Source organism: Streptomyces sp. NPDC059166, from assembly GCF_042755185.1.
GTDB lineage: Bacteria > Actinomycetota > Actinomycetes > Streptomycetales > Streptomycetaceae > Streptomyces.
The window spans coordinates 59,077-115,263 of the sequence record NZ_JBHZCI010000022.1 but is presented as its reverse complement, the minus strand read 5'-3'; the positions used below and the strand labels follow the sequence as shown (position 1 = coordinate 115,263).

The window sequence follows — 56,187 nt, the reverse complement described above, 5'->3', positions numbered from 1 at the left end:
CGTGCGCCATTCGGATCCGGCCGGCGAGGTCGCCGAGACCCATGCCAAGGCGGCCGGCGTGCTGACCGCGCTGGGCGTCCTGCCCGGCCGGCCGGGGTCGGAGGCCCACAGGCCCCGGCTCGCCTCCGATCCCCGGGTCCAGGCGGCCCTCGACGACCGGCGCGGCGGGCTCGCGCCCTTCTGGCTGCGGATGCGGGAACGCACGCGGGAGCTGTCGGGCCACGCGCTGGTGGTGGACGCCGAGGACACCTTCACGGCGATGCTGGCGCATCTGCTGCGCTCATCGGGCCTCTCGGTGTCCGTGCGCCGGTACGACTCCCCCGGTCTGCGGGAGGCCGTACTGGCGCACGAGGGCCCCGTCGTACTCGGGCCGGGGCCCGGCGACCCGGGGGACCTCTCGGATCCGAAGATGCGGCTGCTGCGGGAGCTCACGGCCGAACTGGTGCGGGAGCACCGGCACGGGCTCCTCGGGGTCTGCCTGGGCCACGAACTGATCGCGGCGGAACTCGGCCTGGAGATCGCCCGGAAGGCTGTCCCGTACCAGGGCGCGCAGACGCGGATCGAGCTGTTCGGCAGGCCGGAGACCGTCGGCTTCTACAACAGTTTCACGGCCCTGTGCGACGACGCGGCGGCCACCGAGCTGGGTGCCCACGGCATCGAGGCGAGCCGGGACCGGGATTCCGGTGAGCTGCACGCGCTGCGGGGCAGCGGCTTCGCCTCGGTGCAGTTCCATCCGGAGTCGGTGCTGACGCTGCGGGGCGCGGCGATCGTCACCGGGCTGCTGGCGGCACTGCCGGTGGCCGGCTGAGGGACCGCGTCGCGGACGGGGCGGATCTCCGGGCCGCCGCCGGCCGGTGTCAGGAGGCGGGTGGCGCCGGGACGAGGAAGTTCTCGCTGCGGCGGCCGGCCAGGTGGTCGGTGACGTTCCGCACGGTGGCGTCGATGATCTGCCCCACCGCGTCCCGTGTGTAGTACGCCTGGTGCGAGGTGACGATCACGTTGGGGAAGGTCACGAGCCGGGCGAGGGTGTCGTCGTCGATGCCCTCGACGGACTTGTCGACGTAGAAGAGGCCCGCCTCCGCCTCGTAGACGTCGAGTCCGACGCCGGTGAACCGGCCGGCCCTCAGCTCGGTGACGAGGGCGCGGGTGTCGATGAGGCCGCCGCGGCTGGAGTTGACCAGGATGGCGTCGTCCTTCATCACGGACAGCGCCTCGGCCCCGATGAGGTGCTGGGTGGCGGGGAGCAGGGGGACGTGGAGGCTGATCAGGTCGGCCTCGGCGAAGAGCTGCTCCTTGTCGACGTACGTCATGCCGAGTGCGGTGCAGGCGGGGTTCTCGGCGACGTCCCAGCCGAGCAGGTTCATACCGAAGCCGTGGGCGATCCGGGTGAAGGCCTCGCCGATCTTCCCGGTGCCGACCACCCCGGCCGTGCGGCCGTGCATGTCACGCCCGAGGAGGCCGGCGAGCCGGAAGTCGAAGTCCCTGGTCCGGCTCACCGCGCGGACGATGCGGCGGTTGACGGCCATGGCGAGCGTCCAGGCGAACTCGGCCACCGAGTAGGGGGAGTAGTACGAGACGCGGGCGACCTGGAGGGCGAGCCGCTCGGCCACGGCGAGATCGATGTTGTTGAAGCCGGTGGAACGCTGCGCGATCATCTGTGTGCCGCCGGCGGCGAGCGTCTGAAGGACCTTGCTGCCGAGGTCGGCGTTGACACTGGTGGAGACGATCTCGTGGCCGGCCGCGATCGGGGCGGTGTCCTCGGTGAGGAACACGTCGAGGCAGCGGACGTCGTGCACGCCTTCGAACGCCTTCTCGATCAACGGCTTCTCGTCGGACTGCACACCGAAGGCCAGGATTTCCACGAGGTCTCCCGGGTCAGGGGGGGGCGGGGCCGGTCCTCGCGAATATACGGCCCGCGCAGGCCGGCCGCCGCTCGGCCACGGGGTGTGCCCGCCCTCGTACGGCGACCGGTCCGCGAGGCGGCTCACCGCGCCTCGCGGACCGGCGTCACGGCGCGGGGCCGGCCGTCACCCCTCGTCGAGGCCGGTCTCGATGGCGTACCGCACGAGCTCCACCCTGTTGTGCAGCTGAAGCTTGCCCAGGGTGTTCTGCACGTGGTTCTGCACGGTGCGGTGCGAGATGACCAGCCGCTCGGCGATCTGCTTGTACGAGAGTCCCTTGGCGACGAGCCGCAGGACCTCCGTCTCCCGGTCGGTCAGCTGCGGGGCCTTCGGCCGGTCCGGGGTCACCGGGGCCGGGTCGGAGGCGAGCCTGCGGTACTCACCGAGAACCAGCCCGGCCAGTCCGGGGGTGAAGACCGGGTCTCCGGCCGCCGTGGCGCGGACGGCGTCCGTCAGCTCCCGGGTGCTGGCCGACTTGAGCAGATAGCCGGTGGCACCAGACTTCACCGCCTCCAGCACGTCGGCGTGCTCACCGCTGGCGGAGAGCACCAGGACGCGCAGCCCGGGAAGGGATCCGACCAGTTCCTTGCACACCTGGACGCCGGGCATCCCGGGGAGGTTCAGGTCGAGCACGAGGACGTCGGGCACCGCCGCCGTGGCCCGGCGGACGGCACCCGGGCCGTCGCCGGCGGTCGCCACGACGTCGAACCCCGACTCCGCCAGGTCACGGGCGACCGCGTCGCGCCACATCGGATGGTCGTCCACCACCATGACCCTGATGGCCTGGTCCTCGGACTTCTGCGTGTGCGGTGTGCTCATCGGGCCGATCCTGCCTTCCCCCGTGGAACCTTCGGAACCTTCAACTCGACCTCGGTGCCCTGACCTGACACCGAGATCAGCTCTGCCGTGCCGCCCAGATCGCGCAGCCGGCCGCGGATCGAGAGGGCGACACCGAGCCGGCCCTCACCCTCCGCCTGGTCGAGACGGCCCTCCGGGATACCCGGGCCGTCGTCCCGGACGGTCACGATCACCTCGTCCGGCTCGTCCTCGACCAGGATCCACGCGCGGGCCTCCGGCCCCGCGTGGACGCGGACGTTGTCGAGTGCGGCGCTCACCGCCGCGGCCAGTTCGCGCGCCGCGTGCGCCGCGAGCATCACCGGGGCGCCGGGCTCGGCGAACGTGGTCCTGGCCCCGGCGTGGGCGGCGAGCAGGGTGCGCAGGTCGGATTCGGCGTCCGGGGTCACGTCGGTGTCCGTCACCCGGACGACCGCGCCCTCCGCGCTGTCCTCGGAGAGCCGGCTCGTGGGCACCAGGCCGCTGGAGACCAGGGTCCGCAGGGCGACCTCCTGTTCCCCGGCCATCCGCCCCAGCTCGGCGGCCTCGCCGCCGAGGGCTGTCCCGCGTCGCTGGACCATGGCCAGGACCTGGAGGACGCTGTCGTGGATGTCGCGCGCGAGGCGCTCCCGCTCCCGGGTCGCCGCCTCGATCTCCAGGGCGCGGGCCAGGGTGCGCTCGCTCGCCCGGGCCACCTCGACGACGTACCCGATGGCGATCGAGGCCACCCAGACCAGGAGGACGTTGTGGAAGGTGTCCTCGCTGGGTTCGCCCCGCTCGACGATGTTCGCCGCCGCCACGAGGGTGGACGCGAACGCCGCCCAGCGCCAGCCGCCCTTGAGCGCGAAGGCGAGGACGGAACCCGCGGTCCAGATCGACGGAAGCGTCGGTCCGTCCGAGTGCTGTGCGTCGAGGTCGGCCAGCGGGGTCAGCAGGATGCCGGTCAGGGCGACCGTGAGGTCGAGGCCGAGGAAGCGCTTGGTGCAGCTCGCCGCGTTGGCGACCCTGGGGAGCGTGATCAGTGTCCACAGGGCGAGGAACGCGAGGAACGCCACGGCCACCCAGGGCCGCTCGTACTTCTCGCGCCCGAAGCCGGCGAGCAGCGCCGCGTAGACGAAGGTCAGCACGCGGTACGCGGTCAGCGCCCGCCAGAGCGGCTGCTCGACCGACATCCGCACGACCCGTTCACGCCCGGCCATGTCCCCCGTGTCCTCCCCGTGTCCCCCGCCATGGTGCCCGCTGCGGGCACCCTGCCGCACGTCTACGCGCCGGAGCGCCCGGTCCCCTTGTTCTTCGCCTCCTCGGCGGCCTGCCGCCTGCTCTTCGCCTCCTCGGCGATCTGGCGCTTGGCCGCGGTGGCGTAGATGTCCACGTACTCCTGGCCGGAGAGCTTCATGATCTCGTACATGACCTCATCGGTCACCGAGCGCAGGATGAAGCGGTCACCGTCCATGCCCTGGTACCGGCTGAAGTCGAGCGGCTCGCCGATCCTGATGCCCGGCCGCATCAGCTTGGGCATCACCTGGCCGGGGGGCTGGATCTTCTCCGTGTCGATCATGGCGACGGGGATGACGGGGGCGCCGGTGGCCAGGGCCACCCTGGCGAGACCTCCCGGCTTGCCCCGGTAGAGCCGTCCGTCGGGCGAACGGGTGCCTTCGGGGTAGATGCCGAAGAGCCCGCCGCTCTCGATCACCTGGATCCCGGCCCTGATCGCCGCCTCACCGGCCCCGCGGCCGCCGGAGCGGTCGACGGGGAGCTGGCCCACGCCCTTGAAGAAGGCGGCGGTGAGCTTCCCCTTCACCCCGGGTGCGGTGAAGTACTCCGACTTGGCGATGAAGGTCACCTTGCGGTCGAGGACCGCCGGGAGGAAGAAGGAGTCGGAGAACGAGAGGTGGTTGCTCGCGAGGATCGCAGGCCCGTGTGCGGGGATGTTCTCCAGGCCCTCCACCCACGGCCGGAAGGCGAGTTTCAGGGAGCCGCCGATGGAGAACTTCATTGCGCCGTAGATCAACTCTGGTGCCTCCTGTGTGCCGTCCGACAGACCATAGCCTGTGGCGCCGCGGCCTCCCCCGTCGCCCGGAAGCGGATGCGCCGCCGCACGGCGGCGGAGTCACGGCCGCTCGGGCGGTGACGGCCCTGGTCGGTGTCGGCCCGGTCGCGTACGGTGAGGTAATCCTTTCGTACACCCCCGTACCCTGCCCCGCTTCATGAACAGGAGACCCCGGTGCCGGTCCTCCCTGGAGCCGAGCCGTTCCGCCACGAGGGCGGAGAGGTCGGCGTCCTCCTCTGTCACGGATTCACGGGTTCCCCTCAGTCCCTGCGGCCCTGGGCCGACTCCCTGGCGGAGCGCGGACTGACCGTCTCCCTCCCGCTGCTGCCCGGACACGGCACGCGCTGGCAGGACATGGCGGTCACCGGCTGGCAGGACTGGTACGCGGAGGTGGACCGGGAGCTGCGGGCGCTGCTGTCCCGTTGCGAGCGGGTCTTCGTCCTCGGCCTCTCGATGGGCGGCGCCCTGGCGCTGCGTCTCGCCGCCAAGCACGGTGACGAGGTCGCCGGTCTGGTGCTGGTGAACCCGGCCAACAAGGTGCACGGCCTGTCGGCGTACGCCCTTCCCGTCGCCCGGCACCTGGTGCGTACGACGAAGGGGCTGGTCGGCGACATCGCGCTCGAGGGTGCCGAGGAGGTGGGGTACGACCGGGTGCCGCTGCACGCGGCGCACTCCCTGCGGAACTTCTTCCGTCTGGTCGACGCCGATCTGCCGCAGGTCACCCAGCCGGTGATGCTGCTGCACAGCCCGCGGGACCACGTCGTGCCCCCGGCCGACTCCGCGCGGATCCTCAGCCGCGTCTCGTCCAGGGACGTGGAGGAGATCCTCCTGGAACAGAGCTACCACGTGGCGACGTTGGACCATGACGCGGAGCGGATCTTCGAGGAGAGTTACCGGTTCATCGACCGCATCGCATCCGACGCCGGCAAGAAGGGGAGCACGACCGGTGGCTGAGCACGACGCGGAGCGCGCGGGCAGCGACGAGGAGCGCGAACCGCGCCCCACGGACAACACGTCCGTACCCGAGGGCGCGGAGCGGGCCGAGCCGCTCGACGAGGCGGCGGCCTGGGAGGCGATCGTCGCGGGATACGGCGAGGAACCGCCGGACCCGCCGGGCGCCAAGCCCTTCAAGCCGGTGGAGGACCTGGCCCTGCTGGAGGAGGACCAGCTCAACGTCCTGGACCCGGCGCCGGACTCCGTCCCGGGCGACGACGCCGACAAGGGCATGAGCGGGAAGGCCGGCGGGGGGGAGAAGAAGCCGCTCGGCGGTTCCGTCGTCTTCGCCCCCGGAGTGGCCGGCCCGCGCGACTACGACCTCGTGGAGCCGTCGGACGGCGACGATCCGGACGACGGCGAGGAGGGTCATTTCGTCCCGCCGGAGCCGCCTCCCCTGCCGGAGGCCGATGTGACGGCGAAGTTCGGCTGGCTCGCGGTCGTCGGCGGGCCGGTGCTGATGCTGCTCGCGGTGCTGATGCAGTGGGAGATGACGTGGTGGCTGACCACGCTCTGCATCGGCGGTTTCCTGGGCGGCTTCGTCACCTTGGTGGCGCGTATGCCGGACGACGACGAGGAGGACGACAACCCGGGGCGCGGCGCGGTCGTCTGACCGCGCCCCCCGTGCGGGGTGTCCGCGCGTCAGCGGGCCGCGGGCACCCGGAGAGCGGCCAGTACGGGCAGGTGGTCCGTGGCCGCCCTCAGATCGGCCTCGGTGACCCCGGGCAGGTCCACCGGCACTCCGCAGCCGAGGACCTCCACGCCACCGGTCGCGAACACCGCGTCGATACGCCTGTCCGGCGCGCCGGGCGGGAAGGTGTGCTCGCCGCCCCACGGCCGCACGGTCCGGCAGTCCTGGAGACGTCCGGCCAGTCTCCCGAACGCCCGCCCCTCCGGTACGTCGTTGAGGTCACCGGCCACCACGGCGTGGGGGACGTCCATGGCGTCCAGCTGTTCCAGCAGCAGACCCGCCTGGGTGTGGCGCTCATCGCTGCGGAGGCTCAGGTGGCAGCTCACCACACCGAGCCTGGCCCCGGCGAAGCGTACGACCGCGGTGGCCAGGCCGCGCCGGTGCTGTCCCGGGGTGAGCGGCAGCAGCACGTCGTGAGTGCTTTCCACCGTGGCGCGCAGGGAGCAGAGCAGCATCGGCCCGGCGGCCGTGGCGCCCCCGCTGAGCATCACCAGGTCGGTCATGGCCGCGAGCCGCGCCGCGGCCTTGCGCCAGCGGAAGAAGCGCGGGGCCTCCTGGACGCACACCAGGTCGGGTGAGCAGGCGCGGATGACACGGGCGAGAGCCTCGGTGTCGTCCCGCAGCGAGCGGACGTTGTAGCTGAGCACCCGGATGACGGCTGAACCGTCCGGCTCGGTACGGGAGTCGGGCAGGGGCATCGGCGTGGTGACCATGCACGGCACGATACGACGGACGCCCGCCGCACCCACGGGGGCGCGACGGGCGTCGGAGGTGCTGTGGCCGGGATCAGCCCTGGCGTGCCAGGTCGGCCGCGCCGACCAGACCTGCCTTGCCGCCGAGCTGGGCGGCGAGCACCTGTGCGTGCGGACGCCACTCGCCTCCGATCAGCCAGCGCCGGAACGACTTGCGGATCGGGTCGAGGACCAGTTCGCCCTCGTCGGAGACCCCGCCGCCGACGATGAACGCCGAGGGGTCGAAGAGGGAGGCGAGGTCGGCGAGGCCGGCCCCTGCCCATCGGGCCAGCTCGCGGAAGGAGTCGACGGCCACGGGGCAGCCCTGGCGGGCGGCCTCGCTGATGTGCTTGCCCTCGATGCCCTCGACCGTGCCGTCGCCGAGGCCCAGCAGGATCGTTGCGTTCTCCGGGGTGGCGTTGGCACGCTGCCTCGCGTACCGCACGAGCGCCCGCCCGGAGGCGTACTGCTCCCAGCAGCCCTGGCTGCCGCAGCCGCAGAGCAGGCCGTCGGGGACGACCCGGATGTGGCCGAATTCCGCCGCCACACCGAAGCGTCCGCGGCGCAGCTTGTTGCCGATGATGATGCCGCCGCCCAGGCCCGTGCCGAGCGTGATGCAGATGACGTCGTCGTGGCCCTGGCCGGCGCCGAAGCGGTATTCGCCCCAGGCCGCCGCGTTGGCGTCGTTCTCGACGACGACGGGCAGGCCGACCCGCTGCTCGACCTTGTCCTTGAGCGGCTCGTGCCGCCAGTTGATGTTGGGCGCGAAGAGCACGGTGGCGCGCTTGTCGTCGACGTATCCGGCGGCGCCGATGCCTACGGCCTCGACGTCGTGTCCCTCGCTCGCCCCGGACACCGCGGCGCTGATCGCGTCCACGATGCCTTCGGCGGTAGGCGGAGTCGATACCTTGAACGTCGAGAGGATCCGGCCCTCTTCGTCGACCACTCCAGCCGCGATCTTCGTGCCGCCGATATCGACGCCGATGGTGAGTCCCATGAATCCCTCAGTTTCGGTCGAGCCCCGCTATGGCCAACCGTACCCGAGCCGGGGACGGGTATTTCCTGCCCTGGGTCAGTCCAGGTCGATGTGTTCGCTGCCGGCGGTGCCCTCGTCACGCGGGACCGAGGGGTCCTGAGCCGCCTTCTTTCCCGTCCCCGGGGCCCCTCCGGCGCCCTCGGTGCCCTTGGTCCAGCGGCCCTCCTGGCCCTCGACGGCCGAGCGGTAGGCGGCCAGGAGCTCGTTGCCGGCGGCGGCGAGATGGTCGAAGAGTTCCGGGTTGCGCTCGATGACGGGTTCGACCGCGGTCCTCGCCTGGCGGATCACCTGCTGGACGGTGCCCTGGGCGGCCATGCCGAGCAGGGGCGTCTGCAGCGAGGAGACCTTGTCGGCCACCGCGTCGATGAGCTTGCGCAGCTCCTCGGCGGCGGAACCCTGCTGCTGCCCGTACTGCGCCCGGCGGCGCGCCTTCTCCGCTTCGAGGTCCTCGGCGCAGGCCTCCGCCCACGCGTCGTCGTCGACGGGACGATCGGTGGATTCACTCATGGCGGACTCCTGCGACACGGTTGCGTGCGCGGCCGGACGGGCCACGTACCACCGACGTTACCCGAACGGCGGCGGGCCGTTCACTGCGTGCGGGGCCAGAGCGCGGGGTCCGGCGTGAACCGGACACGCAGCACGCCGTCGGTGAGCGCCGCCCCCGAGACGGTGCAGCGGCGCAGCGCGGACTCCAGGCGCACCACGCGCCGGAACGGGCCCGCGGTCAGGAGCAGTTCGTCTCCGCGCCGGACGAGCCGCAGGTCCTCCTTGGCCGCGCCCGGCAGGGGCAGGCACCAGGAGATGACTCCGTCACCGGAGTCCTCCGTCCACCAGGGATCCCCGGCGTGTCCCGGCTCACGGCCGTCGGGCTCGCAGCCCGGGGCGATCAGGGCGAGGTCGTCCGGCGTGCGCGGCTCGCGGCCCAGGTGCGCCGTCTCGCGCACGGGTGTCTCCGGCGCCCAGTCCTGCCGCCAGCGGTCCAGGCACTTCTCCTGGGCCGCGGCGAGGTCGGCGAACCACGGGTCGGCCGAGTGGCGGGGCAGGACCCGGGTGGCGACGACGGAGTCGACGCGCAGCCCGTGCAGGGCGAGTCCGGTGCGGACCGAGCTCAGCGCCTCACCCGCCGCCCCTCCCGGTTCCGCCACGAGCCGCACGGTGGTCGCGGCGTCCTCGATCAGCGCCTGGACGGCCGCGAGTTCCGCGTCCTTGCGGGCCGCGGCCTCGTAGAGCCACTGCGCGGGCATGGGGACGCCGGCGAGCTGGGCGAGGACCGGGCGCAGGGCGCGGGCGGCCTGGCGCTCCTGGGGAAGCAGCCGGCGCAGGTAGCGCCGCAGCTGCGCGGGCAGCGCGAGCAGGGCGAGGGCGTCCTGGAGCGGAGGCAGGTCGACGACGACGACCTCGTAGCCGTGTTCCGACAGGTCGCCCCCGGCCACCCGGCGCAGGGTGTGCGTCAGGGCGAGCTGGGCGCTGCCCGGCAGTTCGGTGAGCTCCTCGCCGTCGAGACGGTTGGCGCCGAGCAGGTCGAGGACTCCCGACGCCCGCGTCTGGAGTTCGAGGAACTCCTCCCTGAAGTGGGCGGCGGAGTCGACCCGGACGACGGAGAGCCGTTCGTCGGCCGCCCCGCCGTCCGCGGGGAGGGCAGGGACGGCGTCGGACGAGACCAGCAGGGTGCGGCGGCCGCCGCGGGCGGAGGCGAGCGCGGTGGCCGCGGCGACGGTGGTACGGCCCGCCCCTCCGGGGCCGGTGACGAGGACCGTACGCACCTGGTCAGCCCTTCGGGACGGACTCGACGCGCTTCTTCAGCCCGGCGAGGGCGCGGTCGATGATGACCTTCTCGGCCTTGCGCTTGATCATGCCCAGGAGGGGGATCTTGACGTCCACGGCGAGCCGGTAGGTGACCTGGGTGCGTTCGCCGTCGCCCAGGGGCGCCAGGGCGTAGCTGCCGTCGAGGGCGCGCAGCATCTGGGACTTCACCAGGGTCCAGTCGACCTCGTACTCGCTGTTCCAGGTGTACGCGAGGACGTGGTCGTCCTTGATCGCCCCGGCGTCGAGGACGAGGCGGACCTGCTCGGCGCGGCCCTGGTCGTCGGTGGCCAGGATCTCGGCCTCCTTGACCTCGCCGGTCCACTCCGGATAGCGCGCGAAGTCGGCGATCACTCCCATGACGTCGGCCGGTGCAGCGTCGATCGTGATGCTCGAGCTGGTGTGTTCAGCCATCGCCGTGGCCCTCCAGTGCGGTGTACCGGTCGCGTTCGGCAGAGGCCTGCCGTGTGCAGGCTATCGCGTGCCGGCGGCCCGCCCGTCCGCGCCCCGGCCCGCGGGCGGCGGCCGTGTCGCTCACCACTCCAGGGCCCAGGGGCGGCCGGTCGAGGCGAAGTGGCCGACGTTGACGCATTCGGTGGCTCCGATCCGCATCCGGCGGACCAGCGGCTGGTGCACATGGCCGAAGAGCGCGTAGCGGGGCCGGGTGCGGTGGATGGCGTCGAGGAGGGCGCGGCTGCCGCGCTCGAAGCGCCGGGCGACGGTGTCGTACGTCAGTTCCGGGACGTCCGGCGGGATGTGCGTGCACAGCACGTCCACGGGGCCGATCGCCTCGACCTTGGCGGCGTACTCCTCGTCGCTGATCTCGTAGGGGGTGTTCATGGGGGTCCTGAGCCCTCCCCCGACGAACCCGAACACCCGGCCGCCGATCTCGGCGCGGTCCCCGTCCAGCACCGTGGTACCGGAGTTGGCGTATTCGGGCCAGAGGTCCGGTACGTCGACGTTGCCGTAGGTGGCGTAGGTCGGGGTGGGCATCACCGCGAACATCTCGGCGTACTGCTTGCGTACGGCGGACAGGATCGCCGCGTTGCGGTCCCGGCCGGCCCACAGCTCGCGCCCGAAGGCCCTGGCCTCCTCGAAGCGGCGGGCGGTACGCAGCTCGACGATGCGGTCGGCGTTGGCGGCACCGAACAGGTCGGGGAAGATCCCCCGCGAGTGATCGGCGTAGTCGAGGAAGAGGACGAGGTCCCCCAGGCAGATCAGGGCGTCCGCCCCGTCCCCGGCGCGCGCCAGCGCCTCGGTGTTGCCGTGCACGTCGCTGACGACGTGCACGCGTGTCCTCGGCGTGTGGATCGTGTGCTGATCGTGCGGTGTACCGGCATGCATGGAGCTCACCCTAGGTCGCGGCTCGCCGCTCTGGGTAGATGCCGTCGGACCTGCGATTACTTCCGGATCGGGACACGGGTGGACTAATGTGCGCCGAAGGACCACCGATATGTGTGACGCACGAGACATCTGGCCTGGGCCCCCTTTCCGGAACCGCGTACCGGTGGGTAACGTCCGGGCCGTCCAGTCGTGCTCACCCCACTGAGCATCTGCCAGTCTTGGACCGATCCGGTGCGTCGCACAGAGCCGTGGAACCGGAGCCCGATGAGGAGCAGCAGTCTTGCGTGAGTTCAGCCTTCCGGCCCTGTACGAGGTCCCCGCGGACGGAAACCTGACGGATCTCATCCGCCGCAACGCCGCTCAGCATCCCGATGTCGCGGTGATGAGCCGGAAGGTCGCCGGAGCCTGGACCGACGTCACCGCGACGCAGTTCCTCGCCGAGGTCAGGGACACCGCCCGGGGGCTGATCGCGGCGGGCATCCAGCCCGGTGACCGGGTGGCCCTGATGTCCCGCACCCGCTTCGAGTGGGTGCTGCTGGACTTCGCCATCTGGAGCGCCGGCGCCGTCACCGTGCCGGTGTACGAGACCAGCTCCGCCGAGCAGGTCCAGTGGATACTCGGCGACTCCGGCGCGGTCGCCGTGATCGTGGAGAGCGACACCCACGCGGGCTCGGTCGCGTCCGTGCGCGACCGGCTCCCCGGTCTGCGGCACGTCTGGGAGATCGACAGGGGCGCGGTCGGCGAGCTGGTCCGCGCGGGTGCCGCCGTCTCCGACGAGGCCCTGGACCTGCGCATGACGAGCGCCCGGGCCGACGACCCGGCGACGATCGTCTACACCTCGGGCACCACCGGCCGTCCCAAGGGCTGTGTGCTGACGCACCGCAGCTTCTTCGCCGAGTGCGGCAACATCGTGGAGCGCCTCAAGCCCCTCTTCCGCACGGGCGAGTGTTCCGTCCTGCTCTTCCTGCCCACCGCGCACGTCTTCGGCCGGCTGGTCGAGGTGGCCTCGGTGATGGCCCCGATCAAGCTCGGCTGCGCGCCGGACATCAAGAACCTCACCGACGAGCTGGCGTCGTTCCGGCCGACGCTGATCCTCGGTGTGCCGCGTGTCTTCGAGAAGGTCTACAACTCGGCGCGCGCCAAGGCGCAGGCCGACGGCAAGGGGAAGATCTTCGACCGGGCGGCGGACACCGCGATCGCCTACAGCCGCGCGCTGGGCACCGCACAGGGCCCGTCGGTGAGCCTGAGGCTCAAGCACAAGGTGTTCGACAGGCTGGTGTTCAGCAAGCTGCGCGCCGTGCTCGGCGGCCGGGGCGAGTACGCGATCTCGGGCGGCGCGCCGCTGGGCGAGCGGCTGGGCCACTTCTTCCGGGGGATCGGCTTCACGGTGCTGGAGGGCTACGGCCTCACCGAGACCTGCGCGGCCACGGCCTTCAACCCGTGGGACCGCCAGAAGATCGGCACGGTGGGCCAGCCGCTGCCGGGTTCGGTCGTGCGGATCGCCGACGACGGCGAGGTGCTGCTGCACGGCGAGCACCTGTTCACCGGGTACTGGGGCAACGAGGCGGCCACGGCCGAGGCGCTGGCCGACGGCTGGTTCCACACGGGTGACATCGGCACGCTCGACGAGGACGGCTATCTCGCGATCACGGGCCGCAAGAAGGAGATCATCGTGACGGCCGGCGGCAAGAACGTCGCCCCGGCGGTGATCGAGGACCGGATCCGCGCGCACGCCCTGGTGGCCGAGTGCATGGTGGTCGGCGACGGACGCCCGTTCGTCGGGGCGCTGCTCACCCTCGACGAGGAGTTCCTCTCCCGCTGGGCGGAGGAGAACGGCAAGCCGGCCGGTTCGACGGCCCTCTCGCTCCGTGAGGACCCCGAGCTCCTGGCCGAGGTCCAGCGTGCGGTGGACGAGGGCAACGCCGCGGTGTCGAAGGCGGAGTCGGTGCGCAAGTTCCGTGTCCTGGGTGCGCAGTTCACCGAGGAGGCGGGTCACATCACGCCGTCGCTGAAGCTGAAGCGCAACGTCGTGGCGAAGGACTTCGCGGACGAGGTCGAGGCCATCTACCGCGGCTGAGCCGGGTCATCGCACGAGCGGGACAGCACCCACGATGCACCTCGGAGCCGTGTCCCGAAGCAACTCGGAGTCACGTCCCGAAGCAGCTCAGAGCAGCGCCCGGAGCTTCTCCGCGAGCAGGTCCCAGCGCCATTTCTCCTCGACCCACTCCCTGCCCCGCTCCCCCATGCGCCGGCGCAGTTCCGGGTCCTGGAGGAGGGTGACGATCCGGTCGGCGGACTCCTCGGCGGAGCCGCCCCGCACCACCCATCCGGTCTCGCCGTCGAGCACGGCGTCGGGCGCGCCGCCCGAGTCGCCCGCCACGACCGGAAGTCCCGTCGCGGAGGCCTCCAGGTAGACGATGCCGAGGCCTTCGACGTCGAGGCCGCCGCGCCTGGTGCGGCAGGGCATGGCGAACACGTCGCCGGCGCCGTAGTGCGCGGGCAGCTCCTCCCAGGGCACCGGGCCGGTGAAGCGCACCGAGTCCGAGACCCCGGTCTCGGACGCGAGCTTCTTCAGCTGTCCGGCGTACGGGCCACCGCCCACGACGAGCAGGACGGCGTCGGGCACCCGCGCGAGGATCGCGGGCATGGCGAGCACCAGGGTGTCCTGGCCCTTGCGCGGCACCAGGCGCGACACGCACACCACGACGGGCCTGTCGCTGAGCCCGAGCCGCTCCCTCACCCGGTCTCCCCCGGACGCTGGGTGGAAGGTCTTCTCGTCCACCCCGGGCGGCAGTTGGACCATGCGGTCCGCGGCCCGGGGGGTGAGCGCGCCGGCGATCCTGGAGCGGGTGTACTCGCCGAGGTAGGTGATCGTGTCGGTGCCCTCGCCGATGCGGCGCAGCAGTTGCCGGGATGCGGGCAGCTGGGCCCAGCCCGCCTCGTGCCCGTGCGTGGTGGCCACGATCCTGCGCGCGCCCGCCGAGCGGAGCGCGGGGGCCATCAGTCCGAGGGGCGCGGCGGCTCCGAACCACACGGAGGAGCAGCCGTGTTCGCGCAGCAGGCGGACGGCCCGCCGGGTGACCCCGGGGGTGGGCAGCAGCATCGTCGTCCGGTCGCGCACCACGGTGAAGGGCTGCTCGGCGTCGAAGGCGGCGGTGGCCTCCGCGCCCTCGGCGCCGCGCTTCCAGGTGGAGGCGTACACGACGATCTGCCCGGGGTCCATGCGCAGCGCCATGTTGTGGAGGAAGGCCTGGATGCCTCCCGGGCGCGGCGGGAAGTCGTTCGTCACGATCAGCGTCTTGTCCATCGCCGCCGACAGTACCGGGCCGCCCGACGGCCCTGCCTGACGGCTCCCGCACCGTGGGGGCCTGCATCATGGCGTGCATGACCGTCAGGACGGGTACGCATGGCCGGCTCGGCCGGGGTCCGCAGCTCGCCGTGTGGAGCCTCACCCGGACGGTGCTGATGCTCTGCGTCCTCAAGGTGTTCACGGTGCCGGGCCCGGACGTGACCAGCGACGTCTCGGTGATCTACCGGGGCTGGTACGAGGTCCTGCGGGCGGGTTCCTTCCCGCGGGACGATGTCACCTGGCAGTACCCTCCCGCGGCCGCGCTCGCGGTGCTCTCCCCGGATCTGCTGCCCTTCCTCGGCTACGCCACCGCGTTCTTCGTGCTCGCCCTGCTCTGCGACGCGCTCGTGTTCGGCCTGCTGCTGTACGCGGGCGGCCGCCACGGCGGCCGCCCGGCGGGCGTGTGGCTGTGGGTGGCGGGGGTGCCGCTGCTCGGGCCGACGGTGTACGCCCGCTACGACCTGATGGTGACGGCGGTCGCGGTGGCGGCGCTGCTGGCGGGGGTACGGCAGCCGCGGGTGCTGGGCGCCCTGGCGGCCTTCGGCACGCTGCTGAAGGTCTGGCCGGTGCTGCTGCTGGTGGGGACCGCTCCGGGCCGGGACACCCGCAGGTCCTGGTCGGCCGCGGCGGTGACCGGGGTGGTGCTGGTCGCGGCAGCGGCGCTCGCGCTGCCCGGGGCGTTCGCCTTCCTGACCTTCCAGCGGGACCGGGGCCTGGAGATCGAGTCGCTTGGGGCGCTGGTCTTCCACGTCGCCCGGCAGTTCGGCTGGGAGGGCCGGGTGGAGCTCCGCTACGGCTCGATGGAGTTCGCCGGGCCGCACGTGGCGCTGGTCGGCGCCCTGACGCTGGCGCTGAGCGTGTTCGCGTTCGGCTGGCTCCTGGTGTGGCGGCTGCGGGCGCGTACGTTCGAGCGGCACACCCCCGCGGACGCGGCGTTCACCGCCGTGCTGCTGTTCACGGTGACCAGCCGTGTGATCAGCCCCCAGTACATGGTGTGGCCGCTGGGGGTCGGCGCGGTCTGCCTGGTGTTCCGGCGCAGCCGGATGGTCCTGCCCGCCTGTCTGGTGCTGGTCGCCACGGGTGTGACCGTGCTGGAGTTCCCGCTCGGCTTCGCGCACGTGGTGGCCAGTGACGCGCGGGGCGTGGCGCTGATGGCCGTACGCAACGGGCTGCTCGTCGCCGCGACGCTGACCGCCGGGCGGCGGCTGTGGCGGGAGACGGTGACCGGGGCTCCGGAGACCGGCGGCGCGGAGCGGTTCAGGCCAGCCGGGCGCTCAGATACTCCCGCCAGCGCACCGTGAACTCCTGCGGGGTGGTGCCGAGCACCGTGTGCATGGCCTCCTCCACCGCCCCGTCGCGCTCCTCCCGGCTCCCGACGGCCTTGTAGAAGGCGATCAGCGCCTCCTCGCCCCAGTCCCTGGCGATCAGCTCACAGGCCAGCCAGGCGCCCTCGTAGGCCCTGGCGAGCCCTCCGGCGTCGCCGCCGAACCCGAAGTCCTCGTCGGTGGGCAGGTGCGCCGGCAGGTCGCCGGCCCGGACCGCCTCGGCGAGTTCGGGGGCGATCTCGTCGGCGGTACGGGTCTCGTGGCGGTAGGCGGTGCGGTCGGCGAAGCCCTCGGACAGCCAGACCGGGGTGGCCGGCGAGGTGTACGAGCGCGTCGCGACGTGGGTGGTCTCGTGGGTGAGGACGACCCGCTGCCCGAAGTCGCCGAGCATCCCGTAGGCCTGCGGGTTGATGATCACCCGGTCCGCCGGGGCGTGCCCGCTGCCGCCCACCTCACCGGTGGTGACGGCGGCTATCCCCCGGTAGCTGGCGGCGGGTGAGCCGAGGAGTCCCGCCATGTCCTCCACCGTCCCCGGGACGATCACCACGACGCGACCTGACCAGGGCTCGGGCCAGGACCCGGTGACGGACGGCACGGCACGGTCCGCGGTGGCCGCGATCCGGCGGAGTTCCGCGGTCGTGCGCCCGACTCCGAGGACGAGTGCGTTCGTGCCGCGCACGGCCTCGACGTCGCCCTGCTGCCAGAGCTGCTCCGGGGAGCCGTCCGCCGCACGGTCGCCGGCGATGTACCAGGTGCCGTCGCGGCCCCGGCGCACCAGTTCCACCGTGCGGGAGGCGGAGACGGGGGCGTGGTCGTAGCCCTGGACGCGGTAGCGCAGCTCGACCTCGGCGGTGACCCGCCCCTCCCCTTCGGCCGTCAGGCCCTCGACCTCGTACTCCCAGGACTTCAGCGGTACGTCGGCGAGGTTGCGCAGCTCGGTGCCCTGCGCGGCCCTGAAGGAGGCGGCTTCCGGGTCGATCCCGGCGAGGTAGGCGCCGGTGTCATGGGCCAGGACGGCCGCCGCGCGGCGTTCCAGGGCGGCGGAGACCTCCTCGGCGGTGATCCCGGCCGCCGACTCCTCGGACGGCGCGCACGCGGGTGCGAGCAGCAGGACGGCGAGCACGGCGCCTGCCGTGCTCCGTCCGCGGGTACGGCCCCGCCGCGCGTCCTGCGTTCGAACAGCCATCCAGCCGATCGTACGGTGAGACGCGGGCGGCGGGGCTGACGGCGCCGTACCCGGCGGGCGCGCGCGGTGGCGGGAGCGGGGCGGGGACGCGGCCGTCCCGCCGGACACGACGACGCCCCGCCCAGGACCTGGTGTCCTCGGCGGGGCGCGATGCCGCGGGGTGCGCGGTTCGCCCGTCCGGACGTCAGGGGCGCACGCCGAACTGGAAGCTGCCCATGTAGTCCATCGACTCGTAGCGGACGACGGCGCCCGGCTTCGGGGCGTGCAGGATCTGGTTGTTGCCCGCGTAGAGGCCGACGTGCGAGGTGTTGTTGAAGAAGACCAGGTCGCCCGGCTTGAGGGCGCTGCGGCCGACCCGCGGGCCGTCGTTGATCTGGGTGTACGTGGTGCGGGTGAGCTGCACCCCGGCCTGGGCGTACGACCACTGGGTCAGGCCCGAGCAGTCGAACGAGTTGGGACCGGTTCCGCCGGAGACGTACGGCTTGCCGAGCTGGGTGGCGGCGGCCCTCAGGGCGGCGGCGCCGCGGGCGGAGGCGGGGAGCTCGTTGCCGAGGTCGACCCGGTCGCCGGCCGCGCGGCTGGCGCGCTGCTCGTCCTGGGCCATCTTGGCCCGCTCGGCGGCGGTGAGGGTGTTGAGCAGCTTCTGCGCGTCCGCGAGCTTGCCCTGGTACTTCTTCTTGTTCTCGTTGAGCGTCTTGCGGACGTCCGCGAGGTCGGCGAGCTTGCCCTGCGCCTCCTTGCGCTCCTGCGCGAGGGTCCGCTGCTTCGCCTGGATCTTCTGCAGCGACTCGGCCTGCTTGGCCGTCAGCTGGTCGAGGGCGGACGCCTTGTCGAGGAAGCCGTCCGGGTCCGAGGAGAGCAGCAGCTGCACGGAGGGGTCGAGGCCCCCGGAGCGGTACTGCGCGGTGGCCAGCGAACCGAGCTCACCACGGAGGGCGTTGAGCTCCTCCTGGCCTCGGGCGACCTTGTCCTGGAGGGCGTCGGCCTGCTTCTTGAGCTCGTCCTGCTGCTCCTTGGCGCCGTTCGCCTTCTCGGTGGCGACCTCGGCCTCGTGGTAGAGCTTGTCGACCTTCGCCTTGACCTCGCTCTTGGTCGGCTTGGGGTCGGCGTGCGCGGCCTGGGAGGTGAGTGCCACGGCAGCGGCGGCGGTCGCGGTGAGCACGGTCACGCGGGTGCGGCTCGGCTGCTTGGGACGACGGTGGGACGCCACGAAGGCGAGCTCCTTCTTCCTCGAGCCGCCTACCGGGTGGGGGGACAGGGCTGGTTCCCCGGCTCCGTGCACGTCACGGACTCGGCGGTTCCTTCGCCGTCACCCCGGATGGGCAATCAACCGTGCGAAGGTTCGAGGCCTGACCCTAGTGACCATCTTGTGATCAGTTCAAATCCTCACGAGCAAAATCTCGCCGCACCTGGCACTTCTTTACTTTCATCGCACTGCGCGTAGCGGCGACTTGACGGTCCGTGCCACGAATTCCGGCAAGTCCCCCATTGCCGCACAAGACGCCTCAGACGCGCGAAAGGCGCTTCAGGAGCAAGACGGACGCGACCGGTCTCGCTCCCGACTTCGCGACACCGTCGGCGACTTCACGGTCCGTGGAGACCACCACCACGGGCCGGCCCGGCGGTTCGGCGCGGGCGAGCTGGCGGATCAGCTCGTCGGCCGTCACCCCGGCCTTGCTGAACAGCACCCGGACTCCGCGCGGGGGTGCGAGCAGCACGGGGGCCGCCAGCTCGGCCCCGTCGAAGACACAGGTCATCTCCGCGCCGGTCTGGGCGGCGAGGACCGAGAGGCCGCCCAGGAGGCGCAGCCTCTGCTTCTCCAGCGGCATCTGCGGATAGCCGGTCTTGGTGACGTTGTACCCGTCGACGATCAGATGGGCCTGCGGCAGGGCGAGCAGCTGGTCCAGGAGCGCGGGATCGGTCTCCGAGAGCGCCCGGGCCGCGATGTCCTTCGGCGACATCCGCCCGGGCTCCACCGCCTCGACGCCGTCGGCGGGGCGTATCGAGGCGGGTGGCAGCGCCAGTTCGCGGCGCAGCCCCTGGGCCGCGTCGAGCACGGTGTCCAGGAGCAGTCTCAGCCGCATGTCCTCGACGGACCGGCCCTCCCGCGCGGCCCTGCGGCCGGCCTCGACGGCCGCCTCCGCCTCCGCGAGCCGCGCCTTGAGCCGCCGCGACTCGCTCTCGGCCGCGGAGACCTGTGCGGCGGCCTCGGCGCGCACGGCGTCCGCCTCGGCGCCCGACTTACGCAGGGCGGCCTCCCCGCGTTTCACCTCGCTCAGCGCGCTGCGCAGTTTGCGGTGCAGGGAGTCGGCCTCCTTGCGGGAGGCGTCCAGTTCCGCCCGCAGCCGCTCGGTGTCCGCCCTGGTCTGGCCGCGCGCGCGGTCGAGTTCCTCGCGCAGCCGCTCCACCTCGCGCCGGGACTCCTCGTCCGCCCGCTCGGCGTGTGCGCGTTGGACCTCCTCGCCCGCCGCCGCGACGAGCTTCGCCCAGCCCGCGGGCCGCAGCACATAGGCGGCCGCCGCCACGTCGGCCGGGTCGGCGGCCGCGGGCGGGGCGCCGGAGGCGAGTGCCTCGGCCAGCTCGGGCTGGGCCTGGCCGATGCGCTCACCGATGCGCCGGCGGAACGACGGATCGCTCTCCAGGGCCGCCGCCATGGCGTTCCCCGCGAACTTCGCCCGCCGGCTCGGCGTGAACCGGGCGTACTGCCGCAGCTGGGCGGGGAGTTCGCCGACGGTCAGGCCGCCGAAGGCGTCCGAGACCAGCGCGACCACCTTGCGGCGTACGCCCTCGGGCAGCGGACGGTCGAGCGACTCCGCGGCGCCGTCGGCCGCGTCGGCCGGTCCGGCGCCGCCTGTCGGCTGCTCCACCATCCATCACTCCCGTGTATGTCTGTCCGTCCGGCTCCGTCAGGAGTCGGCGCCGGGCCTGTCGACCAGTTCGATCTGGTCCACGGCGTTGCACCAGCGGCAGCGCACCGACTCGATGGTCTCACTGACCACCTCCCGCTCCTCGACACTCGACTCCCCGGCCAGGTCGAGATGGACGTACTCCACGACCTTCGAGGAGCGCGTCACGTCGAAACGCGTGAGATTGCCGCAGAGCGTGCAGCGCCAGCGAGTCGCGTCCGTCGGCTGGGGAACCGTCGTCATCGTTGCGTCCTCTTTCGTGGTTCGTCGAGCGTCGTACGTGCCCTGGTCCGTCGATCTCGCGGTGCGCCGTCGAACTGCGGATGTCGTGCTGCAACCCTACGGCCTCAGGCATCCGCACCGGCACGGCGAGGCGGTCTGTCCGGTTCTCGGCCGGTGCGTCATGCTCTGTACGTGATCGACGTGAGGGAAGTCCACTGGCGGCGCAGGCTCAAGGAGCTCGGGGCGGCGGCCGTGTCAGGGGGCGCCCCGGTCACGTACGGACTGATCGCGCTGTGCTGTGCGGTGTTCCTCGTCAGCCCGCTCTCCGGTTTCAATCCGGCCTACGGCAGCAGCCCCGACGCCCTTCTCGCCGCCCAGGCCGGGTACTTCGAGCGGTGGGGCGTGATCCCCAGCGAGCTGCTGGACGGCTCCGCGCGCGCCGCGCTCACGCCGCTGACCGCGCTGTTCGTGCACGGGAGCTGGCTGCACCTGCTGGGCAACATGCTGTTCCTCTACGTGTTCGGGGCCATGGCCGAGGAACGGATGGGCCGCACCGAGTTCACCGTCTTCTACCTCGTGTGCGGCTATTTCGCCCTGGCCGCCTACGCGGTGGTGCACGCGGACTCCGACCAGACCCTGGTCGGCGCGTCGGGGGCGATCTCGGCGGTGCTCGGCGCGTTCCTCCAGCTCTTCCCACGGGCCCGCGTCACCAGCCTCTTCCCCTTCCTCTTCTTCCTGCCGCTGCGCTTCCCCGCCTGGATCGTGCTGGTCTTCTGGTTCGTCCTGCAGTGGCTGGCGGCGCAGAACGCGGGCAGCGGCCCCGGGGTCGCGTACCTCGCGCACGTGGCGGGGTTCGCCGCCGGCTTCCTCTACGCATGGGTGAGATTCCGGGGGACTAGAGTGAAAGCTCCAGCCACGGCCACCGAGGGAGACAGCCAGCCGTGATCACCGCGATCGTTCTCATCAAGACCAGCGTCGACCGGATTCCGGAGATCGCCGAGGCCATCGCCGCGCTGGACAGCGTCAGCGAGGTCTTCTCCGTCACCGGTACGTACGACCTGATCGCCATGGTCCGGGTGGCCCGGCACGACGATCTGGCCGATGTCATCCCGGGCCGGATCAGCAAGATCCAGGGCGTCGAGGCCACCGACACCCACGTGGCCTTCCGCACCTACTCCCAGCACGACCTGGAGGCGGCCTTCGCCATCGGGCTGGACGCGTAGCACCGCGAGCGGACACAGCGATACGGCTCCGGCCGGGCACAAGGGCATCGCGCCCCCTGTGCCCGGCCGGAGCCGTATCCGCGGATCAGTTCTGCGCCGCGTCCCGGTCCGGCACGCAGCGGCCGTCCTCGGTGCGGTAGGCCCAGCGGGCGCCGTCGTTCACCAGTTCGCGGACGGCCCCCAGGAACCTCTCGATGTGCTCGTCCGGCGTACCGGCGCCGAAGCTCACCCGGATGGCGTTCAGGGACCGCTCCCCCGGTGCCGCCTCCGGCGCACCGCACTCACCCGGGTCCTGGGACTCGCCGCCGAGCAGGGTCCGCACGAGGGGGTGGGCGCAGAACAGTCCGTCGCGTACCCCGATGCCGTACTCGGCGGAGAGCGCGGCGGCGAAGTGCGAGCTGTTCCATCCCTCGACCACGAAGGAGATGACGCCCACCCGCGGGGCGTCGTCGCCGAAGAGCGAGAGGACCTTGACCTCGGGGACGTCGGCCAGGCCCTCACGGACCCGGGCGACCAGGCGCTGCTCGCGCTCCACGAGCCGTCCGAAGCCGGCCTCGGTGAGGGCCTTGCAGGCCGCGGCGATGGACAGCACGCCGATGACGTTGGGCGAACCCGCCTCGTGCCGGGCCGCGGTGGTGTGCCACTCGACGTCGACACCGCCGTCCGTGCGCCGTGAGACCTTGCGGGAGGCGCCGCCGCCCGCGAGGTACGGCTCCGCGGCCACCAGCCAGTCCGCGCGTCCCGCGAGGACACCCGAGCCGAAGGGCGCGTAAAGCTTGTGCCCGGAGAAGGCGACCCAGTCGACGTCCAGCTCCGCGATGTCCACGGGGTGGTGCGGGGCGAGCTGGGCGGCGTCCAGCACGATCCGCGCTCCGTGCGCGTGGGCGGCGGCGGCCAGTTCCTTCACGGGCCACAGCTCACCGGTGACGTTGGAGGCACCCGTGACGCAGACCAGGGCGGGCCCCTGGGGATCGCGGGCGGCCAGCGCGCGCTCCAGCGTCTCGACCGCCTGGCCGGGGGTGCGGGGCGCGTCGAGGAAGGTGACCCGGGCGTCGCGCCAGGGAAGCAGCGAGGCGTGGTGCTCGGTCTCGAACACGAAGACCTGGCAGTCGGCGGGCAGTGCGGCGGCGAGCAGGTTGAGGGAGTCGGTCGTCGAGCGGGTAAAGACCAGCTGGTCGTCGGCGCGGCAGCCGAGGAACTCCGCGACGGTCACCCGGGCCGCCTCGAACAGGTCCGTGGACAGCTGCGAGAGGTAGCCGGCACCGCGGTGCACGCTGCCGTAGTACGGCGCGTAGGCGGCGACGTCGTCCCACACCCGCTGGAGGGCCGGGGCGCTGGCCGCGTAGTCGAGCGCGGCGTAGGTGACGTTTCCGCCCGTAACCAGTGGAACGGTGACATCGGCGCCCAGGACCGGCAGAGGGGTACAGATCGACTGGTCGGCGGCAGCGGTGGAGACAGACATGGCGAACTCCCGTGAGAGGCAGGCGAGATCCTCGCACCGGCGGACAGAGGCACGCGGCGGCGCGGGATGAAGAAGAGGAAAAAGGGTGTGCGGAGAAGGGCTCGGTGCCCTATCGCATTCGCTTGCTCACAAGAGTCTCCCTGGGACCAGGACCCCAAGGGGTGGCGTCGTAGACGCCGAGGGGCCCGCGCTTGCCGCAGACCTCGCTGCCTGCGGCCTGGTCTTCACCCGGGGCACCCCGCCACGGACGGAGGGTTGCCGGACAGCGGGCCGGGGCCGTAGTCGCTGTCACTCATGACCTGCGCAGCATCTTGCCATACGTACGGGAACGCGCAAGGCGCAGTCCGCGATCCGGACTGCGCCTTGCCGCACACCGACGCGCTCACGCGTTGCTGGCGACGACCCATCTCTCCAGGGCCCGCCCGGCCGCACCCGAGTCGATCGACTCGGCGGCTTTCGCCATACCGGCCCGGATCTGCTCGGTGAGCGGCCCGTCCCCCGGGTCCAGCGCGACCAGCGCAGCCGCCGAGTTGAGCAGCACGGCGTCCCGTACCGGCCCGGTCTCCCCGGCCAGCAGCCGGCGCGCCACATCCGCGTTGTACGAGGCGTCGGCGCCGCGCAGCGCCTCTACCGGGACCAGCTCGACGCCCACGTCGCGCGGGTCGAAGGTCTCCTCGCGGACCACGCCGTCCCGGGCCACCCAGACCCGCGAGGTCGCCGTGGTGGTCAGTTCGTCCAGGCCGTCCTCGCCCCGGAAGACCAGGGCGGAGTTGCCGCGTTCGGCCAGTACGCCCGCGACGATGGGGGCCATGCGCAGATCGGCGACCCCGATCGCCTGGGAGCGCACCCGGGCCGGGTTGGTGAGGGGGCCCAGGATGTTGAACGTGGTGGGCGCGCCCAGCTCCGCACGGGCCTTGGCCGCGTGGCGCAGGGCGGGGTGGAACTTCACCGCGAAGCAGAAGGTGATGCCCGCCTCCTCGGCCACCTCCACGACGCGCCGGGGAGCCAGCTCCAGGTTGACGCCGAGCTTGCCGAGCACGTCGGACGAGCCGCTGGCGGACGAGGAGGCGCGGCTGCCGTGCTTGACGACCTTCGCGCCGGTGCCGGCCACGACGATCGCGGACATCGTGGAGATGTTGACGGTCTTCGCCATGTCGCCGCCGGTGCCGACGATGTCGACGGTGCGGCCGGGGACCTCGATGGTCGTGGCGTGCTCGTACATCGCGCGGACCAGGCCGGAGACCTCGGTGACCGTCTCGCCCTTGGCGCGCAGGGCGACCGCGAATCCGGCGATCTGCACGTCGGTCGCCTCGCCGCTCATGATGCGGTCCATGGCCCAGGCGGTGGCGTCGGAGGTCAGGTTCTCACCGCGCAGCAGGGGGGTCAGCACGCCGGGCCAGGAGAAGGCCGCCACGCTGTCGCCGCCGTCCGGGGTCACAACGTTCATGGTCCGCTCCTGGGGGTCCACAGCCGATACAAGGAAGGCCTCCACCCTATCCAGCTCCGGGGACAGCGAAGAGCCCCGTCCATCGGATGGACGGGGCTCCCGCTGTGGCGTTCAGCTGAGGTCGATCAGTGGTGGCCGTGGCCGCTGGTGATCTCCCTGTACTCCTCGGCGGTGGGCTTGGCGATCTGGTTGTTCTCGCCGTAGTAGCTCTGGCTGAGCCGTGCCCGCAGCTTCTGCAGGGCCGAGGGCTTGCGCTCGACACCGTTCTCGTCGACCGTCGGGCCGATCTCGACCGGCTTGTACTGCTCGTGCGCGGTGAGCGTGTGCAGCTGCCCCGGGCCGAGCGGCTCGTGGATCTCGACGAACTCACCGTGCGGCAGGCGCTTGATGGTGCCGGACTCGCGCCCGTGCAGCACCTTCTCCTTGTCGCGGCGCTGGAGGCCGAGGCAGATCCGCCGGGTGGCGATGAACGCGAGGACCGGGCCGACGAAGAACGCGATCCGGACGAACCAGCTGATCGCGTTGAGCGACAGGTGGAAGTGCGTCGCCCAGATGTCGTTGCCGCCGCCGATCAGCATGACGAAGTAGATCGTCACCCAGGCGACACCGAGGCCGGTACGGGTCGGGGCGTTGCGCGGGCGGTCCAGGATGTGGTGCTCGCGCTTGTCCCCGGTGATCCAGGACTCGATGAACGGGTAGAGGGCGAGCGCCCCGAGGATCACACCGAACAGGACGAGCGGGATCAGGACGCCCAGGACCAGGGTGTGGCCCCAGAGGTTGATCTCCCAGCCCGGCATCACACGCACGAAGCCCTCGGCGAAGCCCATGTACCAGTCCGGCTGGGCTCCCGTGGACACCTGGTCGGGCCGGTACGGGCCGAGCGCCCAGATCGGGTTGATCGTGGCGATGGCCGCGATGATCGCGATGAAGCCGAAGACGAGGAAGAAGAAGCCCCCGGCCTTGGCCATGTACACCGGCAGCAGCGGCATGCCGACGACGTTCTTGTTCGTGCGGCCCGGACCCGCGAACTGCGTGTGCTTGTGGAAGAACACCAGGATGAGGTGGCCGACCACGAGCCCGAGCATGATGCCCGGCAGCAGCAGGATGTGGATCGAGTAGAACCGGGCGATGATGTCGCCGCCGGGGAACTCCCCGCCGAACAGGAACATCGAGATGTACGTGCCCACGATCGGCATCGACAGGATGGCGCCCTGCGTGAAGCGCACACCCGTGCCGGAGAGCAGGTCGTCCGGGAGCGAGTAACCGGTGAACCCGGTGAACATGCCGAGGACGAACAGCAGGAAGCCGAACAGCCAGTTGATCTCACGCGGCTTGCGGTACGCGCCGGTGAAGAACACGCGGAACATGTGCACGAACATGCCGGCGAGGAAGATCACCGCCGCCCAGTGGTGGATCTGCCGGACGAGCAGACCACCGCGGACGTCGAAGCTGATGTCCAGCGTCGAGGCGTAGGCCTCGGACATCCGGATGCCCTGCATCGGCTCGTACGAGCCGTGGTACACGACCTCGTTCATGCTCGGGTGGAAGAACAGCGTCAGGTACACACCCGTGAGGATGATGATGATGAAGCTGTAGAGGCAGATCTCACCGAGCATGAAGGACCAGTGGTCCGGGAAGATCTTGCGCATGTTGGCCTTGGCGAGGCCGTAGATGCCGAGCCGGCCGTCCGCCCAGTCGGCGACCCGCTCACCGGCGGGCGCCTTGCGCTGTGTTTCCGTCGCAGTACTCATCCGCGCTCCCAGAAGGCAGGACCGACGGGCTCTTCGAAGTCACCGAGCGCCTCGAGGTTGCCCTCGCTGTTCACACCGATCCGCAGCTGCGGAAGGGGGTGACCGGCCGGACCGAAGATGACGCGGGCGCCGTCGGAGAGGTCGAAGGTGGACTGGTGGCACGGGCAGAGCACGTGGTGCGTCTGCTGCTCGTACAGGCTGATCGGGCAGCCGACGTGGGTGCAGATCTTCGAGAAGGCCACGATTCCCTCGTGGGCCCACTCACGCTCACGCTTGTCCTTGATGTTGTCCGGCTCGATGCGGATGATCATCAGGGCGGCCTTGGCGATCTGCGTCTGGAAGTCGTGCGCGTCCTCCTCCAGGCCCTCGGGCATGGCGAAGGTCAGCGAACCGACGACGACGTCCTCGGGACGCAGCGGCTCCATGGTGTTCATGTTGACGAGCTGCTTGCCCTTGGCCCACAGCGTCGAGCGGAGCTTCTTCTCCGGCAGCGGACCGAGGTCGCGCAGCAGCACCACACCGGAGAGCGGCACCAGGGCCAGCGCACCGAACATCGTGTTGCGGATCAGCTTGCGCCGGCCGAGGGCGGACTCCCGGGCACCGTCGGCGAAGTCGGCCATGACCTTGGCCTTGACCTCGGGGGTCGCCTCGATGGCGTGCCGGTCGTCGGCGACCTCCACGTCGGACATCAGGGTGCGCGCCCAGTGGACGGCGCCCGCGCCGATCAGGAAGAGCGCCAGGCCCAGGGTCAGGCCCAGGGAGAAGTTCAGCGCGCTCACATGACCGAACGGCCAGATGTAGACGATCTTGTCGACGGGGAAGATGACGTAGGAGGCGATGAAGCCGACCGTCGCCAGCATCGACAGGGTGAACATCAGTGCCACGGCCCGCTCGGAGCGGTTCGCGGCGCGTTCGTCGATGTCCTGGATGCGCGGCCTGTGGGCCGGCAGCCCCGGGTTGGCGAACGGGTCGCCCGCACCCTCTACCGCGCCGTGCGCGGTGCCCTGCTCTACCGGCAGGTTCTCTTCTGGAATCTGTTGGCTACTCATGACTTCTTGGCCTTAGCGGTGTGGGCCGCGACCCATACGGCGACGGCGACGAGGCCGCCCAGGCCGAAGATCCAGCCGAAGAGACCTTCACTGACGGGGCCCAGGCCACCGAGCGAGAGCCCGCCGGGGGTCTCGGAGTCATCACCGTTGACGGTCTTGATGTACGCGATGATGTCTTTCTTCTCCTGCTCCGGCATCGTGGTGTCGGGGAAGGAGGGCATGCTCTGCGGGCCGGTCTGCATGGCCTCGTAGATGTGCTTCGGGCTCACGCCTTCGAGACTCGGGGCGAACTTGCCCTTGGTCAGGGCGCCACCCTCGCCGGTGAAGTTGTGGCACTGCGCGCAGTTGGTGCGGAACAGGTCGCCGCCCTTCGCCACGTCGGCACCCGAGGGGTCGACCTGGCTCTTGGTGGGCGTGATCGGGCCGGCGCCCAGCGACGAGACGTACGCCGCGAGCTGGTCGATCTCGGCCTGGCTGTAGATGACCTTCTTCTTCGGGACCTGGGCGCCCGGCTGCTGGGCCGGCATGCGTCCGGTGCCGACCTGGAAGTCGACGGCGGCGGAGCCGACGCCCACGAGGGACGGCCCGTCGGTGGTGCCCTGACCGCCGGATCCGTGGCAGCTTGCGCAGCCCACGGAGTAGAGCTTCTTGCCCTCGTCGATGGCGAGGGACTGGGCGGTTTCGTCGGCCTGCGCCTTACCCGCAGGCGCGAACGCGGCGTACAGCCCCCCGGTAGCCGCCAGCGCGAGGAGTAGTACGACGACCGCCGCCAGCGGATGGCGTCGTCGTGCGGAGAGCTTTTTCACGGATTACCCCGGTGTCAGGATCTTCTGCGTCGATGATGGGCGGGTGTGAGCCCGGCTACTTGATCATGTAGATCGTGGCGAACAGGCCGATCCAGACGACGTCCACGAAGTGCCAGTAGTAGGACACGACGATGGCGGCGGTGGCCTGCTCGTGGGTGAATCTCGAGGCCGCGTATGTCCTGCCCAGGACGAGCAGGAAGGCGATCAGACCGCCTGTCACATGCAGACCGTGGAAGCCGGTCGTCAGGTAGAACACCGAGCCGTACGGGTCGGAGGACAGGGAGAGCCCCGCCTCCTTGACCAGCTCGGTGTACTCGAGGACCTGGCCTCCGATGAAGATCGCACCCATCACGAACGTGATGATGAACCAGGTCCGGAGCTTCTTCACATCGCCCCGCTCAGCGGCGAAGACGCCCATCTGGCAGGTGAGGGAGGAAAGCACCAGGATCGTGGTGTTCGTCGCCGAGAACGGGAAGTTCAGATGGTGGGCCATCTCCTCCCAGTGCTCGGGACCCATCACCGATCGCAGGGTGAAGTACATCGCGAAGAGGGCCGCGAAGAACATCAGCTCGGAACTCAACCAGATGATGGTTCCGACGCTGGTGAGGTTCGGCCGATTGACCGACGGGTGCGCGTGCCCGGTTTCTACTGTCGTTGCTGTCGCCACGACCGACATTATGTCGGTCGCTTATCCCGCCCTCACTCCGGGGGGTGCCGTTCGGTGTGTCAACGGGGTGTGTCCTCACCGGACGGCCCATCGAATCGCTGTTCATACCGGTGCTGACAGGCGGTCCGGCGGAGTACGATCCGCCCATCGGTTCATGCCCCGAGAGCCCCGAAGACACAGACGTCACGGAGGAACAATGCAGCCGACCGCCACGGTCCTGGTCTACAGCGACGACGCCAACATCCGTGAGCAGGTGAGGCTGGCGGCCGGGCGAAGGCCTGCGGCGGACGTGCCACCCGTGGAGTTCCTGGAGTGCGCCACCCTGCCGGCCGTGCTGAGCGCGCTGGACGGCGGTGGCGTCGACGTCTGCGTGCTGGACGGCGAGACGGCCCCCGCGGGCGGCATGGGCGTCTGCCGGCAGATCAAGGACGAGATCTTCGAGTGCCCGCCCGTGCTCCTGCTGATCGGACGCCCCCAGGACGCCTGGCTGGCCACCTGGAGCCGTGCGGACGCCGCTGTGACGCACCCGGTGGACCCGGTCGATCTCGCGGACGCCCTGGCGTCCCTGCTGCGCCACAGGCTGTCCGTGGGCGCCTGAGCCCTGTCGGTGCGCCTGTGACGGCCCGCGCCGGGGCGCACGGGGTGCGGAGGGGCCCCGAACCCCTCCGCGGGGCTCCGGGAGCGGGGCGCGCTCCCGGGCTCAGACCTGCGGGCGCAGCCGCGCGGTCTCGACGCCGGACTCCGTCTCGGACGTGCCGTCGCCATGAAGGGCGCTGCCCTTCTGCCATTCGGCCCAGGAGAGGTTCCAGTCGCCGAACCCGTTGTCGAACGGGGTCATCATCTCGCCCTCGCTGCCGACGACCTTGACGATGTCGCCCTCGCGTACGGTCTCGAAGAACCATTCGGCGTCGGCGGTGCTCATCCCCGTGCAGCCGTGGCTGACGTTGGCGTTGCCCTGCGAGCCGGTCGACCAGGGCGCGGCGTGGACGTACTCACCGCTCCAGGTGACCCGGGTCGCCCAGTAGACCGGCAGGTCGTAGGACTCCGAGGAGCCGGCCGCGATGCCGATGCTCTCGCCGCGCATGCGTACGAACTGTTCCTTGGCCAGCACCACCTTGACGCCGTTGCGGGTGTCGAAGCCGGGCTTGCCGGTGGTGACCGGGATGGTGTTGATCACCTCGCCGTTGCGGAGAACGGTCATGGAGTGGTCGGAGGCGTCGGTGATCGCTTCTATCCGGTCGCCGGTCGTGAGTTTGAGGGGTTTGGTGTCGTCGCCGTAGAGGCCGCCCGTGACCTTGATGCCCTTGAGGTTGCTGCGGAGGTCGATGCTGGCGTCGGCGGGCCAGTACTCCTTGGGGCGGTAGTGCAGGGTCTTCGCGTCGACCCAGTACCAGGATCCGGTGACGGCGGGGGCGGACCGGACCTGCAGGCCTCGCTCCACGGTGGCCCGGGCCGCCTTGCCGGTGACCGGAGCGCTGAGTTCCGCCGTGAGGGGCTGTCCGACGCCGTAGGTGCCCGCCTGCGGGCCGAAGGTGACCTTGAGGAACTTCTCGGCCTGCTGTGTGCCGAAGGCGTACGTACGGCTGCCGGGGGCGCCGTCACCGTTCTCGGTGGAGACCTTGACGGTGTATCGGGTGCCGGCCGCGAGTGAGGCGGTGGAGTGCCACCGCTTCCCGTCGGCGTCGAGTTCGCCCGCCAGGTGGCGGCCGTCGGCGTCGACGGCGGTGACGTCCGTGATCTTCGCGTCGTCTTCCTTGACGGTGACCTCGATGGGCTTGTCGAGGTTCGCCTTCTGGTTCTCGGGCGGGCCGTTGAACGAGATGAGTTCGGCGGCGTCGTGCGGCTTCAGGGACAGCGGGTCGCCGTCCGGTTCGCCACAGGCGGTCGCACCCGCTACCAGGGTCACGACCAGCAGGGTGCAGTTCACTACGGAGCGAGTGCGCGGCGTGTGGTTCATGAACCCACGCTAAGAAGATTCATCCGATCCAGCGCGTTCAGTGACTGCAAACGGGGGCCCGGCCCGCTCGTTGCTGAGCGGACCGGGCCCCCGTACGGGTGTTGCTCGCCCTGTGAGGGCGTGTCCTACTGGGTGCGGTTCTCACCCCGGTAGTACTCGAAGACCCAGCCGAAGAGGCCGACCAGGAGCAGCGGGGCCGAGAAGTAGGCCAGCCACCAGCCGAAGACGACCGACATGAAGAGGAACGCGCCGCCGATGGCGAGCGAGAGCGGCTGCCAGCTGTGCGGGGAGAAGAACCCCACCTCGCCGGCCTCGTCCGCGACGTCGGCCTCCTTGTTGTCCTGGGCCATCGCGTCGACCCTGTTGGCCGTGAAGGCCAGGTAGAAGCCGATCATGAGGGCCAGCCCGAAGGCCAGGACGAGCGCGGTGGTACCGACCGGCTCCTTGGACCAGACGCCGTACGTGACGGCCATGGCCAGGAGGAAGATGCTCAGCCAGAGGAAGAGCTTGCCCTGGATCTTCACTTGCCGTCCTCCTTGCCGCCCGCGAGGACCTTCTCACCCTCGGACAGGTGATCCAGCTGCTCGAGCGCCGCGATCTCCGGGTGGTGCAGGTCGAACGCCGGGGATTCGGAACGGATCCGCGGCAGGCTGACGAAGTTGTGGCGCGGCGGCGGGCACGACGTCGCCCATTCGAGCGAACGGCCGTAGCCCCACGGGTCGTCGACCTCGATCTTCTTGCCGTACTTGGCGGTCTTCCAGACGTTGTAGAAGAACGGGAGGATCGACAGTCCGAGCACGAACGAGGAGATCGTCGAGATCGTGTTCAGGGCGGTGAAGCCGTCGGCGGCGAGGTAGTCCGCGTAACGCCGCGGCATGCCCTCGGCTCCGAGCCAGTGCTGCACGAGGAAGGTGCCGTGGAAGCCGCAGAACAGCGTCCAGAAGGTCATCTTGCCGAGCCGCTCGTCCAGCATCTTGCCGGTGAACTTCGGCCACCAGAAGTGGAATCCGGCGAACATCGCGAAGACCACGGTGCCGAAGACGACGTAGTGGAAGTGCGCGACGACGAAGTACGAGTCGGAGATGTGGAAGTCCAGCGGCGGCGAGGCCAGGATCACGCCGGTCAGACCACCGAAGGCGAAGGTGATCAGGAAGCCGACCGACCAGAGCATCGGGGTCTCGAAGGACAAGGAGCCCTTCCACATCGTGCCGATCCAGTTGAAGAACTTCACACCGGTCGGTACCGCGATGAGGAATGTCATGAACGAGAAGAACGGCAACAGCACGCCGCCCGTGACGTACATGTGGTGCGCCCAGACCGTCACCGAGAGGCCGGCGATGGCGATCGTCGCGGCGATCAGACCGATGTAGCCGAACATCGGCTTGCGGCTGAAGACCGGAATGATCTCGGAAATGATTCCGAAGAATGGTAGCGCGATGATGTACACCTCTGGATGGCCGAAGAACCAGAAGAGGTGTTGCCAGAGCAATGCGCCGCCGTTGGCCGCGTCGAATACGTGCGCACCGAATTTACGGTCGGCCTCCAGCGCGAAGAGCGCGGCGGCGAGGACCGGGAAGGCAAGCAGGACCAGGACACCGGTCAGCAGGACGTTCCAGGTGAAGATCGGCATGCGGAACATCGTCATGCCGGGGGCGCGCATGCAGATGATCGTGGTGATGAAGTTGACCGAGCCGAGGATCGTTCCGAAGCCGGAGAAGGCCAGACCCATGATCCACATGTCGGCGCCGACGCCCGGCGAGCGGACCGCGTCCGACAGCGGGGAGTAGGCGAACCAGCCGAAGTCGGCAGCGCCCTGGGGGGTGAGGAAGCCGGCCACCGCGATGATCGAGCCGAAGAGGTACAGCCAGTACGCGAACATGTTCAGCCGCGGGAACGCCACGTCGGGCGCGCCGATCTGCAGCGGCATGATCCAGTTCGCGAACCCGGCGAACAGCGGCGTCGCGAACATCAGCAGCATGATCGTGCCGTGCATCGTGAACGCCTGGTTGAACTGCTCGTTCGACATGATCTGCGTACCCGGGCGGGCCAGCTCGGCGCGCATGAAGAGCGCCAGCAGACCACCGATGCAGAAGAAGGCGAACGAGGTGACCAGGTACATCGTGCCGATCGTCTTGTGGTCAGTGGTGGTCAGCCACTTGACGACGACAGCACCCGGCTGGTTGCGCCGCACCGGCAGCTCGTCCTCGAACGAGTCGTCTGCTGCCGCGGCACCCTGGGATTCGTTGAGGATGCTCACAGTTTGTTCGTCTCCGCATTCCTGGCCGGGTCCGTCTGCTCGATGCCTGCCGGCACGTAGCCCGTCTGACCCTTCTCAGCCAGCTCCTTGAGGTGCTGCTGGTACCGCTCGGGAGAGACGATCTTGACGTTGAAGAGCATCCGGGAGTGGTCGACGCCGCAGAGCTCGGCGCACTTACCCATGTACGTGCCCTCCTTCTTCGGCGTGACCTCGAAGGAGTTGGTGTGGCCCGGAATGACGTCCTGCTTCATGAGGAACGGCACCACCCAGAAGGAGTGGATGACGTCACGCGAAGTCAGGATGAAACGGACCTTCTCGCCCTTCGGCAGCCACAGGGTCGGTCCCGGGTTGCCGTTCTGCGGGTTACGCGTCCCGGGGACACCCACGTCGTAGACGCCGTTGGCGTTCGCGGGGAAGTCCTTGCGGAACTTGTCGGGGATGGCCGCGAGCTCCTCGGGGACCTCGTTGCCGGTGGAGGGCTCGCCCTCCACGTTCTCGATGTAGTTGAAGCCCCAGCTCCACTGGTAGCCGACCACGTTGATGGTGTGGGCGGGCTTCGGCGTGAGCTCGAGGAGCTTCGATTCATCGCGCGCGGTGAAGTAGAAGAACACCGAGACGATGATCAGGGGGACCACTGTGTACAGCGCCTCGATAGGCATGTTGTACCTGGTCTGCTGAGGTACCTCCACCTTGGTCCTGCTTCGCCGGTGGAAGATGACGCTCCACAGGATCAGCCCCCAGACGAGGACACCCGTGGCGAGCGCTGCCGCCCACGAGCCCTGCCAGAGGGAGAGGATCCGAGGGGCCTCTTCCGTTACCGGGGTGGGCATACCGAGGCGGGGGAAATCCTCCCAGTTGTATGAACAACCGGAGGCCGTCGCCAGGACCAGGCCCGCAGTCAGCACCTGCGGCAGCTTCCGCCGCATCGGGCGCCGCGACGAGCGGTCGGAGCCGTTGGGACTCACGTAGCGCCTTCCCGAGAGTCTCGCCCGCACGGTTCGGCGCGGCCGTGTCACTCTGGTCGGTCGCCGGCCCTGACGCGGGCAGGGGTTTGGATGTTTATGCGGACCAAACCCTACTGGACGCCATTTGGGGTCGCGCGGGGAGGGTGCCCAACGCGCCGCGCGACACCCCGAAGGGGTGGAATGCGGGACTCCGGCCGTCATCTGACGCCTCCTCCTGCTCACCGGCGAGCGGCCCGCCACCCCGGCGCGGCTCCCTCGGGCTAGCGTTGCGGGGTGCCCTACTTCGACGCGGCCTCCTCCGCCCCCCTGCATCCCGTGGCCCGCCAGGCGCTGCTTGCCTCCCTGGACGAGGGCTGGGCCGATCCGGGCCGGCTGTACCGCGAGGGGAGGCGGGCCGCGCTGCTGCTGGACGCGGCCAGGGAGACCGCGGCCGAGGCGGTCGGCTGCCGCCCCGACGAACTCGTCTTCACCTCGTCCGGCACCCGGGCGGTGCATTCGGGGATGTCCGGAGCGCTGTCCGGGCGTCGGCGTGTCGGCCGCCATCTGGTGCTGTCCGCAGTCGAGCACTCCTCCGTACTGCACGCCGCCGCGGCCTTCGAGGCGGAGGGGGGCTCGTCCACCGAGGTGCCGGTGGACCGGACCGGCGCCGTCGACCCCTCCGCCTACGGCCGGGCGCTGCGTCCGGACACCGCGCTGGCCTGCCTCCAGTCGGCCAACCACGAGGTGGGGACGGAGCAGCCGGTGGCGGAGACGGCCGAGGTCTGCGCCGAGGCGGGGGTGCCGCTGCTGGTGGACGCCGCGCAGTCGCTGGGCTGGGGACCCGTGCCCGGACGCTGGTCCCTGCTGACCGCGAGCGCCCACAAGTGGGGGGGCCCGCCGGGCGTGGGCCTGCTCGCCGTGCGCAAGGGGACCCGGTTCGCCCCGCGGGGGCCGTCCGACGAACGTGAGTCCGGCCGGGCCGCCGGTTTCCAGAACATCCCGGCGGTCGTGGCCGCCGCCGCCTCGCTGCGGGCGGTGCGCGCGGAGGCCGTCGCGGAGGCCGTACGGCTGCGCGCGCTGGTGGACCGGATCAGGGGGGCGGTGGGCGGTCTCGTCCCGGACGCGGAGGTGGTCGGGGATCCGGTGCGCCGGCTTCCGCACCTGGTCACCTTCTCCTGTCTCTATGTCGACGGGGAGACACTGCTCCACGAGCTCGATCTGGCCGGGTTCTCCGTTTCGTCCGGATCGTCCTGCACCAGCAGCACCCTGACGCCCAGCCATGTACTCAAGGCGATGGGGGTGCTCACCGAGGGGAACGTCCGGGTGTCGCTCCCGGCGGGGACCACGGAGGAGGAGGTCGGCACCTTCCTCGACGTGCTGCCGGGCGTGGTCGCCGGGGTACGGGAGAAGCTCGGCGCCCCCGCACCGTCCGCCCCCTCCCCAGCGGCCGGAGGTCCGCTGGTCGTCGATGCGCTCGGCAGGCGCTGCCCGATCCCGGTGATCGAACTCGCAAAGGTGATCGGAGAGGTACCCGTCGGCTCCACGGTGACGGTGCTCTCGGACGACGAGGCCGCCCGGCTCGACATCCCGGCCTGGTGCGCGATGCGCGAGCAGGAGTACGTGGGCGAGGAGCCGGCGGACCACGGGTCGGCCTATGTGGTCCGCCGGCTCGTCTGACACCGGCGCCGCGTCCGGGACGCGGCGCCGGTGCCGCGAATCTAGGAGAGGTGCTTCCTGACCTCGGAGGCCGCCTCGTCCCCGTACGCCTTGGTGAAGCGGTCCATGAAGGAGCTGCGGCGCAGGGTGTACTCCTGGGTGCCGACGGTCTCGATGACGAGGGTCGCGAGCATGCAGCCGACCTGGGCGGCGCGCTCCAGGCCCACACCCCAGGCGAGACCGGAGAGGAAGCCCGCGCGGAAGGCGTCGCCGACACCCGTGGGGTCGGCCTTGCGCTCCTCCTCAGCGCAGCCGACCTCGACGGGGTCCTGTCCGGCCCGCTCGATGCGGACACCCCGGGCACCGAGGGTCGTGACGCGGTGGCCGACCTTGGAGAGGATCTCCTCGTCGCTCCAGCCGGTCTTGGTCTCGATGAGCCCCTTCTCGTACTCGTTGGAGAAGAGGTAGGTGGCTCCGTCGAGGAGGATGCGGATCTCCTCGCCGTTCATCCGGGCGATCTGCTGCGAGAAGTCCGCGGCGAAGGGGATGCCCCGCGAGCGGCACTCCTCGGTGTGGCGGAGCATCGCCTCGGGGTCGTCGGCGCCGATGGAGACGAGGTCGAGACCGCCGACGCGGTCCGCGACGCTCTTGAGCTCGATCAGCCGCGCCTCGCTCATGGCACCCGTGTAGAAGGAGCCGATCTGGTTGTGGTCGGAGTCCGTCGTGCAGACGAAGCGCGCGGTGTGCAGCACCTCGGAGACCCGGACCGATCCGGTGTCGACGCCGTGGCGGTCGAGCCAGGCCCGGTAGTCGTCGAAGTCGGCGCCGACGGCACCGACGAGGATCGGCCGGGTACCGAGCACTCCCATGCCGTAGGCGATGTTGGCGCCGACTCCCCCGCGGCGCACGTCGAGGTTGTCGACGAGGAAGGAGAGGGAGACCGTGTGCAGCTGATCCGCGACCAGCTGGTCCGCGAATCGGCCGGGGAAGGTCATGAGGTGGTCGGTGGCGATGGAGCCGGTGACTGCGATGCGCACGGGGTGGCTGCTCCTGCGGAAGGCGAAGTACGCGCGGGCGCGTCCTCCGGGACGGCGTGACAGTTCACGCTACCCGCTGACGCCGCCACGTCCGAAGGGGCAAAACTACCCGATAGTAGGTCTTTCTACCTGAGGGGTGGTGTGCATACGGTGCCGTTATGTCGAAGAACATCGCCACCCGCGAGTCCGAGATGAGCCTGGCCGAGCTACGCGGCGACTGCGCCCGCATGGCGCCGCACTGGGTCGCGCCCGAGAGGACCACGGCGAAGCGGGTGGAGCCCTCCGGTATCCACGGGGTGACGGTGCCGCCCTCCTCCGCCCGTCTGGTGGACTCCATGTCCGACTACGGGGACTGACCCGCCGGACCGGGCGGCCGGATCGCCGCCCGGGGAACCGCGCGCCCCTCCGCTCCGTCCCACCGGTGCCCCGGCTCGGGGAACTGGCGACCTGCCAGTGGTGGCACGCAGTCGAAGGAGCGATCCGGTGAGCACCGAACGACCCGAGAACGACACGGCCGGCACCCGCCGGCGTTCGCCGCTCGTCGCGGCCTCGGTGGTGGCAGCAGTGCTGCTGGTGGGGGGCGGCGGCGCCTACTGGGCATCGCACACCCCCGGCGAGTCGGATCCGGGCCTTCGCCCCGACCCCGGCACCGGCTCGCCCGCGCTGCTCACCCTCGACCTGCCGGCGGACTCCGGCTCCGCCGAACCCTCGCTGGGCATCGCGCCCGGTGAGCCGGATCCGCACGGCGGGGGGACGGTCTACCGCGCCGCGGGAGGGCTGCCCGACGGCCCGGACGAGGCCGCCGTGCACCGGCCCGCCGGCACGGTGAGCGCCGCCGAGGTGAGCCGGCTGGCGAAGGCCCTGGGCGTGGAGGGTTCCCCGCGTACCGAGGGCGCGGCGTGGACGGTGGGCAGCGGCGGTGACGGTTCGGGGCCCGTCCTGAGGGTCGTCAAGCAGGCACCGGGGACCTGGACGTTCGCCCGGTACGGCTCGGGCGGGCCGGACGCGTGCGATCCCGGCCCGGTCTGCGCGGATCGGGACCGGACCCGGTCCTCCGGCTCCCCCGTGGACGAGCGGACGGCGAAGGCCGCCGCGACCCCGGTCCTGAAGGCCGTGGGCCAGGAGGGTGCCGCGCTCGACGCGGATCAGCTGATGGGTTCCGTGCGGGTGGTGAACGCCGATCCGGTGGTGGCGGGGCTGCCGACGTACGGCTGGTCGACCGGTGTGCAGGTGGGCGCCGGGGGCGAGGTCGTCGGAGGCAGCGGGCACCTGAAGGCCCTGGAGAAGGGTGACAGCTATCCGGTGACCGGCGCGGACGAGGCTCTGGAGCAGCTGAACTCGGACAGCCGGAAGGCCCCGAAGCCCGGTGTCGGCGGCTGTGCGACCTCCGTGCCGCTGGAGGACGACCTCGCGCCGGAGCCCGACTGCGGGGCCTCGGGCGGGACTCCGCCGGCCACGATGACGGTCGAGAAGGCCGAGTTCGGGCTCGCCGCGCGCTCTTCGGACGGTGAGCAGATCCTCGTACCGTCCTGGCTCTTCACCGTACGGCCCGAGGGCGGCGGCCCTCTGAGCACGGTCGCCCAGGTCGCGGTGGACCCGGAGCACATCGCCTCCGGAAGCACCCCGCCCTCGCCCGCGCCCACGAAGGCCCCGGACGGTTCGGCCACCGGGATCACCTCGTACAGCGCGGACGGCAGGACCCTTGATGTGACCTTCTGGGGCGGTGTGTGCAGCACGTACTCGGCCTCCGCCACGGAGGACGGCGCGACGGTGCGGGTCACGGTCACCGAGTCGAAGCCGGAACCCGGCAAGGCCTGCATCATGATCGCGAAGGAGCTGACCCGTACGGTCACGCTCGACGCCCCCCTGGGCGACCGGAGGGTGGTCGACGCGAGTTCGGGCGAGCGGGTGCCGCGCGCCTGAGGCCGCGCGTACGTACGGCAGCGGCGGGGGGGCCCGGCCCGGGGGCCCCCCCCGGGGGCGGGGGCGCGGGGGGGGGCGGGGGGTGGGGGGCGGGCTTCGGCGGGGGGGGGGGGTCGCGGGCGGGCCGGCCCCCCCCCGCCGCTGCCGTGCGACCGGGGGTCAGCTGAAGGAGTCGCCGCAGGCGCAGGAGCCCGTGGCGTTCGGGTTGTCGATCGTGAAGCCCTGCTTCTCGATGGTGTCCACGAAGTCGACGGAGGCGCCGCCCAGGTACGGGGCGCTCATGCGGTCGGTGACGACCTTGACGCCGTCGAAGTCCTTCACCACGTCCCCGTCGAGCGAGCGCTCGTCGAAGAAGAGCTGGTACCGCAGGCCGGAGCAGCCTCCGGGCTGGACGGCGACGCGCAGCGCGAGGTCGTCGCGGCCCTCCTGCTCGAGCAGGGCCTTGACCTTGGCTGCGGCGGCGTCGGACAGGAGGATGCCGTCGCTCACGGTGGTGGTCTCGTCCGATACGGACATCTGCTTCTCTCCCGGGTTGTTCGGACTGCTTGCCGACGGTCCAACCATCGGGGCCGCGGATTCATTCCGGGCCAGGCGCGTGTCTGTTCCCTTCATGCTCGCACACCGTGCGGGCGGCGGGATGCGTCACATCGACGCTATCGCCGTCGTCAAGCTGACGCGAAGCGGCTATGATAGATAGCGTCAATTAGACGAAAAGGCGTTCCGCGTAAAAGAAAGGGTGCGTGTCGTGACCACCGCCCAGCCCCTGGATGTCCAGCCGACACCCCTCGCCCTTCTGCTGCTCGGCCGCGAGGCCGACCCCCGGAGCGAGCGCGGGGTGGAATGCCCCGGCGACCTGCCCTCCCCGTCCGACCCGGACCTGGTGGAGCGGGCCCGCGCGGCCAAGGAGAAGCTCGGGGACAAGGTCTTCGTGCTCGGCCACCACTACCAGCGCGACGAGGTCATCCAGTTCGCGGACGTCACCGGCGACTCGTTCAAGCTCGCCCGCGACGCGGCCGCGCGCCCCGGAGCCGAGTACATCGTCTTCTGCGGTGTGCACTTCATGGCCGAGTCGGCGGACATCCTGACCGGTGACGACCAGAAGGTCGTCCTCCCGGACCTGGCAGCCGGCTGCTCCATGGCCGACATGGCCACCGCCGAGCAGGTCGCCGAGTGCTGGGACGTGCTGACGGAGGCGGGTGTCGCCGATCAGGTCGTGCCGGTCTCCTACATGAACTCCTCCGCCGACATCAAGGCCTTCACCGGCCGGCACGGCGGGACCATCTGCACCTCGTCCAACGCGAAGCGCGCGCTGGAGTGGGCCTTCGAGCAGGGAGACCCCTCGACCAGCAAGGTGCTCTTCCTGCCGGACCAGCACCTGGGCCGGAACACGGCCGTCCGCGACATGGGGATGAGCCTGGAGGACTGCGTCCTCTACAACCCGCACAAGCCGAACGGCGGCCTGACCGCCGAGGAGCTGCGCGCCGCGAAGATGATCCTGTGGCGCGGGCACTGCTCGGTGCACGGCCGCTTCTCGGTGCAGTCCGTCGAGGACGTCCGCGCGCGGATCCCCGGGGTCAACGTGCTGGTGCACCCCGAGTGCAAGCACGAGGTCGTCGCCGCCGCGGACCACGTGGGCTCGACGGAGTACATCATCAAGGCCCTGGAGGAGGCCCCGGCCGGTTCCAAGTGGGCGATCGGTACGGAGCTCAACCTGGTCCGCCGGCTGGCGAACCGTTTCGCCGCGGAGGACAAGGAGATCGTCTTCCTCGACCGGACGGTCTGCTTCTGCTCGACGATGAACCGGATCGACCTGCCCCACCTGGTCTGGACGCTGGAGTCGCTGGCTGAGGGGAAGCTGGTCAACCGCATCCAGGTGGACCCGGAGACCGAGAGGTTCGCGAAGCTGGCGCTGGAGCGGATGCTCGCGCTGCCGTAGGACCTCAGCACCGGGAAGGCCCCGGGAACCGTCGCGTCGGACGGTTCCCGGGGCCTTCGTGTGTCCGGCCGCGGGTCAGGCCTTGGCGGGCTCCGGCTCCTCGGAGGAAGCCTCCTGCGCCGGCTCGTCGGCCGCGCCTGACTTCGCCTCGCGCCTGGCCGCCTTCTTCTTCGCGCGGCGCTCCTTGCGGAGCTCGACCATCGCGTAGAGCGTCGGCACCAGGAGCAGGGTGAGCAGCGTGGAGGTGATCAGGCCGCCGATCACCACGACCGCCAGCGGCTGGGAGATGAATCCGCCCTCGCCGGTGACGCCCAGCGCCATCGGGAGCAGGGCGAAGATCGTCGCCAGCGCCGTCATCAGGATGGGACGCAGACGGTGGCGTCCACCCTCGACGACCGCCTCCACCACGCCCATGCCCTGGGCCCTGTACTGGTTGATCAGGTCGATCAGCACGATCGCGTTGGTAACCACGATGCCGATGAGCATCAGCATGCCGATCATCGCCGGGACACCCATCGGGGTGCCGGTGGCGACCAGGAGGCCGATGGCCCCCGTCGCCGCGAACGGGATGGACACCAGCAGGATCAGCGGCTGGACGAGCGACCGGAAGGTGGCCACCAGCAGCATGAAGACGATCGCGATCGCCGCGAGCATCGCCAGGCCCAGCTTCATGAAGGCGTCGTTCTGGTCCTCGGAGACACCGCCGATGGTCGCGGTGGCGCCGGCCGGGAGGTCCAGGGCGTCGATCTTCGACTGGAGCGAGGCGCTGACCGCGCCCGTGTTGTCGCCGGTCGGCTTGGCGGTGATCGTCGCCGCGCGCTGTCCGTCGATCCGGGTCATCGAGACCGGGCCGGGGACCAGCTTCACATCGGCGATCTGGCCGAGCGTCACCTTCCCGAGGGGCAGGGCCTTCAGCTCGTCCATCGTGGCGGCCGGGCGGGCCGACCTCACCAGGACGTCACGCTCGGTGTCGTCCATGATCACCTTGCCGGACGGGACACCGCGGACCGCGCCGGCGACCACCCCTCCCAGGGTGGTCTGGTCGAATCCGGCGTCGGCCGCCTTGTCGTTGGCCTTGACCGAGATGCGCGGGACGCTCTGCGCCAGGTCGCTCTGGACGTCGGTGACGTCCTTGAGCTTCGCGACCTCGCCGCGTACCGCTTCGGACGCCTTCTCGAGGACGTCCGCGTCGGCGGCCTTGACCACGACGCTCAGGTCCTGGCTGCCGAATCCGTCACCCGCCGCGATGGTGGTGTCGCCGATGCCGTCGAGCTTGCCGAGGGCCGCGTCGATCCGGTCCTGGGTCGCCTCGAAGTCCGCCGAGTCCTTCAGGGTGACCTGGTAGGACGCCTGGTTGGCGCCCGTGCCACCGCCGAAGGCCGCCATGAAGCCGGAGGAGCCGACGGTGACCTGGTAGTCCTCGACGCCGTCGTCGGCGGCGAGGACCTTCTCGACCTTACGCGCGGCCGCGTCGGCGGCGTCGAGGCTCGTGCCGGGGGTCAGCTCCTGCTTGATGGAGAGGACCTCCTGCTCACCCTGGTCGAAGAAGTTGGTCTTCAGCAGCGGTGCCATGCCGAACGTGCCGAACAGGACCACGAACGCGATCACGATGCTGGTGACGCGCCGCTTGGTCGCGAAGCGCAGCACCGGGACGTAGATCCGCTGGAGCCGGCTCGCGGCCTCCTTCTCCTCGGCCTTGCGGCGCGCCTCGTCCGGGTCGGCGTCGGTCCCCTTGGGGGCCCGCAGGAACCAGAACGAGAGGACGGGCACCACGGTCAGGGAGACCAGCAGGGACGCGAGGAGTGCGGCCGTGACGGTGAGGGAGAACGAGCCGAAGAGCTGCCCGACCATGCCGCCGACGAGCCCGATGGGCAGGAAGACCGCGACCGTGGTGAGCGTGGACGAGGTGACCGCTCCGGCGACCTCCTTGACCGCGGCGATGATCGCCGACTGGCGCTCCTCGCCGTATCCGAGGTGCCGCTTGATGTTCTCGAGGACGACGATCGAGTCGTCGACGACCCGGCCGATCGCGATGGTCAGCGCGCCGAGCGTGAGCATGTTGAGCGACAGGTCGCGGGTCCAGAGCACGATCAGCGCGAGGACGACGGAGAGCGGGATGGACACCGCGGTGACCAGCGTCGACCGGATGGACGCGAGGAAGACGAGGATCACCACGACCGCGAAGAGCAGGCCGAGCGCGCCCTCGGTGGTCAGGCCGGAGATCGCCTTGGAGACCGCGGGACCCTGGTCGGAGACGACAGTCAGCTCGGCGCCGGCGCCGAGGTCCTTGCGCAGGTCGGGAAGCTTGTCCTGGACGGCGTCCGAGATGGCGACGGCACTGCCGTCCTTGTCCATCGTGGCCATGACGGCGAGGCTCGGCTTGCCGTTCGTACGGGTGAGGGAGACCGCGGTGGCGGGCTCCTGCTTCACCGTGGCGACGTCACCGACGCGCACCGGCTTGCCCGCCTTGCCGGTGGCCGGGTCGGCCGCGGAGACCTTCAGGTCCTCGATCTGACGGAGCGAGGTGAAGGAGCCGCCCACCTGGATGGTGCGGCTCTTGCCCGCCTCGGAGAAGGAGCCTGCCGGGAGGGTACCGCCGCCGGCCTCGATGGCCTTCGCCAGCGAGCCGGCGTCCATACCCGCCGCGGCGAGCTTCTTCGCGTCCGGTACGACCGAGACCTGGAGGTCCTGGACGCCGTCGACCGAGACCTGGCCGACGCCCTCGATGTCCTCGAGCGCGGGGACGACCGTGCGGTCCAGCTGGTCGGCGAGCGCCTGCTGGTCCTTGTCGGAGGTGACGGCGAGGACCACGGTCGGGATGTCGTCGGTCGAACCGGCGATGACCTGCGGGTCGACGTCCTCGGGCAGCTGGGCGCGGGCGCGGTTGACGGCCTGCTGGATGTCGGCGACGAGCTGCTTGGTGCCCTCGTCACCGAAGTCGAAGCTCGCCATGACGACGGCGTTGCCCTCGCTGGCGGTCGAGGTGACGCTCTCGACGCCGTCGACGGCCTTGATGGAGTTCTCGAGGGGTTCGACGACCTGCTTCTCGACCACATCGGGGGACGCACCCTGATAGGGCGCCAGCACCGACACCATCGGGAGTTCGATGGTGGGCAGCAGCTGCTGCTTGAGCTGCGGGATCGCTATCGCTCCGAAGACGAGCGCGACGATCGAGATCAGCCCGATCAGCGCCCTTTGCGCGAGGCTGAATCTGGACAGCCAGGACATGGGTGGGTCTCTCTTCTGTGGCGTACGCGGAAGGCGGGGGCTGTTGGGCGAACACCGTCCGGTGATCGCGGGGGACACAACCCGTCCACCTACACGATCACCGGTTTCCCCGGCGAAATCCTCGGCCCCCGGGTTGCCTTTTTATCCCGCGCCTACCGCAGCTGGAGTAGCCGGGTCTCCACCCGTCACTCCACCCGGGGACGGACCAGGCCCGATTCGTAGGCGATGACGACCAGTTGGGCCCGGTCGCGCGCGCCGAGTTTCGCCATCGCGCGGTTCACATGGGTCTTCACGGTGAGGGGGCTGACGGCAAGCCGTTCGGCGATCCTGTCGTTCGAGTGCCCGCCCGCCACCAGGACGAGGACCTCGCGTTCCCGCACGGTGAGCGCGTCGAGGAGCTCGGCGTAGCGCGTGCCGCCCGGGTCGCCGTCCAGGGCGCCGCCCTGGGCCAGGAAGGTCGCGATGAGGCCCTTGGTCGCGACGGGTGAGAGCAGGGCCTCACCCGCCGCGGCGACACGGATGGCGTTGAGCAGTTCGTCGGGCTCGGCGCCCTTGCCGAGGAATCCGGAGGCCCCGGCGCGCAGGGCCTGCACGACGTACTCGTCCACCTCGAAGGTGGTGAGCATGACGATGCGTACGCCGGCCAGGCCGGGGTCCGCGCTGATCGTCCGGGTGGCGGTCAGCCCGTCGGTGCCCGGCATCCGGATGTCCATCAGTACGACGTCGGCACCTGTCGTACGGGCCAGCTCGACCGCCTGGGCACCGTCGGCGGCCTCGCCGACGACCCGCATGTCCGGCTCGGAGTCCACCAGCACCCGGAACGCGCTGCGCAGCAGTGCCTGGTCGTCCGCGAGCAGCACCTTGATCGGCGTCATGCGCCTCCCCCCGTCGTTCCCGCCGCGCCCGGTGCGCCCGCGCGGGGCATGACCGGCAGGATCGCATGGATCCTGAAGCCGCCTCCGTAGCGGGGCCCCGCGGTGAGGGTGCCGCCGAGGGCCGTGACCCGCTCGCGCATGCCGATCAGCCCGTGTCCCCCGCCGGACGGCGCCGGCACCGGATCCGCTCCCCCGCCGTCGTCGAGCACGGTGATCTCCACGGTCGCACCGACCCGTACGACGCTCACCTCGGCCTTCGCCCCTGCGCCCGCGTGCTTGCGCACGTTGGTCAGGGCTTCCTGGATGATCCGGTAGGCCGCGAGGTCGGCCGCCGCCGGCAGCGGGCTGTCCGGGTCGGTGCAGGCCACCTCGACCGGGAGCCCGGCGTTGCGGAAGGTGTCGAGCAGGGCTCCCAGGACAGCCAGGCCCGGGGCCGGTTCGGTGGGCGCCTCGGGGTCGCCGGACTGGCGGAGCAGCCCCACCGTGGCCCGCAGTTCGTCGAGGGCGGAGCGGCTGGCGTCGCGTACGTGGGCGAGCGCCTCCTTCGCCTGGTCCGGGCGCTTGTCCATGACATGGGCCGCCACCCCGGCCTGCACGTTGACCAGCGCGATGTGGTGGGCTACCACGTCGTGCAGGTCCCGGGCGATCCTCAGCCGCTCCTCGGCGACTCGGCGACGGGCCTCCTCCTCCCGGGTGCGCTCGGCGCGTTCGGCCCGTTCCCTGATGGCGTCGACGAAGGCGCGCCTGCTGCGCACCGCGTCGCCGGCGGCCGCGGCGAGACCGGACCAGGCGAGCACGCCGACGTTCTGCTGGCTGTACCAGGGGGCGGAGCCCACCGCCATGGCCGCCACGGTCAGCACGGCCATGGTGAGCAGGCCGACCCGCCAGGTGGTGGGCCGGTCGGTACTGGCCGCGACGGTGAACAGGGCGACCACCGCGCTCACCACGACGGGTGCGGGCGGGTCGACGAACAGGAACTCGACGGTGGACAGCACACCTGTCACCGCGAGCACGGCCACGGGCCTGCGCCGGCGCAGCACCAGGGCGCCGGCGGCCAGGACCATGAGCAGCACGCTGGACGCCTCCGGCGTGCGGCTGCCGAGGATCAGCCTGTGGCCCGGACCCGGCTCCGCGAACGACGCGCAGAGCATGGAGACGAGCACCGCCAGGGCGAGAGCCCCGTCGAAGGTCAGGGGGTGGCCGCGCAGCCAGCGGCGGGGGCGCACGAGCCCGGTCGGGAGGATGGTCACCCCGGAAACGGTACGGCGTGCCGTCGACGGGACGGTACGGACGATGTCCGCGGACGGTCACGGGGCGGGCGGGGTTCACGTGGCGGGCGGGACGGGGCCCGCGGGGCCGTCCTCCAGCAACATGCCCCCGCTCAAGCACCGTGCCCCGCGCCGGCGGGGCCGGGCGGGGCACGGTGGGGAGTGTGGGGCGGTCGGAGCCCGTCAGCCGGGGATCAGCCCGTCGTCGCGGAGCATGGAACGCACCTCTTCGAGCGTGGCGTCGGGTGCCGGAAGGATCAGTTCGGACGGCTCCAGGGAGTCGTCCGGGAGCGGCGAGCCGAGCTCGCGCACCTTGTCCAGAAGCGCGTGGAGGGTGGTGCGGAAGCCGGGTCCGTCACCGCTCTCCATCTCCGCGAGGAGGATCTCGTCGAGCTTGTTCAGCTCGGCGAGATGACTGTCGGCCAGTTCGACCTGGCCCTCCCCCATGATCCGTACGATCACGACGCCGCCCTCACTGCTTGTCGAACTTGTGCGGGGACTGCTGCGACTGCTGCGCCCCGTCCTGTGCTCCGCCCTCGATGGCCTGCTGCTGTCCGGCGGAACCGCCGGCCAGCTCGGCCTTCATGCGCTGCAGCTCCAGCTCCACGTCCGAGCCGCCGGAGATCCGGTCCAGCTCGGCGGCGATGTCGTCCTTCGCCGTGCCGGACGGGTCGTCCAGGGCCCCGGACGCGAGCAGTTCGTCGATGGCCCCGGCGCGCGCCTGGAGCTGCTGGGTCTTGTCCTCGGCCCGCTGGATGGCCAGACCGACGTCGCCCATCTCCTCGGAGATCCCGGAGAACGCCTCTCCGATCCGGGTCTGTGCCTGGGCCGCGGTGTAGGTGGCCTTGATCGTCTCCTTCTTCGTACGGAAGGCGTCGACCTTGGCCTGCAGACGCTGGGCGGCGAGGGTGAGCTTCTCCTCCTCGCCCTGCAGCGTCTGGTGCTGCGTCTCCAGGTCCGTCACCTGCTGCTGCAGAGCGGCACGGCGCGAGAGCGCTTCGCGTGCCAGGTCCTCGCGGCCGAGCGCGAGGGCCTTGCGGCCCTGGTCCTCCAGCTTGGACGACTGCCCCTGCAGCTGGTTCAGCTGCAGTTCCAGCCGCTTGCGCGAGGTCGCCACGTCGGCGACTCCGCGGCGCACCTTCTGCAGCAGTTCGAGCTGCTTCTGGTACGAGTAATCCAGGGTCTCGCGCGGATCCTCGGCCCGGTCAAGGGCCTTGTTTGCCTTCGCGCGGAAGATCATTCCCATACGCTTCATGACACCGCTCATGGGCTTCGCGCGCCCCCTTCTGACGGACTGAGCTCCAGCACTCCAACAGAACCCACAGTACGGGCCCTGTCTCCATTACCGCACTGTTCGGACGCGGATGCGCTCCTCCGCAAGGACGACTGCGGCCGTTGATCACTCCCGCCCAGGGAGTAGAGGGACCCCGGGGATCACACCGGCCTCGTCCGTTCTGCCCCTGTCGGGGCGCTTTCGGGCCGCCGGCCGTTGCCGGATCGTTCCCGGCCGGTCCCCGGTAGTCCGGGGCGACCCCGTACCCTTGGGTTTTGTGTTCCGTAGCCGTTCCAAGGAAGAGAAGGCCCCCACCGGCAAGGTGACGGCGGACCTCTCCAAGCAGCCCCGCGACCCTCAGGCTCCCAAGGGTCGCCCCACCCCCAAGCGCAGCGACGCCCAGACGCAGCGCCGTCGAGCCTCGAGCGGTGCGCCGCTCGACCGCAAGGAGGCAGCCAAGCGCCAGCGTGAAGCGCGCCGGGCGGACATGGCCCGCCAGCGCGAGGCTCTCGCCTCGGGCGACGAGCGCTACCTCCCGGTCCGTGACAAGGGGCCCGTGCGGCGCTTCGTCCGTGACTTCGTGGACTCGCGCTTCTGCATCGCGGAGTACTTCCTGCCGCTCGCGGTGATCATCCTGATCCTCAGCGTGATTCAGGTGCAGAACATCCAGAACATCTCGCTACTGCTCTGGCTCGGCGTCATCGTGCTGATCGTCGTGGACTCGATCGGTCTCGGCTTCCGTCTGAAGAAGCAGCTGGCGCAGCGCTTCCCCGACACCCCGAAGCGCGGCGCGGTGGCCTACGGCCTGATGCGCACGCTCCAGATGCGTCGTCTGCGTCTCCCGAAGCCGCAGGTCAAGCGGGGAGAACGGCCCTGAGCCAGGAGACCTCCGGTTTCACGGGGGTTTCCTCCAGCTGGCTGGCCGGCCTCGGCGGGCTGCGCAACACGGTCCGCCAGGAACTCGTCGCCCGTCAGCTGGACGAGCAGATAGCCGCCCGCTTCCCGGTGGGCAGGCGGCTGAGGATCCTCGACGTGGGCATGGGCCAGGGCACACAGGCGCTCCGGCTGGCGCGGGCCGGTCACACCGTGACCGGTCTGGAGTCCGACGCCGAGATGCTGCTGAGCGCCCGCGAGGCCCTCGCGGGCGAACCGGAGGGTATCCGGGAGCGCGTGCGGCTCATCGAGGGCGACGGGCGCGAGACGGGGGTGCACTTCCTTCCCGGAAGTTTCGACGTCGTCCTCTGCCACGGCGTGCTGATGTACGTCCCCGAGCCGGATCCGCTGCTGGCCGGGCTGGCCCGGATGCTGGCGCCCGGCGGGCTGCTCTCCCTGCTCGTGCGGAACGCGGACGCCCTGGCGATGCGGCCGGGGACGGCGGGCGACTTCGGCGCGGCCCTGGCGGCGTTCGACACGGACACGTACACCAACCGGCTCGGCCTCGACGTCCGGGCCGACCGGCTCGTGGCACTGCGGGCCACCCTCGCCGGGATCGCCGCCCCGCTCCACGCCTGGTACGGCGTGCGCGTCTTCACCGACAACGTGCCCAACGAGGCGGAGCTCCCGGGCCCCGAGGAGCTGGAGCGGATCTTCGCCGTCGAGGACCGGGCGGGGCGCACCGATCCGTACCGGGGCGTCGCGGCTCTGCTCCACCTGTGCGGTGTGCGCGGCTGACCGCCCCGCGTGGGTACGCCTGATCGGCCCAGCTCCACGGGCCGGTGGGTCCGGCCGGTGGCGATACTCCTCAGATGGACGCAAAGCCCTCCCCGCGCCGGGTACGCCGCCCCCTCCTCCCCTTCGCCGCTCTCTGTGCGGCCGCCCTCGTCGCCGGCTGCGCCGGGCCGGGCCCCGAACCTGACACCGAGTCCTCGCAGCAGGCGGTGGTGTCGCGTGCGACGGACGAGCTCGAGGACCGGTACCAGGCCGTCATCAAGGACGTGCTGCCCTCCGTGGTGCAGATCGCCGCCGGGGACGGTCTCGGCTCGGGCATCGTCTACGACGACAAGGGCCACATCGTCACCAACGCCCATGTGGTCGGCGACGAGAAGTCGTTCGACGTCAGCGTCGCGACGGGCGAAAAGGACCTCAAGGCCTCGCTGGTGGCGGCCTATCCGGAGCAGGACCTGGCGGTCGTCAGGCTCGACGACGTGCCGGACGGGCTGCGGGCCGCTGAGTTCGGGGACACCGACGAGGTGGAGGTGGGGCAGATCGTCCTGGCCATGGGGTCACCTCTCGGCCTGTCCAGCAGCGTCACCCAGGGCATCGTCTCCGCCGTGGGCCGCACCGTCAGCGAGAGCCGCTCGGGCGGCGGCACCGGGGCGACGCTCGCCGACATGGTGCAGACCTCGGCGGCCATCAACCCGGGCAACAGCGGCGGCGCGCTGGTGAACCTCGACAGCGAGGTCATCGGCATCCCCACCCTCGCCGCGACCGACCCCCAGCTGGGCGACAGCGCGGCGCCCGGGATCGGCTTCGCCATCCCGGTCTCGATGGTGCGGACGGTCGCCGACCAGATCATCAAGTCCGGCAAGGTCACCGACTCCGGCAGGGCCGCGCTCAACATCACCGGCCGGACGGTGGTCGACGACAGCTACAAGCCCGCCGGCGTCGCGATCGTGAGCGTCGAGAAGGGGGGCGGGGCGGCCGACGCGGGCCTGCGCGTCGGGGACGTCATCACCCGGGTCGGCGACGACAGGATCACGACCATCACCTCGCTCTCGGAGGCACTGGCGGGCGACGAGCCCGGTCAGAAGGTCGAGGTGACGTACACCCGGGGCGGATCGCGGAAGTCGGCCGAGGTCACCCTGGGCGAGATCTGACGGCAGCCGGGGCCATGCCCCGGTGGGCGGGATCCGGGGACCGCCGGGAGCACCGCCCGGTCGCCCGCCCGGACTCCCGGGCGGGCGCGGAGGGCCTCAGTCGGCCTGGAGGCTCATCGGGCCGTAGATCTTCGTCGCGTCCTCGAAGAGCGTCACCTGGTCGGCGCCCCCTTCGAGGAGTTCCTTCCAGAACTCGCCGATCCAGGACTCCGCGTCCCCCTGGGTCGTGAACTCCTCCGGCTGCAGCGCCGGCTCCGTCTCCGTACCGTCGGACTTCTCGAACCGCCACGTCCACGCCATGTCCGCCTCCTGGGTCGCGTTGCTCCCCGAAGCCTAGTGGGTGTCCCGGGCGCGCAGGTGGTTCATGGACACGGGAGGATCGGGGCGTGGAACTGACACTGCTCGGCACCGGAGCCCCCGACGGGCTGCCGCGGCCCGAATGCCCCTGCGCCGCCTGCGCGGCCGCCCGCGGTACGGGTGCGCGTGCGGCGACCGCGCTGCTCGTGGACGACGCGCTGCTGCTGGACCTCACCCCCGGCGCGGTGTTCGCCGCCGCCCGGGCGGGACGCTCGCTGTCCGGCGTGCGGCAGGTGCTGCTCACCCATCCGCACGACGGCCCCGCTGTGGAGGTCCCCGACTCGCTCCCGCCGGCGGGCCGCGTACCGGACGGGCAGGAGCTGACGCTGATCAGCGGGCACCGGGTCCGGGCCGTCGCCATGGACGCCCCCGGCACCGGCTACGAGGTGACCTCGCCGGAGGGCGAGCGCCTGCTCTATCTGCCGCCCGGGGCGTCCCCCGCAGGTCTGTCGGAACCGGTCCCCGAGCCGTACGACATGGTCGTCTGCGATGTGACCGGGCGGCCCGACGCCGTGGCGCGGCTGCGGGCGGTGGGGGCCGTCCTGCCGGCCACGGAGGTCGTCGCCGTCCACCTGGACCACGACGCCCCGCCCGGGGCCGAGCTGGACCGGAGGCTCGCGGCGGCCGGGGCGCGAGCCGTGCCCGACGGGACGACGCTGCCGGTGGGCACCTTCCACGCGGTGCCCGAGGTGCCGCGCCGCACCCTGGTGACGGGCGGCGCGCGGTCGGGGAAGTCGGTGGAGGCCGAACGCCGCCTGGAGACCTTCCCCGAGGTGGTGTACGTCGCGACGGGCGGCCGCCGCTCGGGCGACGCGGAGTGGGAGGCGAGGATCGGGCTCCACCGGGACCGCAGGCCGGCCGCGTGGCGCACCGAGGAGACCTGCGAGCTGGCCGTCCTGCTGGAGCAGGACGGCCCGCCGCTGCTGATCGACTGCCTCTCCCTCTGGCTGACGGACGCGATGGACCGCGTCGGCGCCTGGGACGACTCCCGCTGGGCGGACGGCGGCCGGGAGAGGCTCCGCGACCGGGTCGCCGAACTGGTCCGGGCGGTGCGCGGGACACGCCGTACGGTCGTCGCCGTGACCAACGAGGCGGGCTCGGGCGTGGTGCCCGCGACGGCCGCCGGAAGGCGCTTCCGGGACGAACTGGGCCGCCTGAACTCGGCGTTCGCCGACGAGTGCGAGCAGGTGCTGCTGGTGGTGGCGGGGCGGGCGCTGGTGCTGCGGGGGTGAGGCGGACGGGGTGCGCGCGGCCGGGGATGCCCGAGGAGGCGCCGGGTACTGTTCCGCACAGGAGCCCCGGGCGGGCTCCGTCCCACCCAGCGCCGACCCGCGAGGCAGAACCCCGTGAACCTGGACGACTTCTCCGATCTGATCGAACGCCCCGACGGGGGCGTCCGGCGCGACGCCGAGGAACGCCGCGAGCGGCTCGCCGTTCCCGCCGGCGCGCTCGGCCGTCTCGACGATCTGGGCGAGTGGCTCTCGGCCGCCCAGCAGTCGGTCCCGGTGAAGGCGGTCGAGCAGCCGCGCCTGCTGCTGTTCGCCGGTGACCACGGGGTCGCGGAGCTGGAGGTCTCCGGCCGGGCGGCGGGCACCGCTCACGAGCTGGTCCGGGCGGTGCTGGACGGGTCGAGCCCGGTGGCCGTGCTGGCCCGCAGGTTCTCCGTACCGGTGCGGATCGTGGACGCGGGGCTGGACTGCGACCCGGAGCTGCTGCCGGACGCGGTCGTCCGCCACCGGGTGAGGCGCGGCTCCGGCAGGATCGACGTCGAGGACGCGCTGACCGCCGAGGAGGCCGAACAGGCCGTGCGGCTCGGGATGCGCGTCGCCGACGAGGAGGCCGACTCGGGCACCGATCTGGTGGTGCTGGGCGATCTGAGCGTCGGTGGCACGACCGCGGCGGCGACCCTGATCGCCGCTCTGTGCGGCACGGACGCCTCGGTGGTGACGGGGCGTGGCGGCGCGGGGATCGACGACCTGGCCTGGATGCGCAAGTGCGCGGCGGTGCGGGACGCGCTGCGGCGGGCCCGGCCGGTCCTCGGCGACCAGCTGGAGCTGCTGGCCGCCGTCGGAGGGGCGGATCTGGCGGCGATGACCGGATTCCTCCTGCAGAGCGCGTTGCGGCGGATGCCCGTGGTCCTGGACGGTGTGGTGTCGGCGGCCTGCGCGCTGGTGGCCCAGCGGGCGGCGTTCCGGGCTCCGGACTGGTGGCTGGCGGGGCAGCTCAGCGGCGAGCCCGCGCAGGCGAAGGCGCTGGACCGGATGGCTCTGACGCCCCTGCTGGACCACGGGGTGACGGTGGGCGAGGGCAGCGGCGCCCTGCTGGCGCTGCCGCTCGTCCAGGCCGCGGCGGCGCTGGCGGCGGAGCTGCCGGAGCGCGTACGGGAGGACGAGGCGGACGCCACCGCGGAGGCCGACGCGGGGACGGAAGCCGCGGGGACGACGGCCTGACCCTCAGGAACCGTCACGGCGTGGCCCGGGCAGGGCGGTCCGGTCCGGGGCCCCGCCGATCAGGTCCTGGAAACGCCGTCGCGGGCCGGCCCAGCGCACGTCGTGGTGATACGCCCTCAGCACGGCCCGGGCGCGGGCCCGGTGGCGCCGGGGGTAGAAGCGTCTGGCCCACGGTGAGGCGGGGCGGGCCAGCCGGAGCGCCCCGATCAGCGCCACGAAGGGGAGCAGGGTGCCGATGACCGCCATCCGGGCCTTCCCCTTGAACAGGGACACCAGCACCAGGGCGAAGTTGAGGACGTAGGTCAGCACCACTCCCAGCCTGTTCTGCTGCTGCTCCCCGGACAGTTCGTCCACGCCGAGCGGCGAGAATCCGGCGAGCACCAGCAGGACGAGCGAGGCGGTGAGCACGACGACCTCCACGCTCTGCCGGCCCTCCTCGGTCCAGTAGACGTCGTCGAGGTGGAGGATCAGGGCGAACTCGTCGAGGACGAGACCGGCTCCGATGCCGAAGACCACGGCGAGGATCCCGGCGGCCGCTCCGTGCCGCCCGCTCGCGACCGCGCCGAACCCGCCGACCACCGTCAGCACCACGCCGGGCACCACGTGGTGGACGTGCACACCGCCGGGCGTGACGTTGCGGAAGGGCCCCTTGCCCGCCCTGATCAGTCTGGTGATCATCCGGGTGATCGCGAAGGTCAGCACGAAGGCGGCCAGGGCCAGGAGCAGGGGCAGTTTGCCCGGCTCGACGACGTTCTGCTGCAGCCAGTGACCCATTCCACCTCCGTCCGGGGACCCGTACGGGTCGCTTTGAGTCACTTTGCCCAACCCGGCGCCTCTCCGCACCGGCTAGCGTGCGCGCGGTGACCTTCCTCGACAGCCACGGCGTGCGTTTCGCCTTCGGCACCCTGACCGCGCTCCCCGTCCGCGTCTCCCGCTGGGACCGGGACGCCGCGCGCGCCGGCATGCTCTGCGCTCCCCTCGCCGGACTCGTCGTGGGACTGCTCGCGGCCGCTTCGGGGGTGCTGCTCCTGCTCGGGGGCGCGGGCCCGCTGCTCCCGGCGGTCGCCGCGGTGGCCCTCCCCGCGGCTCTCACCAGGGGGCTGCACCTGGACGGGCTCGCGGACACCGCGGACGGGCTCGGCAGCGCCCGACCCGCCGAGGACGCGCTGCGGATCATGAAGCAGTCGGACATCGGCCCGTTCGGGGTGGTCACGCTGGTGTTCGTACTGCTGGCCCAGGTGGCGGCGCTCTTCGAGCTGTACGGACGCGGCTGGGCCGAGGGGGCCCTGGGCACGGTCGTCGCAGCGGTCACGGCCCGCCTCGCGCTCACCCTGGCCTCCCGGCGCGGCGTGCCGCCGGCCCGGCCGGAGGGTCTCGGCGCGGCGGTGGCGGGCTCCGTCCCGGGGCCGGCCGCGCTCGCGGCCGCCTGCGCGACCGCCCTCTGCTGCGCGGCGGCCGGGGCGCTCACGGGCGGCGGCGGGACCGCCGGCCACGTCGCGCTCGCGGTCCTGGCCGGTGCGGGAGGCGCCGAACTGATGCTCCGCCACTGCGTGCGCCGCTTCGGCGGGGTGACGGGGGATGTGTTCGGAGCACTGGAGGAGACCGCCGCGACGACGGCCCTCCTGGTCCTCTCGCTGGGCTGATGCGACCGGACGGCCCCGCCCCCGTGAGCCGGGCGCAAGGGCACGCGTAGGCTCATTCCCGGCACATCGCGGAGGCGTCCGTGATACGCCGGGCGCGGTCGGCCACCCCTCGGCCAGCACAGACCGGGACCACAACTCAACGGAAGCGAGATTTCACCACCGTGACTGCTCTCACTCTCAGCACCTCAGGTGCGGCGACGCTGCGCGCCGACGCACTCGTCGTCGGCGTCGCCAAGGGCGACGGCTCCACCCCTGGGGACCTGGTCGTCGCACCGGGCGCGGAGGCCGTGGACAAGGCGTTCGACGGGAAGCTCGCCACCGTCCTCGAGACCCTGGGCGCCTCCGGTGCCGAGGGCGAGGTGACCAAGCTCCCCGCCCCGTCCGGGCTCAAGGCGCCGGTCGTCCTCGCGGTCGGGCTGGGCAAGGTGCCGGCCAAGGACGAGGCCTACGACGCCGAGGCGCTCCGCCGTGCCGCGGGCAGCGCCGCCCGTGCGCTGAAGGGCACGAAGAAGGCAGGCTTCGCACTGCCGACGGAGTCCGCCGAGGACGCCGGGGCCATCGCCGAGGGCGCCCTGCTGGGCGCGTACGCCTTCACCGCCTACCAGGGCGGCGAGGACAAGCTCGCCCCGGCCAGGTCCGCGAAGGGCGCCAAGGGCGCGAAGCTACCGCTCGGCGAGGTGGCCCTGCTCGGCGCCAAGCCGCGCGACAAGGCCTTCAAGGCCGCCGCGGAGCGCGCCGTCGCGGTCGCCGAGGAGATCAACCGGGCCCGCGACCTGATCAACACCCCGCCGAACGACCTGTACCCCGAGTCCTTCGCCGCCGTGGCCACCGCCGCGGGCAAGGAGCACGGCATCAAGGTGCAGGTGCTGGACGAGAAGGCGCTCGTCAAGGGCGGCTACGGCGGTCTGCTCGGTGTCGGCCAGGGCTCCACGCACGGCCCCCGGCTGGTCAAGCTGTCCTACACCCACCCGAAGGCGGAGAAGACGCTCGCCCTGGTCGGCAAGGGCATCACCTACGACTCGGGCGGCATCTCCCTCAAGCCGGCCGGGCACAACGAGACGATGAAGTGCGACATGAGCGGCGCCGCCGCCGTGTTCGCCGCCGTCGTCTCGGCCTCGCGCCTCGGCCTGAGGGTCAACGTCACCGGCTGGCTGGCGCTGGCCGAGAACATGCCGTCCGGCAACGCCACCCGCCCCGGTGACGTGCTGCGCATGTACAGCGGAAAGACCGTCGAGGTCCTCAACACCGACGCCGAGGGCCGGCTGGTCCTGGCCGACGCGCTGACCCGCGCCTCCGAGGAGAAGCCCGACGCGATCGTCGACGTGGCGACGCTGACCGGCGCGATGGTCCTCGCGCTGGGCAACCGCACCTTCGGTGTGATGGCCAACGACGACGCCTTCCGCACCTCGATCCACGAGATCGCCACCGAGGTCGGCGAGGCCTCCTGGCCGATGCCGCTCCCGGCCGACCTGCGCAAGGGCATGGACTCCCCCACCGCCGACATCGCCAACATGGGCGAGCGGATGGGCGGCGGCCTGGTGGCCGGACTGTTCCTGAAGGAGTTCGTGGGCGAGGGCATCGCCTGGGCGCACCTGGACATCGCGGGCCCCGCGTTCCACGAGGGAGCGCCGTACGGCTACACCCCCAAGGGCGGCACCGGGTCCGCCGTGCGCACGCTGGTGCGGCTGGCGGAGCGCACCGCCGCCGGCGACCTCGGCTGATTCCCGCGCGGGCACCTCGCACGGACCACGCGTGAGCTCTGTCGCAGAACGGACGGCCCCGGGCATGTAC

Annotated in this window: 53 protein-coding genes and 1 riboswitch (1 of these 54 only partly in view); of the genes, 19 read left to right on the top strand and 34 right to left on the bottom strand. The window is 71.4% G+C overall.

The annotated features are described in order from the left end of the window. Positions 1-808 carry the final stretch of an anthranilate synthase family protein gene (locus ACFXOA_RS18540; RefSeq protein ID WP_385029100.1) on the top strand. Its footprint begins 1,181 nt before the window's first position, so only the last 808 of its 1,989 coding nucleotides appear in the window; its start codon lies beyond the left edge, outside the window; the stop codon is at positions 806-808. 49 nt (positions 809-857) lie between these two features. On the opposite strand, the gene ACFXOA_RS18535 is transcribed toward ACFXOA_RS18540, so the two are convergent. From ACFXOA_RS18535 to ACFXOA_RS18520, 4 genes are all read right to left on the bottom strand, one after another. Then, positions 858-1,862, bottom strand: a complete 1,005-nt coding sequence (locus tag ACFXOA_RS18535) for a 2-hydroxyacid dehydrogenase (protein WP_385029097.1) — start codon at positions 1,860-1,862, stop codon at positions 858-860. Positions 1,863-2,027: 165 nt separating this feature from the next. Continuing rightward, positions 2,028-2,720, bottom strand: a complete 693-nt coding sequence (locus ACFXOA_RS18530) for a response regulator (RefSeq protein WP_385029094.1) — start codon at positions 2,718-2,720, stop codon at positions 2,028-2,030. Further along, positions 2,717-3,934, bottom strand: a complete 1,218-nt coding sequence (gene macS, locus ACFXOA_RS18525; protein WP_385029091.1) for a MacS family sensor histidine kinase — start codon at positions 3,932-3,934, stop codon at positions 2,717-2,719. The genes ACFXOA_RS18530 and macS overlap by 4 nt, the downstream gene beginning before the upstream one ends. Before the next feature lie 62 nt (positions 3,935-3,996). Then, positions 3,997-4,731 (bottom strand): lysophospholipid acyltransferase family protein, encoded by a 735-nt coding sequence (locus ACFXOA_RS18520; protein ID WP_385029153.1) that lies wholly within the window; start codon positions 4,729-4,731, stop codon positions 3,997-3,999. Positions 4,732-4,959: 228 nt separating this feature from the next. On the opposite strand from ACFXOA_RS18520, the gene ACFXOA_RS18515 reads away from it, so the two are divergent. Both ACFXOA_RS18515 and ACFXOA_RS18510 read left to right on the top strand, forming a co-directional pair. Continuing rightward, on the top strand, positions 4,960-5,739 hold the full coding sequence (locus ACFXOA_RS18515) for an alpha/beta hydrolase (RefSeq protein ID WP_385029088.1): 780 nt from the start codon (positions 4,960-4,962) through the stop codon (positions 5,737-5,739). Next, the gene (locus ACFXOA_RS18510) at positions 5,732-6,391 is read left to right on the top strand and encodes a hypothetical protein (protein WP_385029085.1); all 660 of its coding nucleotides are present in this window, start codon (positions 5,732-5,734) and stop codon (positions 6,389-6,391) included. The genes ACFXOA_RS18515 and ACFXOA_RS18510 overlap by 8 nt, the downstream gene beginning before the upstream one ends. A gap of 29 nt (positions 6,392-6,420) precedes the next feature. On the opposite strand, the gene ACFXOA_RS18505 is transcribed toward ACFXOA_RS18510, so the two are convergent. From ACFXOA_RS18505 to ACFXOA_RS18480, 6 genes are all read right to left on the bottom strand, one after another. Further along, a complete protein-coding gene (locus ACFXOA_RS18505; protein ID WP_385029083.1) occupies positions 6,421-7,182 on the bottom strand; it encodes an endonuclease/exonuclease/phosphatase family protein in 762 nt (253 codons plus the stop codon). 73 nt (positions 7,183-7,255) lie between these two features. Continuing rightward, positions 7,256-8,197, bottom strand: coding sequence for an ROK family glucokinase (locus ACFXOA_RS18500; RefSeq protein WP_385029080.1), 942 nt, complete (start codon positions 8,195-8,197; stop codon positions 7,256-7,258). 75 nt (positions 8,198-8,272) lie between these two features. Then, entirely contained in the window at positions 8,273-8,743 is a 471-nt protein-coding gene (locus ACFXOA_RS18495) for a DUF5304 domain-containing protein (RefSeq protein WP_385029077.1), read from the bottom strand. A gap of 80 nt (positions 8,744-8,823) precedes the next feature. Then, positions 8,824-9,999, bottom strand: coding sequence for an ArsA-related P-loop ATPase (locus ACFXOA_RS18490; protein WP_385029074.1), 1,176 nt, complete (start codon positions 9,997-9,999; stop codon positions 8,824-8,826). Between the two features lie 4 nt (positions 10,000-10,003). Beyond that, complete coding sequence (locus ACFXOA_RS18485; protein WP_385029071.1) at positions 10,004-10,453, bottom strand: SRPBCC family protein; 450 nt, start codon at positions 10,451-10,453, stop codon at positions 10,004-10,006. 120 nt (positions 10,454-10,573) lie between these two features. Then, positions 10,574-11,383 (bottom strand): metallophosphoesterase, encoded by an 810-nt coding sequence (locus ACFXOA_RS18480; RefSeq protein WP_385029068.1) that lies wholly within the window; start codon positions 11,381-11,383, stop codon positions 10,574-10,576. Between the two features lie 280 nt (positions 11,384-11,663). On the opposite strand from ACFXOA_RS18480, the gene ACFXOA_RS18475 reads away from it, so the two are divergent. Continuing rightward, complete coding sequence (locus ACFXOA_RS18475) at positions 11,664-13,460, top strand: AMP-dependent synthetase/ligase (protein ID WP_385029065.1); 1,797 nt, start codon at positions 11,664-11,666, stop codon at positions 13,458-13,460. Positions 13,461-13,547: 87 nt separating this feature from the next. Here ACFXOA_RS18475 and ACFXOA_RS18470 read toward each other — a convergent pair whose 3' ends face one another. Next, positions 13,548-14,690 (bottom strand): glycosyltransferase family 4 protein, encoded by a 1,143-nt coding sequence (locus ACFXOA_RS18470; protein ID WP_385029062.1) that lies wholly within the window; start codon positions 14,688-14,690, stop codon positions 13,548-13,550. A 77-nt stretch (positions 14,691-14,767) separates the two neighbouring features. On the opposite strand from ACFXOA_RS18470, the gene ACFXOA_RS18465 reads away from it, so the two are divergent. After that, positions 14,768-16,033: a glycosyltransferase 87 family protein gene (locus ACFXOA_RS18465; protein WP_385029059.1), complete on the top strand. Its 1,266-nt coding sequence runs from the start codon at positions 14,768-14,770 to the stop codon at positions 16,031-16,033. Here the strand turns inward: ACFXOA_RS18465 and ACFXOA_RS18460 are convergent. From ACFXOA_RS18460 to ACFXOA_RS18445, 4 genes are all read right to left on the bottom strand, one after another. After that, on the bottom strand, positions 15,990-17,243 hold the full coding sequence (locus tag ACFXOA_RS18460; protein ID WP_385029056.1) for a hypothetical protein: 1,254 nt from the start codon (positions 17,241-17,243) through the stop codon (positions 15,990-15,992). The two genes, ACFXOA_RS18465 and ACFXOA_RS18460, sit on opposite strands and share 44 nt — an antisense overlap. Before the next feature lie 184 nt (positions 17,244-17,427). Further along, positions 17,428-18,453 carry an NlpC/P60 family protein gene (locus tag ACFXOA_RS18455; RefSeq protein ID WP_385029053.1) on the bottom strand — a complete coding sequence of 342 codons (1,026 nt, stop codon included), beginning with the start codon at positions 18,451-18,453 and terminating at the stop codon, positions 17,428-17,430. Between the two features lie 295 nt (positions 18,454-18,748). After that, positions 18,749-20,110: an NYN domain-containing protein gene (locus tag ACFXOA_RS18450; RefSeq protein ID WP_385029151.1), complete on the bottom strand. Its 1,362-nt coding sequence runs from the start codon at positions 20,108-20,110 to the stop codon at positions 18,749-18,751. Between the two features lie 39 nt (positions 20,111-20,149). Then, complete coding sequence (locus ACFXOA_RS18445) at positions 20,150-20,392, bottom strand: hypothetical protein (RefSeq protein ID WP_018555472.1); 243 nt, start codon at positions 20,390-20,392, stop codon at positions 20,150-20,152. Between the two features lie 171 nt (positions 20,393-20,563). On the opposite strand from ACFXOA_RS18445, the gene ACFXOA_RS18440 reads away from it, so the two are divergent. Beyond that, entirely contained in the window at positions 20,564-21,316 is a 753-nt protein-coding gene (locus ACFXOA_RS18440) for a rhomboid family intramembrane serine protease (RefSeq protein ID WP_385029050.1), read from the top strand. Then, complete coding sequence (locus ACFXOA_RS18435; RefSeq protein WP_033303376.1) at positions 21,313-21,594, top strand: Lrp/AsnC family transcriptional regulator; 282 nt, start codon at positions 21,313-21,315, stop codon at positions 21,592-21,594. Before ACFXOA_RS18440 ends, ACFXOA_RS18435 begins: the two co-directional genes overlap by 4 nt. An 85-nt stretch (positions 21,595-21,679) precedes the next feature. Here the strand turns inward: ACFXOA_RS18435 and ACFXOA_RS18430 are convergent, their stop codons facing one another. The 6 genes from ACFXOA_RS18430 to ACFXOA_RS18405 form a co-directional block, all read right to left on the bottom strand. Next, complete coding sequence (locus ACFXOA_RS18430) at positions 21,680-23,056, bottom strand: aminotransferase class V-fold PLP-dependent enzyme (RefSeq protein WP_385029047.1); 1,377 nt, start codon at positions 23,054-23,056, stop codon at positions 21,680-21,682. 182 nt (positions 23,057-23,238) lie between these two features. Further along, positions 23,239-23,356, bottom strand: a riboswitch (SAM riboswitch). Positions 23,357-23,438: 82 nt separating this feature from the next. After that, positions 23,439-24,503 carry an anthranilate phosphoribosyltransferase gene (trpD, locus tag ACFXOA_RS18425; protein ID WP_385029044.1) on the bottom strand — a complete coding sequence of 355 codons (1,065 nt, stop codon included), beginning with the start codon at positions 24,501-24,503 and terminating at the stop codon, positions 23,439-23,441. A gap of 125 nt (positions 24,504-24,628) precedes the next feature. Further along, positions 24,629-26,254, bottom strand: a complete 1,626-nt coding sequence (locus tag ACFXOA_RS18420; protein WP_385029041.1) for a cytochrome bc complex cytochrome b subunit — start codon at positions 26,252-26,254, stop codon at positions 24,629-24,631. After that, positions 26,251-27,303 carry a Rieske 2Fe-2S domain-containing protein gene (locus ACFXOA_RS18415; protein WP_385029038.1) on the bottom strand — a complete coding sequence of 351 codons (1,053 nt, stop codon included), beginning with the start codon at positions 27,301-27,303 and terminating at the stop codon, positions 26,251-26,253. The genes ACFXOA_RS18420 and ACFXOA_RS18415 overlap by 4 nt, the downstream gene beginning before the upstream one ends. Next, on the bottom strand, positions 27,300-28,109 hold the full coding sequence (locus tag ACFXOA_RS18410) for a c-type cytochrome (RefSeq protein ID WP_385029035.1): 810 nt from the start codon (positions 28,107-28,109) through the stop codon (positions 27,300-27,302). The genes ACFXOA_RS18415 and ACFXOA_RS18410 overlap by 4 nt, the downstream gene beginning before the upstream one ends. Before the next feature lie 55 nt (positions 28,110-28,164). Beyond that, positions 28,165-28,785, bottom strand: a complete 621-nt coding sequence (locus ACFXOA_RS18405; RefSeq protein ID WP_362547401.1) for a heme-copper oxidase subunit III — start codon at positions 28,783-28,785, stop codon at positions 28,165-28,167. Between the two features lie 187 nt (positions 28,786-28,972). Here ACFXOA_RS18405 and ACFXOA_RS18400 point away from each other — a divergent pair, with 187 nt between their 5' ends. After that, entirely contained in the window at positions 28,973-29,374 is a 402-nt protein-coding gene (locus ACFXOA_RS18400) for a hypothetical protein (protein WP_385029032.1), read from the top strand. Between the two features lie 102 nt (positions 29,375-29,476). Here the strand turns inward: ACFXOA_RS18400 and ACFXOA_RS18395 are convergent, their stop codons facing one another. The 4 genes from ACFXOA_RS18395 to coxB form a co-directional block, all read right to left on the bottom strand. Further along, on the bottom strand, positions 29,477-30,733 hold the full coding sequence (locus tag ACFXOA_RS18395; RefSeq protein WP_385029030.1) for an Ig-like domain-containing protein: 1,257 nt from the start codon (positions 30,731-30,733) through the stop codon (positions 29,477-29,479). A gap of 125 nt (positions 30,734-30,858) precedes the next feature. Beyond that, positions 30,859-31,257, bottom strand: a complete 399-nt coding sequence (locus ACFXOA_RS18390) for a cytochrome c oxidase subunit 4 (RefSeq protein ID WP_385029027.1) — start codon at positions 31,255-31,257, stop codon at positions 30,859-30,861. Beyond that, a complete protein-coding gene (gene ctaD, locus ACFXOA_RS18385) occupies positions 31,254-32,990 on the bottom strand; it encodes a cytochrome c oxidase subunit I (protein WP_385029025.1) in 1,737 nt (578 codons plus the stop codon). Before ctaD ends, ACFXOA_RS18390 begins: the two co-directional genes overlap by 4 nt. Continuing rightward, positions 32,987-33,955, bottom strand: a complete 969-nt coding sequence (gene coxB, locus ACFXOA_RS18380; protein ID WP_385029022.1) for a cytochrome c oxidase subunit II — start codon at positions 33,953-33,955, stop codon at positions 32,987-32,989. Before coxB ends, ctaD begins: the two co-directional genes overlap by 4 nt. Before the next feature lie 273 nt (positions 33,956-34,228). Between coxB and ACFXOA_RS18375 the strand changes: the two genes are divergently transcribed. Then, on the top strand, positions 34,229-35,611 hold the full coding sequence (locus ACFXOA_RS18375; protein ID WP_385029019.1) for a cysteine desulfurase/sulfurtransferase TusA family protein: 1,383 nt from the start codon (positions 34,229-34,231) through the stop codon (positions 35,609-35,611). Between the two features lie 41 nt (positions 35,612-35,652). Here ACFXOA_RS18375 and ACFXOA_RS18370 read toward each other — a convergent pair whose 3' ends face one another. After that, positions 35,653-36,627, bottom strand: a complete 975-nt coding sequence (locus tag ACFXOA_RS18370) for a carbohydrate kinase family protein (protein WP_385029016.1) — start codon at positions 36,625-36,627, stop codon at positions 35,653-35,655. Between the two features lie 158 nt (positions 36,628-36,785). Here ACFXOA_RS18370 and ACFXOA_RS18365 point away from each other — a divergent pair, with 158 nt between their 5' ends. After that, entirely contained in the window at positions 36,786-36,983 is a 198-nt protein-coding gene (locus ACFXOA_RS18365) for a hypothetical protein (RefSeq protein ID WP_385029013.1), read from the top strand. 127 nt (positions 36,984-37,110) lie between these two features. Continuing rightward, positions 37,111-38,550 carry a hypothetical protein gene (locus ACFXOA_RS18360; RefSeq protein ID WP_385029009.1) on the top strand — a complete coding sequence of 480 codons (1,440 nt, stop codon included), beginning with the start codon at positions 37,111-37,113 and terminating at the stop codon, positions 38,548-38,550. A gap of 159 nt (positions 38,551-38,709) precedes the next feature. Here ACFXOA_RS18360 and ACFXOA_RS18355 read toward each other — a convergent pair whose 3' ends face one another. Then, positions 38,710-39,066 carry an iron-sulfur cluster assembly accessory protein gene (locus ACFXOA_RS18355; RefSeq protein WP_018103583.1) on the bottom strand — a complete coding sequence of 119 codons (357 nt, stop codon included), beginning with the start codon at positions 39,064-39,066 and terminating at the stop codon, positions 38,710-38,712. Positions 39,067-39,286: 220 nt separating this feature from the next. Between ACFXOA_RS18355 and nadA the strand changes: the two genes are divergently transcribed. Further along, the gene (gene nadA, locus ACFXOA_RS18350) at positions 39,287-40,486 is read left to right on the top strand and encodes a quinolinate synthase NadA (RefSeq protein WP_385029006.1); all 1,200 of its coding nucleotides are present in this window, start codon (positions 39,287-39,289) and stop codon (positions 40,484-40,486) included. A 75-nt stretch (positions 40,487-40,561) separates the two neighbouring features. On the opposite strand, the gene ACFXOA_RS18345 is transcribed toward nadA, so the two are convergent. From ACFXOA_RS18345 to ACFXOA_RS18325, 5 genes are all read right to left on the bottom strand, one after another. Beyond that, entirely contained in the window at positions 40,562-43,714 is a 3,153-nt protein-coding gene (locus tag ACFXOA_RS18345) for an efflux RND transporter permease subunit (RefSeq protein ID WP_385029003.1), read from the bottom strand. A 185-nt stretch (positions 43,715-43,899) separates the two neighbouring features. Then, positions 43,900-44,589 (bottom strand): response regulator, encoded by a 690-nt coding sequence (locus ACFXOA_RS18340; RefSeq protein WP_385029000.1) that lies wholly within the window; start codon positions 44,587-44,589, stop codon positions 43,900-43,902. Then, complete coding sequence (locus ACFXOA_RS18335) at positions 44,586-45,839, bottom strand: sensor histidine kinase (protein ID WP_385028997.1); 1,254 nt, start codon at positions 45,837-45,839, stop codon at positions 44,586-44,588. The genes ACFXOA_RS18340 and ACFXOA_RS18335 overlap by 4 nt, the downstream gene beginning before the upstream one ends. 201 nt (positions 45,840-46,040) lie before the next feature. Beyond that, positions 46,041-46,319: a hypothetical protein gene (locus ACFXOA_RS18330; protein WP_385028994.1), complete on the bottom strand. Its 279-nt coding sequence runs from the start codon at positions 46,317-46,319 to the stop codon at positions 46,041-46,043. Between the two features lie 10 nt (positions 46,320-46,329). Then, positions 46,330-47,112: a PspA/IM30 family protein gene (locus ACFXOA_RS18325; RefSeq protein WP_385028991.1), complete on the bottom strand. Its 783-nt coding sequence runs from the start codon at positions 47,110-47,112 to the stop codon at positions 46,330-46,332. Between the two features lie 295 nt (positions 47,113-47,407). Here ACFXOA_RS18325 and ACFXOA_RS18320 point away from each other — a divergent pair, with 295 nt between their 5' ends. The 3 genes from ACFXOA_RS18320 to ACFXOA_RS18310 all read left to right on the top strand — a co-directional run bounded on the left by ACFXOA_RS18320 (position 47,408) and on the right by ACFXOA_RS18310 (position 49,946). Next, positions 47,408-48,007 carry a DUF3043 domain-containing protein gene (locus tag ACFXOA_RS18320; RefSeq protein WP_385028988.1) on the top strand — a complete coding sequence of 200 codons (600 nt, stop codon included), beginning with the start codon at positions 47,408-47,410 and terminating at the stop codon, positions 48,005-48,007. A 59-nt stretch (positions 48,008-48,066) separates the two neighbouring features. Continuing rightward, a complete protein-coding gene (locus ACFXOA_RS18315) occupies positions 48,067-48,801 on the top strand; it encodes a class I SAM-dependent methyltransferase (RefSeq protein ID WP_385029148.1) in 735 nt (244 codons plus the stop codon). A 74-nt stretch (positions 48,802-48,875) separates the two neighbouring features. Continuing rightward, a complete protein-coding gene (locus tag ACFXOA_RS18310; protein ID WP_385028985.1) occupies positions 48,876-49,946 on the top strand; it encodes a S1C family serine protease in 1,071 nt (356 codons plus the stop codon). 96 nt (positions 49,947-50,042) lie between these two features. Here ACFXOA_RS18310 and ACFXOA_RS18305 read toward each other — a convergent pair whose 3' ends face one another. Continuing rightward, complete coding sequence (locus ACFXOA_RS18305; RefSeq protein ID WP_099176312.1) at positions 50,043-50,246, bottom strand: hypothetical protein; 204 nt, start codon at positions 50,244-50,246, stop codon at positions 50,043-50,045. An 86-nt stretch (positions 50,247-50,332) separates the two neighbouring features. Between ACFXOA_RS18305 and ACFXOA_RS18300 the strand changes: the two genes are divergently transcribed. Both ACFXOA_RS18300 and cobT read left to right on the top strand, forming a co-directional pair. After that, complete coding sequence (locus ACFXOA_RS18300; RefSeq protein WP_385028982.1) at positions 50,333-51,535, top strand: bifunctional adenosylcobinamide kinase/adenosylcobinamide-phosphate guanylyltransferase; 1,203 nt, start codon at positions 50,333-50,335, stop codon at positions 51,533-51,535. Positions 51,536-51,649: 114 nt separating this feature from the next. Next, positions 51,650-52,753 carry a nicotinate-nucleotide--dimethylbenzimidazole phosphoribosyltransferase gene (gene cobT / locus ACFXOA_RS18295; protein WP_385028979.1) on the top strand — a complete coding sequence of 368 codons (1,104 nt, stop codon included), beginning with the start codon at positions 51,650-51,652 and terminating at the stop codon, positions 52,751-52,753. Positions 52,754-52,756: 3 nt separating this feature from the next. Here the strand turns inward: cobT and ACFXOA_RS18290 are convergent, their stop codons facing one another. Further along, the gene (locus ACFXOA_RS18290; protein ID WP_385028976.1) at positions 52,757-53,527 is read right to left on the bottom strand and encodes a hypothetical protein; all 771 of its coding nucleotides are present in this window, start codon (positions 53,525-53,527) and stop codon (positions 52,757-52,759) included. 86 nt (positions 53,528-53,613) lie between these two features. Between ACFXOA_RS18290 and ACFXOA_RS18285 the strand changes: the two genes are divergently transcribed. Beyond that, positions 53,614-54,396: an adenosylcobinamide-GDP ribazoletransferase gene (locus tag ACFXOA_RS18285; protein WP_385028974.1), complete on the top strand. Its 783-nt coding sequence runs from the start codon at positions 53,614-53,616 to the stop codon at positions 54,394-54,396. A 161-nt stretch (positions 54,397-54,557) separates the two neighbouring features. Further along, positions 54,558-56,117, top strand: coding sequence for a leucyl aminopeptidase (locus ACFXOA_RS18280; RefSeq protein ID WP_385028971.1), 1,560 nt, complete (start codon positions 54,558-54,560; stop codon positions 56,115-56,117). The last annotated feature ends 70 nt before the right edge of the window (positions 56,118-56,187 follow it).

Bases quoted from the DNA above. Each gene is read 5' to 3' on its own strand.
- ACFXOA_RS18530 (WP_385029094.1), bottom strand. From the start codon at position 2,720: ATGAGCACACCGCACACGCAGAAGTCCGAGGACCAGGCCATCAGGGTC.
- macS (WP_385029091.1), bottom strand. From the start codon at position 3,934: ATGGCCGGGCGTGAACGGGTCGTGCGGATGTCGGTCGAGCAGCCGCTC.
- ACFXOA_RS18520 (WP_385029153.1), bottom strand. From the start codon at position 4,731: ATGAAGTTCTCCATCGGCGGCTCCCTGAAACTCGCCTTCCGGCCGTGG.
- ACFXOA_RS18505 (WP_385029083.1), bottom strand. From the start codon at position 7,182: ATGGTCACCACGCCGATGCCCCTGCCCGACTCCCGTACCGAGCCGGAC.
- ACFXOA_RS18500 (WP_385029080.1), bottom strand. From the start codon at position 8,197: ATGGGACTCACCATCGGCGTCGATATCGGCGGCACGAAGATCGCGGCT.
- ACFXOA_RS18495 (WP_385029077.1), bottom strand. From the start codon at position 8,743: ATGAGTGAATCCACCGATCGTCCCGTCGACGACGACGCGTGGGCGGAG.
- ACFXOA_RS18485 (WP_385029071.1), bottom strand. From the start codon at position 10,453: ATGGCTGAACACACCAGCTCGAGCATCACGATCGACGCTGCACCGGCC.
- ACFXOA_RS18480 (WP_385029068.1), bottom strand. From the start codon at position 11,383: ATGCATGCCGGTACACCGCACGATCAGCACACGATCCACACGCCGAGG.
- ACFXOA_RS18470 (WP_385029062.1), bottom strand. From the start codon at position 14,690: ATGGACAAGACGCTGATCGTGACGAACGACTTCCCGCCGCGCCCGGGA.
- ACFXOA_RS18465 (WP_385029059.1), top strand. From the start codon at position 14,768: ATGACCGTCAGGACGGGTACGCATGGCCGGCTCGGCCGGGGTCCGCAG.
- ACFXOA_RS18460 (WP_385029056.1), bottom strand. From the start codon at position 17,243: ATGGCTGTTCGAACGCAGGACGCGCGGCGGGGCCGTACCCGCGGACGG.
- ACFXOA_RS18445 (WP_018555472.1), bottom strand. From the start codon at position 20,392: ATGACGACGGTTCCCCAGCCGACGGACGCGACTCGCTGGCGCTGCACG.
- ACFXOA_RS18430 (WP_385029047.1), bottom strand. From the start codon at position 23,056: ATGTCTGTCTCCACCGCTGCCGCCGACCAGTCGATCTGTACCCCTCTG.
- trpD (WP_385029044.1), bottom strand. From the start codon at position 24,503: ATGAACGTTGTGACCCCGGACGGCGGCGACAGCGTGGCGGCCTTCTCC.
- ACFXOA_RS18420 (WP_385029041.1), bottom strand. From the start codon at position 26,254: ATGAGTACTGCGACGGAAACACAGCGCAAGGCGCCCGCCGGTGAGCGG.
- ACFXOA_RS18415 (WP_385029038.1), bottom strand. From the start codon at position 27,303: ATGAGTAGCCAACAGATTCCAGAAGAGAACCTGCCGGTAGAGCAGGGC.
- ACFXOA_RS18405 (WP_362547401.1), bottom strand. From the start codon at position 28,785: ATGTCGGTCGTGGCGACAGCAACGACAGTAGAAACCGGGCACGCGCAC.
- ACFXOA_RS18400 (WP_385029032.1), top strand. From the start codon at position 28,973: ATGCAGCCGACCGCCACGGTCCTGGTCTACAGCGACGACGCCAACATC.
- ACFXOA_RS18395 (WP_385029030.1), bottom strand. From the start codon at position 30,733: ATGAACCACACGCCGCGCACTCGCTCCGTAGTGAACTGCACCCTGCTG.
- ACFXOA_RS18365 (WP_385029013.1), top strand. From the start codon at position 36,786: ATGTCGAAGAACATCGCCACCCGCGAGTCCGAGATGAGCCTGGCCGAG.
- ACFXOA_RS18355 (WP_018103583.1), bottom strand. From the start codon at position 39,066: ATGTCCGTATCGGACGAGACCACCACCGTGAGCGACGGCATCCTCCTG.
- ACFXOA_RS18345 (WP_385029003.1), bottom strand. From the start codon at position 43,714: ATGTCCTGGCTGTCCAGATTCAGCCTCGCGCAAAGGGCGCTGATCGGG.
- ACFXOA_RS18340 (WP_385029000.1), bottom strand. From the start codon at position 44,589: ATGACGCCGATCAAGGTGCTGCTCGCGGACGACCAGGCACTGCTGCGC.
- ACFXOA_RS18325 (WP_385028991.1), bottom strand. From the start codon at position 47,112: ATGAAGCGTATGGGAATGATCTTCCGCGCGAAGGCAAACAAGGCCCTT.
- ACFXOA_RS18310 (WP_385028985.1), top strand. From the start codon at position 48,876: ATGGACGCAAAGCCCTCCCCGCGCCGGGTACGCCGCCCCCTCCTCCCC.
- ACFXOA_RS18305 (WP_099176312.1), bottom strand. From the start codon at position 50,246: ATGGCGTGGACGTGGCGGTTCGAGAAGTCCGACGGTACGGAGACGGAG.
- ACFXOA_RS18290 (WP_385028976.1), bottom strand. From the start codon at position 53,527: ATGGGTCACTGGCTGCAGCAGAACGTCGTCGAGCCGGGCAAACTGCCC.